Origin of the sequence: Gottfriedia acidiceleris (assembly GCF_004138285.1) — a bacterium.
In the GTDB taxonomy this organism is placed as follows: domain Bacteria; phylum Bacillota; class Bacilli; order Bacillales; family Bacillaceae_G; genus Gottfriedia; species Gottfriedia acidiceleris_A.
Genome location: NZ_SCFN01000001.1, coordinates 807,402 through 865,072 on the forward strand (window position 1 = coordinate 807,402; position 57,671 = coordinate 865,072).

At 33.6% G+C, this 57,671-nt stretch carries 63 protein-coding genes and 1 other annotated feature (1 of these 64 only partly in view); of the genes, 44 read left to right on the plus strand and 19 right to left on the minus strand.

Going from position 1 to position 57,671, the window contains the following annotated elements:
* Positions 1-577: 577 nt before the first annotated feature.
* From EP747_RS03880 to EP747_RS03895, 5 genes are all read left to right on the plus strand, one after another.
* Entirely contained in the window at positions 578-1,417 is an 840-nt protein-coding gene (locus EP747_RS03880) for a Cof-type HAD-IIB family hydrolase (RefSeq protein ID WP_129688607.1), read from the plus strand.
* Between the two features lie 233 nt (positions 1,418-1,650).
* On the plus strand, positions 1,651-1,827 hold the full coding sequence (locus EP747_RS24140) for a hypothetical protein (RefSeq protein WP_165346824.1): 177 nt from the start codon (positions 1,651-1,653) through the stop codon (positions 1,825-1,827).
* A gap of 214 nt (positions 1,828-2,041) precedes the next feature.
* Complete coding sequence (locus EP747_RS03885; protein WP_129688608.1) at positions 2,042-2,488, plus strand: BclA C-terminal domain-containing protein; 447 nt, start codon at positions 2,042-2,044, stop codon at positions 2,486-2,488.
* A 177-nt stretch (positions 2,489-2,665) separates the two neighbouring features.
* Positions 2,666-3,160 carry a DinB family protein gene (locus EP747_RS03890; RefSeq protein ID WP_129688609.1) on the plus strand — a complete coding sequence of 165 codons (495 nt, stop codon included), beginning with the start codon at positions 2,666-2,668 and terminating at the stop codon, positions 3,158-3,160.
* Positions 3,161-3,330: 170 nt separating this feature from the next.
* Positions 3,331-4,230, plus strand: a complete 900-nt coding sequence (locus EP747_RS03895) for an aminoglycoside phosphotransferase family protein (RefSeq protein ID WP_165346826.1) — start codon at positions 3,331-3,333, stop codon at positions 4,228-4,230.
* Between the two features lie 63 nt (positions 4,231-4,293).
* On the opposite strand, the gene EP747_RS03900 is transcribed toward EP747_RS03895, so the two are convergent.
* The 3 genes from EP747_RS03900 to EP747_RS03910 all read right to left on the minus strand — a co-directional run bounded on the left by EP747_RS03900 (position 4,294) and on the right by EP747_RS03910 (position 6,325).
* Complete coding sequence (locus EP747_RS03900) at positions 4,294-4,914, minus strand: class D sortase (protein WP_129688611.1); 621 nt, start codon at positions 4,912-4,914, stop codon at positions 4,294-4,296.
* A 3-nt stretch (positions 4,915-4,917) separates the two neighbouring features.
* Entirely contained in the window at positions 4,918-5,970 is a 1,053-nt protein-coding gene (locus EP747_RS03905; protein WP_129688612.1) for a processed acidic surface protein, read from the minus strand.
* 145 nt (positions 5,971-6,115) lie between these two features.
* Positions 6,116-6,325, minus strand: a complete 210-nt coding sequence (locus tag EP747_RS03910; protein ID WP_069033382.1) for a CDGSH iron-sulfur domain-containing protein — start codon at positions 6,323-6,325, stop codon at positions 6,116-6,118.
* 196 nt (positions 6,326-6,521) lie between these two features.
* On the opposite strand from EP747_RS03910, the gene EP747_RS03915 reads away from it, so the two are divergent.
* Both EP747_RS03915 and EP747_RS03920 read left to right on the plus strand, forming a co-directional pair.
* Positions 6,522-7,109 carry a GNAT family N-acetyltransferase gene (locus EP747_RS03915; protein WP_129688613.1) on the plus strand — a complete coding sequence of 196 codons (588 nt, stop codon included), beginning with the start codon at positions 6,522-6,524 and terminating at the stop codon, positions 7,107-7,109.
* Positions 7,110-7,167: 58 nt separating this feature from the next.
* A complete protein-coding gene (locus EP747_RS03920) occupies positions 7,168-8,331 on the plus strand; it encodes an iron-containing alcohol dehydrogenase (protein ID WP_129688614.1) in 1,164 nt (387 codons plus the stop codon).
* Between the two features lie 38 nt (positions 8,332-8,369).
* Here EP747_RS03920 and EP747_RS03925 read toward each other — a convergent pair whose 3' ends face one another.
* Both EP747_RS03925 and EP747_RS03930 read right to left on the minus strand, forming a co-directional pair.
* Positions 8,370-9,287 carry an alpha/beta hydrolase gene (locus tag EP747_RS03925; RefSeq protein WP_419179268.1) on the minus strand — a complete coding sequence of 306 codons (918 nt, stop codon included), beginning with the start codon at positions 9,285-9,287 and terminating at the stop codon, positions 8,370-8,372.
* Between the two features lie 20 nt (positions 9,288-9,307).
* The gene (locus EP747_RS03930) at positions 9,308-9,553 is read right to left on the minus strand and encodes a zinc ribbon domain-containing protein (protein WP_129688616.1); all 246 of its coding nucleotides are present in this window, start codon (positions 9,551-9,553) and stop codon (positions 9,308-9,310) included.
* A gap of 367 nt (positions 9,554-9,920) precedes the next feature.
* Between EP747_RS03930 and EP747_RS03935 the strand changes: the two genes are divergently transcribed.
* From EP747_RS03935 to EP747_RS04000, 14 genes are all read left to right on the plus strand, one after another.
* Positions 9,921-10,313, plus strand: a complete 393-nt coding sequence (locus EP747_RS03935) for a hypothetical protein (protein ID WP_129688617.1) — start codon at positions 9,921-9,923, stop codon at positions 10,311-10,313.
* Positions 10,314-10,513: 200 nt separating this feature from the next.
* Positions 10,514-10,752 (plus strand) — a binding site (T-box leader).
* Positions 10,753-10,803: 51 nt separating this feature from the next.
* Positions 10,804-12,195, plus strand: coding sequence for an asparagine--tRNA ligase (gene asnS, locus EP747_RS03940; RefSeq protein ID WP_129688618.1), 1,392 nt, complete (start codon positions 10,804-10,806; stop codon positions 12,193-12,195).
* 197 nt (positions 12,196-12,392) lie between these two features.
* Complete coding sequence (locus EP747_RS03945) at positions 12,393-12,647, plus strand: YqkE family protein (RefSeq protein WP_129688619.1); 255 nt, start codon at positions 12,393-12,395, stop codon at positions 12,645-12,647.
* Between the two features lie 263 nt (positions 12,648-12,910).
* A complete protein-coding gene (locus tag EP747_RS03950) occupies positions 12,911-14,410 on the plus strand; it encodes a 4-hydroxyphenylacetate 3-hydroxylase family protein (protein WP_129688620.1) in 1,500 nt (499 codons plus the stop codon).
* Between the two features lie 58 nt (positions 14,411-14,468).
* Positions 14,469-15,215 (plus strand): IclR family transcriptional regulator, encoded by a 747-nt coding sequence (locus EP747_RS03955; protein WP_129688621.1) that lies wholly within the window; start codon positions 14,469-14,471, stop codon positions 15,213-15,215.
* Positions 15,216-15,267: 52 nt separating this feature from the next.
* Positions 15,268-15,807: a 3-hydroxyanthranilate 3,4-dioxygenase gene (locus EP747_RS03960; protein WP_114343061.1), complete on the plus strand. Its 540-nt coding sequence runs from the start codon at positions 15,268-15,270 to the stop codon at positions 15,805-15,807.
* Positions 15,792-16,829: an amidohydrolase family protein gene (locus EP747_RS03965; RefSeq protein ID WP_205753799.1), complete on the plus strand. Its 1,038-nt coding sequence runs from the start codon at positions 15,792-15,794 to the stop codon at positions 16,827-16,829. Before EP747_RS03960 ends, EP747_RS03965 begins: the two co-directional genes overlap by 16 nt.
* Complete coding sequence (locus EP747_RS03970; protein ID WP_069033372.1) at positions 16,798-17,259, plus strand: RidA family protein; 462 nt, start codon at positions 16,798-16,800, stop codon at positions 17,257-17,259. The genes EP747_RS03965 and EP747_RS03970 overlap by 32 nt, the downstream gene beginning before the upstream one ends.
* A gap of 56 nt (positions 17,260-17,315) precedes the next feature.
* A complete protein-coding gene (locus tag EP747_RS03975) occupies positions 17,316-18,788 on the plus strand; it encodes an aldehyde dehydrogenase (RefSeq protein ID WP_129688622.1) in 1,473 nt (490 codons plus the stop codon).
* A gap of 30 nt (positions 18,789-18,818) precedes the next feature.
* Positions 18,819-19,595 (plus strand): 2-keto-4-pentenoate hydratase, encoded by a 777-nt coding sequence (locus EP747_RS03980; protein WP_419179269.1) that lies wholly within the window; start codon positions 18,819-18,821, stop codon positions 19,593-19,595.
* A 14-nt stretch (positions 19,596-19,609) separates the two neighbouring features.
* Positions 19,610-20,491 carry an acetaldehyde dehydrogenase (acetylating) gene (locus EP747_RS03985; RefSeq protein WP_129688624.1) on the plus strand — a complete coding sequence of 294 codons (882 nt, stop codon included), beginning with the start codon at positions 19,610-19,612 and terminating at the stop codon, positions 20,489-20,491.
* Positions 20,492-20,521: 30 nt separating this feature from the next.
* Complete coding sequence (gene dmpG, locus EP747_RS03990; RefSeq protein ID WP_129688625.1) at positions 20,522-21,541, plus strand: 4-hydroxy-2-oxovalerate aldolase; 1,020 nt, start codon at positions 20,522-20,524, stop codon at positions 21,539-21,541.
* 15 nt (positions 21,542-21,556) lie between these two features.
* Positions 21,557-22,327: a 2-keto-4-pentenoate hydratase gene (locus EP747_RS03995; RefSeq protein WP_129688626.1), complete on the plus strand. Its 771-nt coding sequence runs from the start codon at positions 21,557-21,559 to the stop codon at positions 22,325-22,327.
* Positions 22,328-22,332: 5 nt separating this feature from the next.
* Positions 22,333-22,515 (plus strand): tautomerase family protein, encoded by a 183-nt coding sequence (locus tag EP747_RS04000; protein ID WP_056475592.1) that lies wholly within the window; start codon positions 22,333-22,335, stop codon positions 22,513-22,515.
* A gap of 487 nt (positions 22,516-23,002) precedes the next feature.
* Here EP747_RS04000 and EP747_RS04005 read toward each other — a convergent pair whose 3' ends face one another.
* A complete protein-coding gene (locus tag EP747_RS04005) occupies positions 23,003-23,698 on the minus strand; it encodes a Crp/Fnr family transcriptional regulator (protein WP_129688627.1) in 696 nt (231 codons plus the stop codon).
* A 13-nt stretch (positions 23,699-23,711) separates the two neighbouring features.
* Positions 23,712-24,812: a TIGR04053 family radical SAM/SPASM domain-containing protein gene (locus tag EP747_RS04010; RefSeq protein WP_129688628.1), complete on the minus strand. Its 1,101-nt coding sequence runs from the start codon at positions 24,810-24,812 to the stop codon at positions 23,712-23,714.
* A gap of 133 nt (positions 24,813-24,945) precedes the next feature.
* Here EP747_RS04010 and EP747_RS04015 point away from each other — a divergent pair, with 133 nt between their 5' ends.
* Positions 24,946-25,665, plus strand: a complete 720-nt coding sequence (locus EP747_RS04015) for a YwiC-like family protein (RefSeq protein WP_129688629.1) — start codon at positions 24,946-24,948, stop codon at positions 25,663-25,665.
* Positions 25,666-25,778: 113 nt separating this feature from the next.
* On the opposite strand, the gene EP747_RS04020 is transcribed toward EP747_RS04015, so the two are convergent.
* Complete coding sequence (locus EP747_RS04020; RefSeq protein WP_129688630.1) at positions 25,779-26,540, minus strand: Mrp/NBP35 family ATP-binding protein; 762 nt, start codon at positions 26,538-26,540, stop codon at positions 25,779-25,781.
* 171 nt (positions 26,541-26,711) lie between these two features.
* Between EP747_RS04020 and EP747_RS04025 the strand changes: the two genes are divergently transcribed.
* The 5 genes from EP747_RS04025 to EP747_RS04045 are packed head-to-tail and all read left to right on the plus strand — an operon-like array spanning position 26,712 to position 31,325.
* Positions 26,712-27,890: an MFS transporter gene (locus tag EP747_RS04025; protein ID WP_205753800.1), complete on the plus strand. Its 1,179-nt coding sequence runs from the start codon at positions 26,712-26,714 to the stop codon at positions 27,888-27,890.
* Positions 27,887-30,013 carry a formate dehydrogenase subunit alpha gene (gene fdhF / locus EP747_RS04030; RefSeq protein ID WP_129688631.1) on the plus strand — a complete coding sequence of 709 codons (2,127 nt, stop codon included), beginning with the start codon at positions 27,887-27,889 and terminating at the stop codon, positions 30,011-30,013. Before EP747_RS04025 ends, fdhF begins: the two co-directional genes overlap by 4 nt.
* A 22-nt stretch (positions 30,014-30,035) precedes the next feature.
* Positions 30,036-30,578 (plus strand): 4Fe-4S dicluster domain-containing protein, encoded by a 543-nt coding sequence (locus tag EP747_RS04035; protein ID WP_129688632.1) that lies wholly within the window; start codon positions 30,036-30,038, stop codon positions 30,576-30,578.
* Positions 30,579-30,607: 29 nt separating this feature from the next.
* A complete protein-coding gene (locus tag EP747_RS04040; protein WP_129688633.1) occupies positions 30,608-31,141 on the plus strand; it encodes a ubiquinol-cytochrome c reductase iron-sulfur subunit in 534 nt (177 codons plus the stop codon).
* Entirely contained in the window at positions 31,131-31,325 is a 195-nt protein-coding gene (locus tag EP747_RS04045; protein ID WP_129688634.1) for a hypothetical protein, read from the plus strand. Before EP747_RS04040 ends, EP747_RS04045 begins: the two co-directional genes overlap by 11 nt.
* Positions 31,326-31,450: 125 nt before the next feature.
* Here EP747_RS04045 and EP747_RS04050 read toward each other — a convergent pair whose 3' ends face one another.
* Positions 31,451-31,987, minus strand: a complete 537-nt coding sequence (locus EP747_RS04050) for a hypothetical protein (RefSeq protein WP_129688635.1) — start codon at positions 31,985-31,987, stop codon at positions 31,451-31,453.
* A 111-nt stretch (positions 31,988-32,098) separates the two neighbouring features.
* Between EP747_RS04050 and EP747_RS25060 the strand changes: the two genes are divergently transcribed.
* On the plus strand, positions 32,099-32,221 hold the full coding sequence (locus EP747_RS25060) for a hypothetical protein (RefSeq protein ID WP_268895569.1): 123 nt from the start codon (positions 32,099-32,101) through the stop codon (positions 32,219-32,221).
* Here EP747_RS25060 and EP747_RS04055 read toward each other — a convergent pair.
* The 4 genes from EP747_RS04055 to EP747_RS04070 all read right to left on the minus strand — a co-directional run bounded on the left by EP747_RS04055 (position 32,201) and on the right by EP747_RS04070 (position 36,034).
* On the minus strand, positions 32,201-32,725 hold the full coding sequence (locus EP747_RS04055; protein ID WP_235832740.1) for a hemerythrin domain-containing protein: 525 nt from the start codon (positions 32,723-32,725) through the stop codon (positions 32,201-32,203). The genes EP747_RS25060 and EP747_RS04055 overlap by 21 nt on opposite strands.
* Positions 32,726-32,905: 180 nt before the next feature.
* Entirely contained in the window at positions 32,906-34,414 is a 1,509-nt protein-coding gene (locus EP747_RS04060) for an MFS transporter (RefSeq protein ID WP_129688636.1), read from the minus strand.
* A 129-nt stretch (positions 34,415-34,543) separates the two neighbouring features.
* Positions 34,544-34,987 (minus strand): hypothetical protein, encoded by a 444-nt coding sequence (locus EP747_RS04065; protein ID WP_129688637.1) that lies wholly within the window; start codon positions 34,985-34,987, stop codon positions 34,544-34,546.
* 330 nt (positions 34,988-35,317) lie between these two features.
* Positions 35,318-36,034, minus strand: a complete 717-nt coding sequence (locus tag EP747_RS04070) for a Crp/Fnr family transcriptional regulator (protein ID WP_129688638.1) — start codon at positions 36,032-36,034, stop codon at positions 35,318-35,320.
* Positions 36,035-36,350: 316 nt separating this feature from the next.
* Here EP747_RS04070 and moaA point away from each other — a divergent pair, with 316 nt between their 5' ends.
* Complete coding sequence (gene moaA, locus EP747_RS04075) at positions 36,351-37,358, plus strand: GTP 3',8-cyclase MoaA (RefSeq protein ID WP_129688639.1); 1,008 nt, start codon at positions 36,351-36,353, stop codon at positions 37,356-37,358.
* 191 nt (positions 37,359-37,549) lie between these two features.
* On the opposite strand, the gene hcp is transcribed toward moaA, so the two are convergent.
* The 4 genes from hcp to EP747_RS04095 all read right to left on the minus strand — a co-directional run bounded on the left by hcp (position 37,550) and on the right by EP747_RS04095 (position 42,325).
* The gene (hcp, locus tag EP747_RS04080; RefSeq protein WP_129688640.1) at positions 37,550-38,839 is read right to left on the minus strand and encodes a hydroxylamine reductase; all 1,290 of its coding nucleotides are present in this window, start codon (positions 38,837-38,839) and stop codon (positions 37,550-37,552) included.
* A gap of 237 nt (positions 38,840-39,076) precedes the next feature.
* Positions 39,077-40,156: a glycerophosphodiester phosphodiesterase gene (locus EP747_RS04085; RefSeq protein ID WP_235832741.1), complete on the minus strand. Its 1,080-nt coding sequence runs from the start codon at positions 40,154-40,156 to the stop codon at positions 39,077-39,079.
* A gap of 175 nt (positions 40,157-40,331) precedes the next feature.
* Positions 40,332-41,849 carry an MDR family MFS transporter gene (locus EP747_RS04090; RefSeq protein ID WP_129688641.1) on the minus strand — a complete coding sequence of 506 codons (1,518 nt, stop codon included), beginning with the start codon at positions 41,847-41,849 and terminating at the stop codon, positions 40,332-40,334.
* On the minus strand, positions 41,849-42,325 hold the full coding sequence (locus EP747_RS04095) for a MarR family winged helix-turn-helix transcriptional regulator (protein ID WP_129688642.1): 477 nt from the start codon (positions 42,323-42,325) through the stop codon (positions 41,849-41,851). Before EP747_RS04095 ends, EP747_RS04090 begins: the two co-directional genes overlap by 1 nt.
* A 353-nt stretch (positions 42,326-42,678) precedes the next feature.
* Here EP747_RS04095 and EP747_RS04100 point away from each other — a divergent pair, with 353 nt between their 5' ends.
* The gene (locus EP747_RS04100) at positions 42,679-43,176 is read left to right on the plus strand and encodes a GrpB family protein (protein ID WP_129688643.1); all 498 of its coding nucleotides are present in this window, start codon (positions 42,679-42,681) and stop codon (positions 43,174-43,176) included.
* 28 nt (positions 43,177-43,204) lie between these two features.
* Here the strand turns inward: EP747_RS04100 and EP747_RS04105 are convergent, their stop codons facing one another.
* Together EP747_RS04105 and mciZ are read right to left on the minus strand one after the other, a co-directional pair.
* Positions 43,205-44,116, minus strand: coding sequence for an aldo/keto reductase (locus tag EP747_RS04105; RefSeq protein ID WP_129688644.1), 912 nt, complete (start codon positions 44,114-44,116; stop codon positions 43,205-43,207).
* A gap of 37 nt (positions 44,117-44,153) precedes the next feature.
* A complete protein-coding gene (gene mciZ, locus EP747_RS25305) occupies positions 44,154-44,303 on the minus strand; it encodes a Z-ring formation inhibitor MciZ (protein ID WP_129688645.1) in 150 nt (49 codons plus the stop codon).
* 90 nt (positions 44,304-44,393) lie between these two features.
* On the opposite strand from mciZ, the gene EP747_RS04115 reads away from it, so the two are divergent.
* The 14 genes from EP747_RS04115 to EP747_RS04180 all read left to right on the plus strand — a co-directional run.
* Positions 44,394-44,939: an NUDIX domain-containing protein gene (locus EP747_RS04115; protein ID WP_129688646.1), complete on the plus strand. Its 546-nt coding sequence runs from the start codon at positions 44,394-44,396 to the stop codon at positions 44,937-44,939.
* Between the two features lie 78 nt (positions 44,940-45,017).
* Positions 45,018-45,704, plus strand: a complete 687-nt coding sequence (locus tag EP747_RS04120) for a DUF975 family protein (protein WP_129688647.1) — start codon at positions 45,018-45,020, stop codon at positions 45,702-45,704.
* A 151-nt stretch (positions 45,705-45,855) separates the two neighbouring features.
* Positions 45,856-46,722, plus strand: coding sequence for an alpha/beta fold hydrolase (locus tag EP747_RS04125; protein ID WP_165346828.1), 867 nt, complete (start codon positions 45,856-45,858; stop codon positions 46,720-46,722).
* 267 nt (positions 46,723-46,989) lie between these two features.
* The gene (spoIIM, locus tag EP747_RS04130) at positions 46,990-47,640 is read left to right on the plus strand and encodes a stage II sporulation protein M (RefSeq protein WP_129688649.1); all 651 of its coding nucleotides are present in this window, start codon (positions 46,990-46,992) and stop codon (positions 47,638-47,640) included.
* A 67-nt stretch (positions 47,641-47,707) separates the two neighbouring features.
* Positions 47,708-48,157, plus strand: a complete 450-nt coding sequence (locus EP747_RS04135; RefSeq protein WP_056466931.1) for a Fur family transcriptional regulator — start codon at positions 47,708-47,710, stop codon at positions 48,155-48,157.
* A 201-nt stretch (positions 48,158-48,358) separates the two neighbouring features.
* The gene (locus EP747_RS04140; protein WP_129688650.1) at positions 48,359-48,577 is read left to right on the plus strand and encodes a YqzK family protein; all 219 of its coding nucleotides are present in this window, start codon (positions 48,359-48,361) and stop codon (positions 48,575-48,577) included.
* Positions 48,578-48,583: 6 nt separating this feature from the next.
* Positions 48,584-49,510, plus strand: a complete 927-nt coding sequence (xerD, locus tag EP747_RS04145) for a site-specific tyrosine recombinase XerD (RefSeq protein WP_129688651.1) — start codon at positions 48,584-48,586, stop codon at positions 49,508-49,510.
* A 106-nt stretch (positions 49,511-49,616) separates the two neighbouring features.
* A complete protein-coding gene (gene map, locus EP747_RS04150) occupies positions 49,617-50,369 on the plus strand; it encodes a type I methionyl aminopeptidase (protein ID WP_129688652.1) in 753 nt (250 codons plus the stop codon).
* A 351-nt stretch (positions 50,370-50,720) separates the two neighbouring features.
* Positions 50,721-51,422, plus strand: coding sequence for a TerC family protein (locus EP747_RS04155; protein WP_129688653.1), 702 nt, complete (start codon positions 50,721-50,723; stop codon positions 51,420-51,422).
* 287 nt (positions 51,423-51,709) lie between these two features.
* Positions 51,710-52,891: a phosphopentomutase gene (deoB, locus tag EP747_RS04160; RefSeq protein ID WP_129688654.1), complete on the plus strand. Its 1,182-nt coding sequence runs from the start codon at positions 51,710-51,712 to the stop codon at positions 52,889-52,891.
* Between the two features lie 13 nt (positions 52,892-52,904).
* Positions 52,905-53,723 (plus strand): purine-nucleoside phosphorylase, encoded by an 819-nt coding sequence (locus EP747_RS04165; RefSeq protein WP_129688655.1) that lies wholly within the window; start codon positions 52,905-52,907, stop codon positions 53,721-53,723.
* 97 nt (positions 53,724-53,820) lie between these two features.
* The gene (locus EP747_RS04170; RefSeq protein WP_129688656.1) at positions 53,821-55,128 is read left to right on the plus strand and encodes a pyrimidine-nucleoside phosphorylase; all 1,308 of its coding nucleotides are present in this window, start codon (positions 53,821-53,823) and stop codon (positions 55,126-55,128) included.
* Between the two features lie 199 nt (positions 55,129-55,327).
* On the plus strand, positions 55,328-56,272 hold the full coding sequence (locus tag EP747_RS04175; protein ID WP_129688657.1) for a nucleoside hydrolase: 945 nt from the start codon (positions 55,328-55,330) through the stop codon (positions 56,270-56,272).
* Between the two features lie 301 nt (positions 56,273-56,573).
* On the plus strand, positions 56,574-57,671 hold the 5' portion of the coding sequence (locus EP747_RS04180; protein WP_129688658.1) for an NCS2 family permease. Its footprint extends 201 nt past the window's final position; only the first 1,098 of its 1,299 coding nucleotides appear in the window; the start codon lies at positions 56,574-56,576; the stop codon falls past the right edge of the window.

The window sequence follows — 57,671 nt, forward strand, 5'->3', positions numbered from 1 at the left end:
TATTATCTGTAGTTTCGCCGATTTTTATTGGAGATTTGATCTTTTACAATTTACCAAATTTTTTAGCTGTTTAAGCTTTTTATTTATACTTCCTTAAAATACTCAACTTTAATTGGTGATATCATTTTTGATATATTGTTTATTTATTTATAAATGAGTCAATACAGAATAGAGGTAATAAGATAGTTTAGTTATATGTTAATTTTTATGTGTGTAAGTGATAATGTAAAACTTTTTTTGTTGAAGGTTGATTGGAGCGGATGTTGCTCGACTCCTATGGGAGATGCGGGAAGGCTGAGACCCCGCAGGCGCGCCGAGGAGGCTCAGGTCTCGCCCCATGGAAAGCGAGCATCCTGCAGTGGAAATCAACAAGATATTACTTATTTAATTGACAAATGCTTTTTTCAGTAGCATGTGGAGACCTTCTGAAATGCAGAAGGTCTTTTTTTGCGTTATAATAATAAGGAATGAAATCATAAAATAGAAAATAGTTAAATTGTAATAAGAATGCTTTAGTAGAATTGGTGAATAGTTAGCATTCAGATTATAAGAGAATAGTAGAAAAGGAGAGAACGACATGGCACTAATTGCAATTGATATGGATGGTACACTGGTAAATGGTAAGAATGGAATACCAATGGAAAATATTGAAAGCATCCGGGCAGCACAAAAGGAAGGAATCCATGTTGTCATTTCTACAGGTAGAATGTATGAAAGTGCGAAGGAAGTATTAGATGAAGCTGGTCTAACTTGTCCGATTGTCTGTTTAAATGGCTCTCAAATATATGACTATGAGGCGAAAATTTTGCACAACGATTCAATGGATAAAGAAATTTTTGCGAAAGCCTTAAGCATATGTGAAGTAGAAAATAAAACATTTATTATTAGTACTAGTGAAGGATCATTTACAAAGTGTCGAGATACACTATATGATGAATTTTTTACTGATAAGCAAACTGGCAAGACACAAAAATTGACAGCTACTTTAAGAAAGGTTCGAACTTACTCTTCTATTGAAGATTTTAATGATCTTGATGTATATAAAATATTATTTCTTTCTAAGAATGAAGAGGTTATTAGTCGCATTCGTCTAAAACTAATGCAAGAAGAGGGACTACTAATTACTTCGTCAGGCTCAAATAACGTTGAAATTAATGCAGCAAATGTAAGTAAAGGAGCGGCATTATTAAAGCTTGCAACAATCCTTGGAGTAGATTTAAATGAGAGCATGGCAATTGGAGATAGTTTTAATGATGTCTCTATGTTTAATCGAGTAGGTTTTCCAGTAGCTATGGGAAATGCGAAAGAAGAGCTAAAAGGCTACTGTACATTTGTTACAAAAACAAATGAAGAAGCAGGGGTAGCCCATGCAATTTATCATTTTTTAGATCAAAAACAAAAATTAAAGCAAAGTTAATTAAATTCAGTTTGTAGACTGGCAAAAGAGGGAGTTCAAAAGCAAGGTGCTTTTGAGACTCTCTTTTTTTATGGAAAATGTTGCTGATTTTCTACCATTTGAAATAGTTCCTTTTTGCATTCTTTCCATACTTAGTAGACACTTCTTATTCCTTTGCCCAATTTTTAAAGACATAAAGATTGTATAGGCTAACATAATCTAAATATAAACTATAAAGGATGTGGAGTGTTAAGATGGATACAGCATTAGGTATATTTCCAATCATTATTATGCTTTTTTACATTGCAATTCCTATAGGTCTTATAGTAGTATTCTCCTACTTCTATAAATTATTTAAAATCCGAAACGAGGAATTAAAGAAGCAAAATGAACTATTAAATCGGATTGTAAATGTACTAGAGAGGTCATAGACTTTTGCAATACTATGATTTAAAAGAACTTAGTCAGTTGATGACTAAGTTTTTTTAAATCTATTAAAATTGAAAAAAAGTAAAAAACTAGTGGACATACTGTAACGAAATGAAAAAACTTTCATATTAATAAAATATATCAACAAATATAGACAAGCCTTTAATATGTTACTCCTAAGAGGATTTATGTCTAATAATAAGAAAAGGTGATAGTATGAGATATCCAAGACCGCCAAGACACCATTTTCCACCAATACCTCCTGGCGAAAGTTTTGCATTTGTTACTAATAGTGGTGGAACAGTTTCCGTTATAAGAGAAGGTACAATTGTAACTTTTCCATCATTTCAGTATTTAGGTGAAGGAATCACAATTGATCGAGCAAATGAGCGATTAACAGTTGAGGCACCAGGTAATTACTTTATTACTTATACAGTGAATTTAAATGCACTGTTAGACGTATCTACAAGAATATTAGTAAATGGTAGACCTATAAGTGCATCAGCAATCGTAAATGAAGTGAATAGATCCATTTACGGTAGTCAAATGATCTTACCATTAGATGCTGGAGATACAATTTCACTTCAACTGTTTGACTTTGTTGGAGATGTTAAGCTGTTACAAGGCGCTGGAGCAACAATAAATATATTCAGAGTTCATTAGTACAAGATTTAATCGTTACTCCTCAAAAGATTCCCTATTCCGTTACAAGAATGCACTACTTTTTAAAAAGTAGTGCATTTTTTAATAGGTTAAAATCATAAAGTAATAAAGGTGAATCTAGTAATAACCACGAAAGTACATATCGTAAAGTATAAATTTAACAAGGGAGAATGATCTATGAGTAAAAAAGAATTTTTATTAGATCAATTAGAAGTCTGTCGAAATGTTGAAAGTTGGATTCAACCTTTAAGTGTGGCATTGGAGAATTTAAGTTTAGAGGATATAAGTTGGAGACAAAATGATTTTACTCATACGATCGGTGAAATCGTATACCATCTGTATTTTTATAATGAACGATGGTTGAGAAGATTTAAAGGAGAAATACCAATTGAAGTGATTGAAAGTAATGCTTCAACTTTTCGAGAGATGGAAAATTTAACGAGAGAAGATTGGCAGGAGCTTGTTGAACGGTTAGATGAGAATTTAGCGAATTGGCAACAAGCTATAAAAGAAGCAGATGAATCAAAGCTATATGAACCGATTCCAAATTTTCCAGTAGATGCAATCTGGTGGAGAGCGTTATCTAATCTATGTACCCATAATGCTTATCATATCGGGCAAATCCTCTACATACGAAAAGCACAAGATTCATGGGTATCAAAAGAAGAGTAGAGCTAATACAGGTAATAAACAGAAAAATCATTCAATAATTTGTATTGCCGTACAAGAATTCATAGGCTATTTTGGAAAAAGTAGGAATAGACGGAAATGAATAGAAAAAAAGATAAATAAGAGAAAATGGGGAACAAAAGATGATAACACAAAATGTTAGGGGTTACATTTTGAAAAAGTACAATATAAGCGAAGCGAATTTTTTAGGAAAGGGACAAGAAGCGGAAGTTTACTCTTATGATCAAAAGAGAGTCTTAAAATTATATAAACCAACCGCATATTCAAAGCTAGAAATATTAAAGCAATTTTATGAATCAATGAATTCTAGTGATACAAATTTTGAATTACCAAAAATTCACGAGATTATAAAAGAGAAGGACGTTGTTTTAACAATTGAAAAACGAATTGAAGGCAGAAATATTCAAAAAGAATTATCGAATTATGATGAGCAAGTATTAGATTCTTTCTTTGAAAACTATCTATCTACAATATTAAGTATTCAAAGGATTGAATTTGAAAAGCAATTTAAAGGCATCAAATTATTAAGTGATTATGATGAAATTTTTTCAAAAGACTGGAACGATTTTTTAAAACAATCGTTACTAAGAAAAAATACAGAAGTAGATCGTTATTTAAAAAGAGATGTATCAGATTACGATGTGAAATTAAAACGATTAATGGATGCATTTTCAGTTGGATATGAAGGGGAATATGCATTAGTACATGGTGATTATTATCCATCAAATCTATTAGTAAATGCAGATGGGCAAATTAATGGTGTAATTGACTTCGGATTAATGACGTTATATGGGGACCCGTTATTTGATGTGGCATTAAGTTGGATTTTATTTGATTTATATGATGAATTGGGTGAAATAAAGCTAGAAAAATATTTAAATAAAGTAGTTAATCGATTAGGCGAAGAGGTTAGAAGTACAATACATTTGTACGTTCTTTTTTATAGTATCTATTCGGCAAATTTCTTTTCGGAAACTTGCAGTGATGGACACTACCAATGGAGTGTTCGTAATTTAAATAACGAAAAGTTTTGGGCGGCACTTGAAAATTAATGAAAAATATGAAACTACTAATAAAAAAAATGCTCACTACCTGAATAGTAAGCATTTTTTTGTTTATTTATTTACTTCTGATTTGACTAAACCAGCTACAAGTATATAACGCTGTGGTGCATGTCCAATAAAATTAAACGGATAACAAGTGCTTACCGTTAAAGTTGGTCTTGGTTTTGGGATAATAACAGTGCGATCATCTTTATCAACGATACGAATCCTATGAACTTTGTATGTAAATGTACCAGCCGAAGTTTTAACAATTAACGGATCGCCCACTTTTACTTTGCCAAGCTCACGAAATACAGTATCTCGATGTCCAGCAAGAACACTATTATCTCTTTCACCTGGCATCACAGATTTAGCATAATGACCTATTCCTTTTGCAAGCTCATCCTCATCCGTCCCGTGGAAGATTGGTAGAGTTGCTTGAATTCGAGGAATCGTTAATGAACCCATTTCATCGCCAAATTTAGGATAAGTCTTGTAAAGCGGTTCGTCTCTTTTAATTTGCTTCAATTTAGTTGCTGTTTCTGTTTTGATTTCTTTTTTGAAATCATCCTTTGACTGTTTGTACAGTACATAGGTTTTAATTAAAGAATAAGCATTTGTTGTAGCAAAAAATAATCCGACAAGAAAAAGGAGTGCTGCAAAAATAAGTAGAACTTTTCGTTTACGATTCATAGCTTATCGTTTAACTAATACCTTTTTACGTAAAACAACAGCAGTTAACATCATTAACATACCAACCATTGTCCATTCAGTTGTATGAGTTGCAGTAGTTGGAAGTTTACCGCCATTTTCCGTTCTTACTGTAACAGTTGGTTTTGGGTTTTTAATTGCTTTTTGAGTATCTTTAACGATATCTACTATTTCGTCATCACCAATAAGTTCATCTGGTGAAAATACAGCGTCCAATAATAGATTACCAGCGTTATCATAAATCTCTAAATATACTTTTACATTTTCCATAGACTCCATAGAATCATCCATTGTAAGTAATTTAGCAAAAGTTAAAGGAGTTTTAACGCCATTTTGTTCAATGGCAACTTTAATATCAATTTTTAAAGTAGATTGAAGTTCTTTTACGATATTCATTAATTCTACTTTTAATTCAGCTGGTAATTCTTCTGGAGCAGCCTCAGTATCCATTGAGAAAAATTCAGGATAATTTTCTTCTAAAGCAGATGCACGTTCTGCTAATGCTTCTAATTTTGCTTCAACAGCAGGATCATCATTAACAACTTTTTCTAAGTATGCAGATAGATTATTAATCTCATCTTCAGTAATTCCAAACTCTGAAAGAGCAGAAGAAATATCTTCCATAGAAGGGAATTCATCTTCTACACTACCTGACTCATCTTCATCTAAATAAATTAAGTTTTCGATATCAGAAGTAAAATAATACGTATCTAGTAATGATGCATTTTCGTCCATATCATCATAGTAGACTGCTAGATCGATAATTTCATCTTCAGTGTAACCGTACTCATCTAGAAGATCGTCTAAAGTTTTTTGTGTAAGTCTTTCACCTAAAGTATCTTTTAACTCATCAACTGAATCGAAATCAGAGATCGACTCACCGTAGTAAGAATTTAAATAATCCTCTAATTGTTTTTGAGTTAGGTCGATACTAACTAAATAAGTTTTTAATTCATTTGCATCTGGCGCTGCATATGCAGTTACGCCTGGTACTACTAATGCTGCAGATAAAACGACTGAAGCTAATACCTTTTTCATATTGTTTCCCCCTTAATAATGCATTCCCTGAATGTAAAATGTGATTAGATCAGTTTTATGAATGATTCAAATGTAATAAAGGTATGAGGGCATAAGAAAGCCGATTATTTAGAATTGCTCAATAATCGGCGTCAGAAAAATAAAATTATTCTGATTCTTTAGGTGCTCGAACGACAGATTCGAATTTTCCTTTATGAGTACCGTCACAATATGGTAATTTACTTGACATGCCGCATCGACATAATGAGAAAGCTGCTTTTTGCGGATATGTATTACCTTCAGCATCAACTAACTCAACAGTACCAGTGACACGTAAAGGACCATTATCTAAAACCTTAATTTGAACATCAGACATATTAAATTTCCTCCTACACATCTTAAAATTATTATATATTACATTCATGTTAAAATAAATGGGGGATTTTAATAAAATATTAATTTTTAACATGAAATTAATATGGATTTATTATAAAATGAAAAGGTTATTTTTTTATAACTAAAAAAATATTAAAGATAATCTAAGAAAAATTTAAGTTAAGGAGTGACAATTCATGATTCGAATAGCAAAAAAAGAAGATGCCAAACAAATTGTCCCTCTAATTGTACAAGCGATTGAAGATATTGTATTTATGTTAACAGGGACATCATCATACGAACAAGCAACCCCAATTTTAGAATATTATGTCCAATCTGAACAAAATCGACTAAGTTATCATAATTGTTTAGTTAAAGAAATTGAAGGAAAAGTTGTAGGAGTGATTATAGCCTACCATTCCTTGGAATTATCAGTGCTTGATCGTGAAATGCTTGAAATAATAAGTCGTAATTTAAATATGCAAAATGTTAAGGTAGATAAGGAAGCAGATGATGAAGATTTTTATATTGATACATTGTCAGTGCATCCAGATTATCAAAGCAAAGGAATTGGAACTGAATTATTAGAAGGATTACTTTCTTTTGCCAAAAACAAAGGGATTGCACGAGTTTCATTAAATGTTGATCAAGACAAACCTTCTGCTCGCCGATTATATGAAAAAGTGGGATTTAAATATGAGAAAGTTAGATTTATAATGAATCATTCATACGATTATTTAGTGTTCCCATTAAATAAAAAAATATTCGAAACAAAAGTCGTTTAAGATGCATCCTTTCGATTGTTTAAGTTAAAATTAAGTTTGAACAGAAGGAGGGATACATATGAATTTTTTTACATTTGCGAATCCAACAGAATTAATATTTGGTAAAGATAGTGTACAAAAGTTAAAAGAAAAGGCTGCTAGCTTTGGAAAGAATGTTTTACTTGTATACGGTGGTGGAAGTATTAAGAGAAATGGCCTATACGATCAAATAGTAGGTATTCTTAAAGAAGCTGACAAAACAGTTTTTGAACTAAGTGGAGTTGAACCAAATCCGAAATTAACAACAGTTCATAAAGGTATACAAATTTGTAAAGATGAAAATATTGACTTTGTTTTAGCTGTTGGTGGTGGTTCTGTAATCGACTGTACAAAAGCTATTGCAGTTGGTGCGAAATTTGATGGTGAGATTTGGGATGTTATTACACGTAAAGCATTCCCAACAGATGCATTAAAATTTGGTACAGTATTAACGCTTGCAGCAACTGGTTCAGAAATGAACGCTGGGTCAGTTATTACAAATTGGGAAACAAATGAAAAATTAGGTTGGGGAAGTAAATTTAGTTACCCAACGTTTTCAATACTAGATCCTCAAAATACGTTTACAGTTCCTCGTGATCAAACAGTTTATGGATCAGTGGATATAATGTCACATGTTATTGAGTCATATTTCCACCATGGAACGAATACAAAAATTCAAGATCGTTTTTGTGAGGGTATTTTAAAAACAGTTATTGAAACTGCTCCGATCGCAGTAGAGAAATTGAATGATTATGAAGCGCGTGAAACGCTATTATATAGTGGAACGATGGCATTAAATGGAATCTTAAGTATGGGTGTCCAAGGTGATTGGGCTACACATAATATTGAGCATGCAGTTTCTGCAGTAACAGATATTCCACACGGCGGAGGGTTAGCAATTATTTTCCCTCATTGGATGGAATATGTAATGAGCGAAAATGTTGATCGTTTCTGTCAATTTGCAGATAGAGTATTTGATATAAAGCAAGAATCAACGTCAAAAGAAGAATGGGCATTAGCTGGTATTAAAGCTTTACGCACATTCTGGAACCAGATAGGTGCGCCAAGTCGTTTAAGTGAGTACGGAATAACAAAAGAACAACTACCTGAAATGGCTGCTAAAACGGTTAAATATGGTCCATTTGGTAACTTTAAAAAATTAGATCAAGAAGATGCATTGAAAATTTTAGAGGCAGCTCTTTAAGAATAAAAACTGGACAGAGGAAACGCTCTGTCCAGTTTTTATATTGAATAATGGTTAACACCAATATTATTTAAAAAAGATGAAACAATTGAATAGTATTCATCTTTGTTTTCATTCAAACTCATAGCGTGTGCACCATTTTCAGCAATGAATAGTTCTCTCTTATTTTGATTTTTCGCTTCAAATAATTTAAGTGTATGTGTAAATGGAATATAAGGGTCTGGTTTACTATGAACAAATAAAACGGGATTTTTAATATTATGTGTTGCCAGTAAAGGGGAAATATCTTTAATGAAAAATCCATTCCGAAGCTTTAACCAAATGCTAGAAACTGGAAGGATTGCCCATTTAGGAAGTTTATAATCCATTTTCAAACGATATGTAAGTTGTTCCTCAAATGTAGAGAACGCGCAGTCTGAAATATAGAAAGCTGCAGAATCCTCAACAAAACCAGCATATTGTAACATTGTACAAGCTCCCATTGACTCCCCATGAATGCCAAGCACAATCTCACCTTTTAAATCCTTTAAATATTGAACCACAGATTGTAAGTCATATTTCTCATAATATCCATAGCTAGTTGTATGTCCACCTGACTCCCCATGTCGCCTATGATCATAAGTAAGTACATTAAAGCCAAGCTTTAAAAATAGCTCAGCATATTTGATTGAGTTATTCTTATTAACCGTTACACCATGTGTAATAATGACCCAATTATTTGTATCAAAGGCCTCAAACAAGTATCCCCTTAATTCATACCCATAACGAGATTGAATAGAAAAGGGTTGTTTTTGAACAGAACGATACAATCCTTCATCAAATCGGAAATTTTCCAACTCGCGCTGATAAATAAACTCAAGTGAATTTGTTTTCATAAACAAAACTTGCTGCGTAAAATAGTAGCCAACTCCAATAAAATAAACGAGAAAAAGAACAGCTACAACAAGCCAGATCATCATAATAGAACCATCACTCTCTATCCAAAAAGAATATCAAGAATTGTAGTTAACTCACCACGGGTTTTACCTTCTAAAATTGAAGGATTATAAACCTCAACAAAACTGCAATTTAAACAAGAAACAAATAAAAAATGATTATAATCAATATCTAGTAACTTACTTAAACCTGAACCAGACATTGACACTTCTTTAGTTTTAGCGTGAGTATGTTTACATTTCGAACAAACAAATTTATCCTTTAACAATTCTTCTGCTCTAGCCATAAATAAAACCCTCCTTTTTAGTAAAGTGTATCATAGGAAAAAGAAAATTTTGAAATTTAGTTTTTGACAATTAAATCAAGTAATTCGTTAAAATATAATGGGGAAATTGAAATAAAACTTTCTTTAAAGCAGAGTTTATCTGAGATTATAATGGTCATTTTTAGGAGTTTACACATGTAAGCTCTTTTTTTGTGCTAAAAACAAAAAACATCAAAACACGTTAAAGTAACAAACAAAAAAACTGTTCATAGAATAGTAATGTATTGGACAATCATTAAATTTTTTCACTGTATTTTCTTGAATGAATATAAATATCAGCAAATTTTGTTTTTGTAATAGATATCAAACTATTACAAGGGGAATCGATATGAGCGTTGAATTTTTTTCACTATCGCCAACAGCTTTTCAAGTGTTGAAAGCAGGAGGATCACATCCTAAAAAAGTAAAGCGAATTGTGTATGGACAAGCTACATCGGACGCAAATGGTGTAGCGACACTTTATTTTACAGATAATGGGTTAGCCACTGGTAATTCATTGTTAACAGCGATCGACTATGCAGTGGCAAGTGTATATTCTACAAATGTTAATATAAATGCAAGACCGAGAGTGCAAATGAGAGAGAAGAATGTTGCAGGAAAATATGTATCTGCTAATGTAACGAATATTAGTGGTGTAACGGTTCTAGGAATTAGTGTATTAGGTTCAGAAAATCCCGTTAGTGGAGTTCTTGTAGATTTTATGATCTTAGGTAGTTTTTAATAGTTAGGATTTTTAATTTGCGCTAGTTAGGAATGGGTTTGTAAAGGCTGAAGTGAAAAATGTTGTGTATCATATAGATTCAATTAAGTTAAGGTGTTTAAAAGTAGAGATTCCAATGAATATATTTTGGGGGACAACTAGACAAAAGATTATGATTTATGATAAATTATACAAGAAAAATTCCTTTAAAAACTACATATTTTAAATCGATGAAAAGGAAAGTAGTTTTTGCTATATTCGATAGCGAGCTAGGGACGGTGGAAGCCTAGTGATGAAGCATGAATGAAGAACACCTTTGAGTTCTAACCGAAAGGGATCCCTTAAGTAGGCTTAGACGTTACCAGCACGTTATTAACTGGGATAAGCAATGTTAGCTTTAAAGTTGGTCATATTATGACAATTTGGGTGGTACCGCGGAAGTTAGTCTTTCGTCCCTTTTATAGGGATAGAAGGCTTTTTTTATTGGAAAATTAACATAAGGAGGCTAATTATGATAAAGACTGTAGTAAAAGATTTATACAGAAATCAAGAAAATTTTAAAGACAAAACCGTTCAAATTTCAGGATGGATTCGCACTCTTCGTGACTCTAAAACAATTGGTTTTATGGAGTTAAACGACGGTACATTCTTTAAGAGTGTACAAATAGTATTTGAGGACAATCTTGATAACTTCAAAGAAATTACGAAGTTACCTATTAGCTCTACTGTTTTAATAGAAGGTGAATTTATTCCAACTCCGGAAATGAAACAACCTTTTGAAATTAAGGCAACAAAAATTGTGATTGAAGGACTATCAGATACAGACTATCCATTACAAAAAAAGAGACATTCTCTTGAATATTTAAGAACAATCGCTCATTTACGTCCAAGAACGAATGCCTACTCAGCGGTTTTCAGAGTAAGATCTCTTGCATCATATGCCATTCATAAATTCTTCCAAGAAAAAGGATATGTATATGTACATACACCGATCATTACTGGAAGCGACACAGAAGGCGCAGGAGAGATGTTCCGTGTGACAACAATGGATTTGAACCAACTTCCAAAAAATGAAGGCGGAAAAGTGGATGAAGGAGCGGATTTCTTCGGTAAAGAAACTAACTTAACTGTAAGTGGCCAATTAAATGGTGAAGCCTATGCCCTTGCTTTCCGTAATGTGTATACATTTGGTCCGACTTTTAGAGCAGAAAATTCAAACACTGCACGACATGCCGCAGAATTCTGGATGATTGAGCCGGAAGTTGCTTTTGCAGAACTACCAGATATCATGGACCTTGGTGAAGACATGGTTAAGTTTGTCATTAATTACGTATTTGAACATGCACCTGAAGAAATGGACTTCTTTAATAGCTTTATTGATAAAACACTTATTGAAAGATTAAAGAATGCATTAGAATCTGACTTTGGTAGAGTTACTTATACTGAAGCTGTTGAATTATTACAAAACTCTGGTAAAAAGTTTGACTACCCAGTTGAATGGGGAACAGATTTGCAAACTGAACATGAACGTTACCTAAGTGAGGAAATTTACAAGCGTCCTGTATACGTAACTGACTATCCGAAAGAAATTAAAGCATTTTATATGAGAGCGAATGAGGATGGCAAGACAGTAGCTGCGACAGACTTACTAGTTCCTGGTATTGGCGAGTTAATCGGAGGAAGTCAACGTGAAGAAAGAGAAGACGTCCTTGTAGAGCGAATCAAAGAACTTGGTATGAATGAAGAAGATTACTGGTGGTATCTGGAACTTAGAAAATACGGCGGTACAAAACATTCTGGCTATGGAATTGGATTTGAACGACTTGTTATGTATTTAACAGGAATGAAGAACATCCGTGATGTAATACCATTCCCACGTACACCAGGAAATGCAGATTTTTAAATATAAAAATATAAAAATGAACAATAGGATGCTGCGGCATCCTATTGTTTTTATGAAGCACGATCAATCTATAAAAGATATGAGTTTTAGCATTTGAAAAAAGAGAAATAGTAGTTTTATAATATAAGCAAGGATGAAATACTTCTCTTTCTACTATAAATTAATGATAAAATAATGGAAATGGAAGGTGATATAAAATGAAAAAAAGAAAACCACAGCAGCCCGTAAAACCAACGTACGAACAGAAAGAAAAAATATCATTAGGATCATTAATGAATGAAGAAATTCTACAAAAATTAAAAAATACAAAAAAACAATTGCAAGAAAATGAAACGAAGCTAAAAGAGGAAGAAGAAGCACGCATTCGTGAAGAAAAGAGATTACGTGAGAAAAATAAATCATTCGAAGAGTTACTAAACGAGAGTAATATCTCTTGGAAAGACTTTAAATAAGACGCGAAATGGCGTCTTATTTTTTTTGCACGTGGAAAAAATTAATTTAATCATTTTTTTGGAATTTCATATTATGAAATTATTTGATTGTTCAAAATTTTAAAATTTTTTATAGTGAAATTAAGCTAAATAAAAGGTAGTAGGTGGTGCATTAATTTAAGATAGTGAAATCATTCTTTTTGAAAGCGCTTTAAAAAATTTCCGAATTCGATTTAAAAAACAAATGTTAAAAAAATTACATATCGGAGTGGAGGAATTATTAAATGGGTATTCGTACAGGAGCGCAATATATTGATGGACTAAGATCTAGAAAGCCAGAGGTATGGCTAGGTGGAGAAAAGGTAGAAGATATCGTAAACCATCCAGTTTTCAAACAACCGATTCTAGAGATTGCAAAATTATATGATATGCAGTTCGATCCGGCTTATCAAGACAAAATCACACATATTTGTGAAGAAACTGGTGAGCGAATTTCTAATGCATTTTTAGTGCCTAAGTCATCTGAAGATATTAAAAAGCGTGGAGACTTGTTCGAAGCATATGCAAAGTCAACATTTGGTTTAATGGGAAGAACACCAGATTTCTTGAACATTGTTTTAACTTCAATGGCAAGTAATTCATGGTTTTTAGATAAATATAATCCAGAGTGGTCAAAAAATGTCCAAAATTATTTCAAATTTGTTCGTGATAACGACATCTTCTTAACGCACGCAATTATTAACCCACAAAATGATCGCAGCAAGCCATCTTATGAACAAAAAGATTTATTTACTCATCTAGGTGCTGTTGAAGAAACGGTTGATGGATTAGTCGTTAGAGGGGCTAAAATGCTTGCAACATTAGCACCAATTACAGATGAAGTCATTATTTATTCATTCCCTGGATTCCACCAAGGCGATGAGCGATATGCTTTAGCATTTGCACTTCCGATTGACACACCGGGATTAAAAATTTTATGTAGAGAGCAAATGCAAGATGGTAAAAGATCATTTTTTGATCATCCATTAGCATCTAGATTCGAAGAGATGGATGCTGTCCTTGTATTTGAGGATGTGTTAGTTCCTTGGAATCGTGTATTTATTCATAATAATGTTGAAGCTGCAAATAATCTATATCCAAAAACAGGTATTGCACAACAGCCTGCTCACCAGTCTGGCGTAAGAGGCTACGTAAAATTAGCTTTTGCAGTAGAGGTAGCATGCAAGTTAGCTGATTCAATTGGAGTAGATGTTTATTTAAATGTCCAAAATGACTTAGGTGAACTACTACAATCAGTTGAAACAATTCGTGCTTTACTTCGCGTTTCTGAAACAGAGTATGAGACATTACCTTCAGGCGAAGTAAGACCGAAATGGGAACCACTTGAGACAATTCGTGGCTTACTTCCAACTATGTACCCAAGAGCAATTGAAGTGATTCAAACAATTGGTGCAGGTGGCTTATTAATGTCACCTACAGAAGCAGACTTTGAACATCCTGAGCTAAGAGATGCTATGGATAAATACTATGTTGGACGTGAAGGTGTATCTTCTTTAGACCGAGTTCAATTATTCAAACTTGCATGGGATTTATGTGGAGAAGCTTTTGGACAAAGAGCACTTCAATATGAAAGATATTATACTGGTGATCCAATTCGAAAAAGAGCAATTTACTATAACCAAATGAAACGTAAGAAAACATTTAGTATGGTGGATGATGCATTAAACGGAGCAAAAAACTTAAAAGGAGTATCGACTAATCTAGCGAATTCTAAAGTTAACTGATTAATTTTAGAAAGCAGGGATTTTATGAAATTTTTTAGCATCAAAGAGGAGGGATCTAATGATCTCTTCGGTTCAAAAGATTTCTAGAATATTAGATTGCTTTACAGAAGAAGAACCAGTCCTAGGAAATTTAGAAATAGCTGAAAAGTTAAATATGAATGCAAGCTCTGTCCATCATTTAGTTCGAACTCTTTGTGCTGAAGGGATTTTAATTCAGGATAGTAAGAAAAAGTATCGACTTGGTTGGAAGCTGCTTGAATGGAGTAATCACGTTATGTATCAACAAGATATATATAGTGAAGCCATTCCATTATTAGAAAATCTACTTAAAAATTATGATAGTACCGTTCATATCGGAATGTTTGATAAAGGGGACGTAAGATTTGTCTTAAAAGTTTCCTCTAAACATTCGATACCTGTCCCAACATTTATAGGTGCTAAGCGGCCTGCATATTGTACGAGTACCGGTAAAATTCTACTATCATATAATCCAGCTTACTTAAAAACAACGATTGAAAGAGGCTTTAAAGCTTATACAACAAATACAATTACGAATATTGATGCATTAAAAAAAGAAATGACTGCGATTAAAGAGAATGGTTATAGCATTAGCAACAATGAAAATGATTTAGGATTATTCGGAATTGCAGCTCCAATTCAAACATACTCTGGTCAAACTTTTGCAGCATTAAATATGGTTGGACCAGTTTCATATATGATGAGCCAAGACATTGGTCGAATGATTCAGGACGTTGTGAAAACTGCTAAAACAGTCTCAAAACAGCTTGGTTATATTAATGCATAATGATAGCGCTTACTTAAGTTCAAATAAAAATGAATTAATTGGAGGATTAGAGATGAATCTTAAAAGTCGAGTTTTTAATATTTTCAAATTGATTGAGGATAATAAAGAGCTATTAAAACCACCAGTTAATAATAAAGTTATTTGGGAAGATTCAGAGTATGCTGCAATGATCATAGGAGGACCAAATAAACGTAGAGACTTCCATATCGATCCTGCAGATGAATTTTTCTATCAAATTAAAGGCAATTGCTATGTTGAGTGTATTACACCAGATGGAAAGCGTGAAGTGGTAACAGTTGGGGAAGGTGAAATTTTTATGCTTCCTTCTTTTGTTCCACATTCACCTCATAGAGTAAAAGATTCATATGGAATTGTGCTTGAACGAAAAAGAGCAGAAGGTGAATTAGAAAGCTTTGTTTGGTTCTGTGATGAGTGTAATGAAGAAATGCATAAAAAGACAGTTCAATTAACGGATATTGGTACGCAAGTGAAAGAGGCGATTGAACAATTCAATGCTAGTCTTGAATTAAGAACATGTAAAAACTGTGGTCATGTCATGAAAGAGGAAGCGGATGAATGGGTATGCGTATAGACTTTCATACACACATAATTCCTGAGGATTTACCGAATTTTTTTGAAAAATATGGTCATGAAAGATGGCCTATTCTACAACCGACATGTTCATGCGGTGCTAATATTATGGTTGCTGGAAAAGTATTTAGGGAAGTAACTGATCAAGTTTGGAGTCCTGAAAAGAGAATTGAGGACATGAATAATGAAGATGTAACAATGCAAGTGCTGTCGCCAATTCCAGTTACATTTTCATATTGGGCACCAGCTCCAGCTGCATTGGAAATGGCTCAAATTCAAAATGATTTCATTGCAAATACAGTTAAAAAGAATCCTTCAAAGTTTATTGGATTAGGGACAGTACCGATGCAGAACGCTGAAATAGCTATTCAAGAAATGGATCGCTGTATTCATACACTTGGATTAAGTGGGCTGGAAATTGGTACAAATGTAAATGGAACAAATTTAGACAGTGATGAGTTTAGTCCATTTTTTGAAATGGCTGAAAAATGGAATGTCCCATTGTTTATTCATCCGTGGGAAACATTAGCGAAGGATCGTACACCGGATCATAACTTTATGTACACGGTTGGAATGCCGAGTGAAACAGCTTTAGCTGCTGCTAGTTTAACTTTTGGTGGTGTGATTGAGAAATATCCAAAATTAAAGATTTGTTTTGCACATGGCGGAGGTTCATTCCCATTTATTCTACCTAGATTAGATCAAGGATGGAAGGTATGGCCTCATTTGCGCAAAACTGCCTATCCACCAAGTCATTATGTAAGTAATTTCTATTTTGATTCTCTTCACTATGATCCTATTAATATTCAATTTTTAATTAACCGATTTGGCTATGACAAAATTGTGATGGGCTCGGATTATCCTTTCTTATTAAGAGAAACGCCACCTGGAAGAGTTATTAATCAAATGGATATTAATAAAGAAATGAAAGAAGCGATTTTAGGAAAAAATGCCCTAAAATTTTTAAATATTAAGGAGGCAGATTTACTTCATGGAAAACAAAGTATTGACTCCAGAAGATAGATTAATAAGTTTAGGTTATGCACTTAAACCAATAAGACCGGCTTCAGGTAATTATGTAAAGTCTGTTCGTACAGGTAATCTACTATTTACATCTGGTCAAGGTGTAGATGAATACCATGGCAAAGTTGGACGAGAGTTAACGCTCGAGGAAGGATATGCTGCTTCTCGAGAGTCAATGTTAAATTTAATTAGTGTATTAAAGTACGAATTAGGTGAACTTTCAAAAGTAAAACGAATTGTAAAAATATTAGGCTTCGTAAATAGTACAGAAGATTTCTATGATCATCCAAAAGTGATGAATGGAGCTTCTGACCTTTTAGTAGAAGTGTTTGGTGAAAGAGGAAAACATGCCCGATCAGCTGTTGGGATGGCACAGCTTCCACATAATACAGCGATCGAAATTGAAATGGTTGTAGAAATAGAGGATTGAAAAATTTGGTGGCACTCGTGTCACCTTTTATTCTATTAGAATGGTAGGTGCCTATTATGCAAGTTACAGAGAAGAAAAATAAAACATTACCGATCGATTGTAAGCACTTTATTGATGGACAATATATTCCTTCTTTTAATCAAAAAACTTTTTTAAATATTAACCCTGCGACTGAAGAAGTGTTAGGTTCTGTTTCTGAAGGCGGCGAGTTAGAAATTGATTTAGCAGTAAAAGCAGCAAAACGAGCGCTAAAAGGTGAGTGGAAACAATTTACTAGCAATCAAAGAGCGGCAGTATTAAGAAAAATCGGCGACGGAATATTAGCTCGAAAAGAAGAATTAGCGGCTTTAGAGGCAATGGATACTGGAAAGCCATATGATCTTGCTTTAGAAGTTGATATTACTAGATCGGCTCACAATTTTTATTTTTTCGCTGATTATATTACAACTTTAAGCTCTGAGTCCCATATGCAAGATCAAACTGCCTTACATTATACATATCGTAGGCCTGTTGGTGTAGTCGGAATGATTAACCCATGGAATCTGCCTTTATTGCTATTAACATGGAAGCTTGCACCTTGTTTAGCGGCTGGCAATACAGCAGTTATGAAGCCAGCAGAATGGACACCAATGACAGCTACAGTTTTAGCTGAAATTTGTAAAGATGCAGGTGTACCTGACGGAGTTGTGAATGTTGTACACGGATTTGGAGCAAATGCCGCAGGCTCAGCTTTAACAGAGCACAGCGATGTTGATGCCATCACATTTACTGGTGAAACAAAAACAGGTTCAGCAATTATGAAGGCGGCAGCTCCAACGTTAAAAAAATTATCGTTTGAGCTTGGAGGAAAAAATCCAAACATTATCTTTGCTGACTCTGATTTAGACGAAGTGATTGAAACAACTTTAAAATCATCTTTTATGAATCAGGGAGAAGTTTGTTTATGTGGATCTAGAATTTATGTTCAGAGATCAATCTTTGATGATTTTATTAATAAATTTGTCGTGAAAACAAAAGAATTAAAAATTGGCGATCCGTTTGAAGAAGGTACAAAAGTCGGTGCGGTAATTAGTAAAGAACATTATGAAAAAGTATTATCTTATATCGAGATTGCAAAAGAAGAAGGCGGAACTATTTTAACGGGTGGCAGTAGACCAGCATCAATTGAAAAAGGCTGCTTTATCACACCGACAATCATTACTGGATTAAATCGTGATTCTAGATGTGTAAGAGAAGAAATATTTGGTCCAGTCGTAACAGTTATGCCTTTTGATTCGGAAGAAGAAGTGATTGAATGGGCAAATGACACTCATTATGGTTTAGGTGCAACGATTTGGACAAATGATTTACGCAGAGCCCACCGTGTTGCTCATCAAATTGAGGCTGGAATCATTTGGGTAAACACTTGGTATTTAAGAGATTTACGTACACCATTTGGAGGTATGAAGCAAAGCGGATTAGGTCGTGAAGGTGGAGTTCATAGCTTTGAGTTTTATAGTGAATTATCGAATATCACGATTAAATTATAAGAATAAAAAAGGGGGTCAAAGAAAGTGAAGATTACTAGTGTAGATGAGCTAACGATTCTGCTACAAGAAGCAGAAGTGAGTGGAGTTAGTATAAAAGCTTTAACTGAGATTTTTCCTGGATTAACTGAAAGGGAAGCCTATCAAATTCAATTAACAAATGTCGAAGAAAAATTGAAAAAAGGGCAGAAAATTATCGGTAAAAAAATTGGATTAACTTCGATTGCCATGCAGGAGTTATTAGGGGTAGATGAACCAGATTACGGTCACTTACTAACAGATATGAATATTCCTAATTTCGGTGAAGTTCAAGTTGAAAATATGATTTTACCAAAAGTCGAAGCTGAAATTGCATTTGTCTTAAAAAAGGATTTAATCGGTCCCAATATTACATTTGAGGATGTAGTTAATGCAACAGATTATATTGTGCCTGCATTAGAGGTAGTTGATAGTAGAATTGAAAATTGGAAAATTCGATTAGAGGATACAGTAGCCGATAACGCTTCATCATGCTTATTTGTTCTTGGCAATGAGCGTTTCGATGTAAAGGAAATTGACTTACCGAATGTTACGATGGAATTATATCGTAACGAAGAATTGATGAATTCAGGTAAGGGTGAAGCAGTGCTAGGAAACCCAATTCATTGTGTAGCATGGTTAGCCAATAAATTAAGTGAATTTGGAATCTCGCTAAATGCAGGAGAAATTATTTTATCAGGAGCTTTATCAGCTGCAATTAATGCAAATGCTGGGGACTTATTTACTGCGAAGTTCCCATTATTAGGTGAAGTCACGATTTCATTTAAATAAATGAGGTGGTAATTATGAATAAATTAAAAGTCGGAATCATTGGTTCGGGGAATATTGGAACAGATTTAATGATGAAATTACAAAATAATCCATTTCTAGAATTAACAACGATGATCGGAATTGATCCAGAATCTGATGGGTTAAAACGTACAAAGGAATTAGGAATTGAAGTAATCGATAATGGTATTCAAGGATTCATTGAACGAAAAGAACTAGCTGATTTATTGTTTGATGCAACATCCGCAAAAGCTCATTTTCATCATGCAAAAGTACTTGGCGAATTAAAGAAGCGCGTGATCGATTTAACGCCAGCGGCAATTGGGCCATTTGTCGTACCACCTGTAAATTTAGGTTCACATATAGTCGAAGAAAACGTCAATTTAATAACTTGTGGTGGGCAAGCAACGATCCCGATCGTACATTCAATCGGTCAAATTGCAGAAGTTGAGTACGCAGAAATCGTTGCAACAATTAGCTCAAAAAGTGCCGGTCCTGGTACACGTGCTAATATCGATGAGTTTACTGTAACAACGGCTCGTGGACTTGAAGAAATTGGTGGAGCTAAAAAAGGAAAAGCGATCATTATTTTAAATCCTGCAGAACCCCCAATTATGATGAGAGATACAGTTTATTGTAAAGTTACGAATGAAGATTTTAACCATGAAAGCATGATTCATTCCGTTAAGCAAATGGTGAAAAAGGTTCAAGCGTATGTCCCAGGATACCGATTAAGAATGGATCCAATCATAGATGGTTCAACTGTAACTGTTTATTTAGAAGTTCAAGGATCAGGGGACTACTTACCTAGCTATGCAGGAAACTTAGATATTATGACTGCATCAGCAGTAAAAGTAGCAGAAGAGATTGCACAATATGAAGTTGTAAAAACTGTTTAAAAAAGTGCCTAAAGAAAGTGAGGGAGTGCAATGTTTGGAAAAGAAGTCATTGTAACTGAAGTAGCACTTCGAGATGGAAGTCATGCAATTGCTCATTCGTATACAGTAGATCAAGTCGTTCAAATTACGAAAGCTCTTGACGATGCAAAAATGCCTTTTATTGAAGTATCACATGGAGATGGTTTAGGTGGTTCTTCACTACAATATGGTTTATCAACAACAAATGAATTTGAATTGATCGAAGCAGCAGTAAATTCATGTAATCATTCAAAGATTGCTGTCTTACTATTACCTGGTATTGGAACAGTAAAAGAATTAAAAACGGCAGCAAAAATCGGAGCAAAAATGGCTCGTATTGCTACACATGTTACTGAAGCTGATGTTTCGAAACAACATATTACTATGTCTAAAGAGCTGGGATTAGAAACTGTCGGATTTTTAATGATGTCCCATATGGCACCAGTTGAAAAATTAGTAGAACAAGCCAAATTGATGGAAAGCTATGGTGCGGATGTCGTATATATGGTTGACTCTGCAGGAGCGTTTCTTCCACATGAAGTAAAAGAACGCATTGCTGCTTTACGAGGGTCTCTTGATATTGAAGTTGGATTCCATGCACATAATAATCTTTCTCTAGCGATGGCAAATACATTAGTAGCGATTGAAGAAGGAGCTACTAGAATTGATGGAAGTGTACGATGCTTAGGAGCAGGTGCGGGAAATACACAAACTGAAGTGTTAATTGGTGTATTAGAGCGATTAGGAATCAAGACAGGAATTGATTTCTATAAGATGATGGACTTAGCAGAGGAGATCGTTGCACCAATTCTTCAAACACCACAAGAGATTACAAAAGGTAGTCTAATTTTAGGCTATGCAGGAGTGTATTCTAGTTTTCTATTACATGCCAATCGAGCAGCTAAAAAATGGAATGTTGATGCAAGAGATATCTTAATTGAATTAGGAAAACAAAAAGTAGTCGGTGGGCAAGAAGACATGATTCAAGAAGTTGCTTGTATGTTAGCAAATAAAAAATTGTCTGTTTTTTGAGAGGAGAAGAGTTTTATGATAACTGAAATCGCGAATAAAATATATATGCACCAAAAAAAAGGTCTAGAAATGGATAAAATTACGATTGAACATCCAGAATTAAACGTTAATAACGCTTATGAAATTCAAAAATTAAGTATTGATAATGCGATTAAAAATGGTGATCCATTAATTGGTTGGAAAATGGGACTAACAAGTATTGCTAAACAAAAATCTGTTAATGTTGATGAGCCAATTTATGGACGCTTAACAAAATCGATGGAGTTAGAAGAAAATGAATTAAAGATGGAAGGTTCAATTCATCCGAGGGTTGAGCCAGAAATCGCATTTATGATTAACAAGCCATTATTTGGACATGATGTAACTGCAAAAGATGTATGGGAAGCAACTGAGTATATTGTACCTGCATTAGAAGTAATCGATAGTCGATATAAAAATTTCTCATTTACACTGACAGATGTAGTAGCAGATAATGCATCTTCATCGAAATTTATCATTGGTAAACAACAATATTCTCCTACATATACTTCTTGGGATGAAATTAATGTTGAATTATATAAAAATGGCGTAAAAGTACAAAGTGGCGTAAGCTCTGATGTACTAAATCATCCTGTAGAATCAGTCGTAAAATTAGTTCAGATGCTAAGTAAAAACGGCGAACAAATTGAGCCAGGGATGATTATTTTAACTGGTGGTATTACAGAAGCGATCCATGTTGAAGAGGGCGATGTTGTAAAAGCACGTTTTGATGGAATCGAGACAATGACACTACAAGTAACGAGGTAGTACATATGCCAATCATCCAAATTCAACTGATTGAAGGTAGAAGTCCAGAATTAAAAAAACAATTAATGAGAGAAATTAATGAAGTTGTTTGTCGTACATTGGATGTTCAGCCAGCACAGGTAAGAATTTTAATAAACGAATTCGAAAAAGAAAATTGGTCCGTTGGTGGAGTTGCAAAGGACGAATAAAAAAGGCCCCTTTTTTAAGGGGCTTTTTATCTTGTAAAGAATAGATAGATAAAATAAATACTTTTACATATTTTGGAATAGTAAACTTAAGTTTGATGGTTACAATGAAGTGAAATTGTTTGAACCGCTACTAATTTATCAACCATAGCAATTTTAGACATTGAAAAACTGCTCCTTCAAGGGTTGGTTAGTTTAAAAAGGAATTACCTACAAAATATCATATAAAAACATTAATAATGAAAAATTCCTCTTCTATATCCTTATACAAAAGTCAGATGTTTTCTACTCAATGAAGAGCTTTATTAAGCAAGAGTATGAAAAGGCAGCAAAATAGTTTGGAGAATTAAATGTAGTACGAAAATTAGAAGAAAGTGAGAATCAGAAAAGCCTTGATGAGGGTTTTTCTGTTTCTCATGAATACTAAGACATGTCAATAATTTAAGAGAAACGATATTCTAAATTTCAATTTAATTTGCGATTGATATCTTTAATGATTGATTTCGTCTTCTAATTTACATAGATTAATGACGTAAAAATCTTTGCTATCAAGTGAAATGGCATCTTTTTTTCGTAGCTGGGTTAGAGTTCTGCTTACTGTTTCCCTTGAAGTTCCTATCATATTGGCTAGTTCTGTATTTGTGAATTTGGTTGTGATTTTGTAGGAGTCTCCAATTTTCTCGCCATTTGATTTAGATAATCGTATTAAAAGCATAATCACTTGTTCGTATGTATTGTGAAGTATTTTTTCTTCAAGACGATGTTGTAAATCAACAATTTTTTCTCCCAATACTCGAAACATTTTTATACATAGTTCTGGATAACTGATTAAAATTTTCTCAAAATCATTTATTGGTGTTACGATTAGCTGTGCATTTTCAATTACTTCTGCATTTGCAGGAAACGTCCCTTTTCGGAAAAAGCCAGCATGAGGAAACATTTCTCCCTCTTGGAGGACCGATACAATTTGTTCTTTGCCATTCGCATCAGTTTTATAAATTTTCACTGTACCAGTATGGATAAAGAATACTCGGTCTAACAGTTCGTCTTGCATAAAAATGATGGAATGAGAGTTATATTTTCTCGGTGAAGAAATTGAGATAATAGGTTCTAACTCATCTTCTGATAACTCTTTAAATAATGGAACTGTTTGCAGATGCTTTTTAATATCATCTCTTTTTATCATTGGAATACTCCTTTCAAGATAAAACCTTAGGAATATAAACACATGCTGGCTCACTTTCTAAGTAATCACCAGTGAGTGCATAAGCTCTAGAACGAGATCCACCGCAAACATAGCGATATTCACATTTTCCACATTTTCCTTTATATTTATCAGGATTTCTTAATTCTTTAAAAATTGGAGAATAACGGTAAATTTCTGAAAGCGATTTTTCTCTTACATTGCCGGCTTTAATGGGAAGCAGACCACTAGGGAATACGTCACCAATATGAGAAATAAACAATATCCCATTTCCATCATTTACGCCTCTTGGTGCTCTACCCAAGTCGAACTGTCCTGTTTTACCAGCATTTAATGCATCTTGGTATTGAATATTCTTTTGAGTATCTTTATTTTTTCTTATTTTTTCTGAGATGACTACTCGTCGATAGTGCTGTGCAGCAGTTGTTTTAATATCAAAAGGTACTCGTTTGCTTAATTCATTTAGCCAACGGAATACTTTTTCGTGTTCTACCGGTGAAATCATGTCAGTTACTTTGCCTCTTCCTGTTGGAACAAGGAAAAATACACTCCACAATACACAATTTAATTGTTGAATCATATCTGCCATTTCTTCTAAGAAATCGATATTATAACGCGAGATTACAGTGTTAATTTGTAATGGAAGTTCTAACTCGTGAATGTATTTAATTGCATTCATTGTTAAATCAAATGATCCTGAAGTACCTCGGAAGTGATCATGGATTTCGGCAGTTGGACCATCTAAGCTAAATGCCCAACGAGCAAGACCTACTTCTTTTGCTCTTTCAATGGCTTCTTTTGTTACATTTGGTGTAGCACTAGGCGTCATGGAAACGCGCACACCTTTTTGAATCGCGTAAGAAGCAAGAGCATAAACGTCAGGTCGCATGAGTGGGTCGCCACCGGTGAATACAAGCATTGGATTATTCATTTCATAAATTTCATTAATAAGTTTTTTACCTTCATCCAAGTCAAGTTCAAGGGGATGCCGTTTGTACTGAGCTTCAGCTCTGCAATGAAGACAATTGAGCTCACAGGCTCTAGTTAATTCCCATATCACAATAAATGGGTCCTTATCGAAATTAGTCTCAAACATAGATATTCCTCCAATTGTCGGCTTTTACTTTATGATACAGGACAATAATTGAAAGATTAGTGAACTATATCACAGAAAACTCTCAATTGTATCAGTATGATGGAAGAATAATAAGGAGAGTAGGTGTTATATTGTGAAAATAGTAGTTCCAAACCAACACGGTGCTTGGGCAATGCTTTTAATTCCATATATACTTGGAGTTGCCGCAAGTTCATTTCGTTTAATTCATATCCCTTTATTTATTGGTTGGTTTTTTCTATACCTTGCAACCTATCCTTTAATTATGGTGATCAAAGGGAAACAAGTGTCATTTTATTTTAATTGGGCGGTAGGTTATTTTTTCATTTCATTCGTATTTTTAGCACTCGTGATGTTTGTTGAGTGGAGATTAATTTACTTCGGTTTAGCGATGATTCCATTCTTTTTATTAAACATATACTTCGTTAAGAGAAAAAACGAACGAGCCTTTACGAATGACATTGTTGCGATTGGCGTTTTTTGTATAGGTGGATTGGCTAGTTTTTATATAGGGAAGGGGGCACTTACAAGCGAAGGCTGGAGTGTAGCACTCTTAGTATTTTTGTTCTTTTTAGGTAGTACATTTTTTGTGAAATCAATGATTCGAGAAAAAAAGAATAAGAGATTCCGTTGGTATTCATGGGGATACCATTTAATCGTCTTATTATTAATTTTTACTTTAAAAGATTCTTGGCTTTGGATTCTTCCTTTTGTTCCTAGTTTAATAAGAGCAATTTCCTTGCATAATAAAAAACTTACTATTATGCAATTGGGAATCATTGAGATTTTTAATTCTGTTATATTCTTAGTGGCAACTAGTTTTCTATTTTTGTAGATACTGCCCATACCTACTTAAAAGGTTCAATGAACTAGAAGTGAGTAATAAAACATTAATAACTTTTAAACAAAAGCGACTTCTACTAAATGAAGTCGCTATTTTAGTATATTTCAATCCCTTATAACAGCATTTAAAGCGTTAAATTTCAGATTAATTGTAGTAGCTAACTCGTTATAATGATGAAACAAACTAGTATTCTCATCATAAATGGACGGAGTAGGTGAATTTTCGATAACTTCCTCAATCGGAAGTTTGGCAAGTACCTTCGTTCCTAATCGATCGGCTAAAAAATCGCCTCCGCCTTTTCCGAATATATAGTACTTTTCGGATCCTTCGTTAGGTTGGAAGTAGGACATATTTTCAACTACTCCAAGAATATCATGGTTTGCTTTTAGGGCCATCGTTCCTGCTCTCTCGGCGACAATTGATGCCGTTTGATGAGGGGTAGTGACAATAATTTCTTTACTTTGAGGAATAATGTGATGCATATCGAGTGCGATATCACCGGTCCCTGGAGGCATGTCTAGAATGAAATAGTCTAATTCTCCCCAAATGACATCTTTACTGAAATGCTCAACCATTTTTCCTAACATAGGTCCTCTCCAAACAACCGGATCGTTGTTTTTGATGAAAAAACCCATCGATATAATTTTTACTCCGTGTGACTCCACAGGGATGATTTTTCCATTAAAAGTTTTTGGCCTGATGTCGGTATTCAGCATTTTAGGAATGCTAAATCCATAAATATCTAAATCAATTAAAGCAACTCTTTTTCCCTGTCTAGCAAGGGAAACTGCAAGATTTGTCGCTACGGTTGACTTACCTACCCCACCTTTTCCACTTGTTATAGCGATTACACTACCTGATAACATGTTCACACCTCTTTTTAAATTTCAAGGGTCTATTGTGTGATGTACTTCACAGTCTTTGAAATAGTCTTTCTGTACAATTATGACAAAGAAGAAGACTTCATCATGTACCCAATTTTATCAATTAATCAGGCACTTCGATGTTAAAAAAGTCACATGGAGGTTGAACATGAGATGAGAAAATCCCTCGAGCGCTCATTTTACTCAAAAAGCAGTATGTATTCATTTTTTATTATTTTACTTCTACTCTTTACAACGTGGGTTGGAACAGACCGGTTTTTACACTTCGATATGGCATTAATGGGTTATTTTATTTCTTCGCTCATTTTTGCAGTAGGCTTAACGATCAGGATGTCAGCATGGCTTATCAGGCCGGCAACACATCAGGTGATAAAGCGCAGTTTGAAAAATTTAAAAGAAAATTCTAGAAAAAAACGTAATCTAGTATCGATCACCAAAACAGCATTTGAAAATATTTTCTTACAGAAATTTATCTTTAAAAGGGGAATTTACAGAGGAGTACAGCATTTTCTAATTTCTTGGGGATGCATCGGTTCCTTTGCAATCACCTTTGGTTTGACATTTGGTTGGATGCACTTTGAGCTCGTTGATCCAAATACATACACGATTGTCGTTATGGGTGTAGATACCATTACAATGGCGGCACACGGTATATTTGCTGAAATGGTTTACAACGGGCTAAACATAACAGCAAGTATGGTTCTTATTGGTGTAATCATGGCAATCGTAAGAAGAATTATGAGTCAAGATGTGAAGGTGACACAACGAGCTGAATTTGATTTATTACCTTTATATCTACTATTAGCTGTAACAGTTACAGGACTTCTATTAACTGTTTCATATGTACTTTTAGACGGTTGGATGCATCATTACTTAACACTTATTCACCAATTGACAGTCGTAATTTTACTTATCTATTTTCCATTCGGAAAGTTATTTCATTTACCGATCCGTCCATTAGCAACAGCAGTTCCAATGAACTATCAACAAGAACTTAGGGTAGATACGAGGCCATGTAAAAGATGTGGGACACTCTATAGTTCTGATGATCAAATTAGTGATGTAAAAGATATATTAGCTGCCCAAAGTTTTGATTTACAACTAGAAGATAGAAGTTATCTCTCAGACTATTGTTTACCGTGTCGAAGAAGAATTAGAGTCATGAAACAGCTAAATTCAGAGCCACATCTTAAGAGCAGTAATCCAATATCTACTCTAAATGGAATTCAAATGTCTGGATTTAGCAAAAAGAGATCTGATGACTATTATCATTTTCCAGAGGAAGTACAAAGAGATATTGATCAATATAACAAAGGGGATCGTGAAAAATGAGCCAATACATTGTCAAAGAAGGTGTTAAAAACCTTCATAAACCAGGAGAAAAATTAATTACTACCCATTGCTGTTACTGTGGAATGCAGTGTGGTATGCATATACGTGTGAATGAGAAGTCGGGAAAGGTAGTTGGGGTAGAGCCAAGATATGACTGGCCAGTTACAAGAGGGAAAATGTGTCCAAAGGGAGTAACCGCTTACCAAACTGTTGAGCACGATGAACGAATCCTTACACCACTTATTAAGAAAAACGGTGAATTTGTTAAATCTACTTGGAAAGAAGCGCTAGACCTTATAGAAGAAAACTTTAAACGGATCCAAAAAGAAAGTGGAAGAGACGCTATATCTGTTTTTGGTGGGGTATCTATGACGAATGAAAAATGTTATTTAGTAGGTAAATATGCGAGAGTTGGTCTCGGTACAAGGTTTATCGATTACAATGGTCGATTCTGTATGAGCTCTGCTGCAGGTGGATTCCTTAAGACACTCGGAACTGACAGAGGTTCAACTCTTCCGTGGCCTGAATTAGAACATACGGATTGTTTCTTTATCGCTGGTTCAAATACAGCGGAGTGTCATCCTACGAGCATTCAATGGTTGTGGAGAGCTAAGGACAAGGGAGCTAAATTGATTGTGGCAGATCCGCGAGAGACTCCAACAGCGCGTGTTGCAGATGTACATTTGGATCTTAAGCCGGGTACAGATTCTGCATTGGCGAACGGAATGCTTCATCTACTTATTAAAAATGGCTATGTAGATCAAGACTATGTAAATGAAAGATGTAATAATTTTGAAGAACTAAAGAAAACAGTTGAAAAGTTTACACCCGAATATACTTCAAAGATAACAGGCGTGTCGATTGGAAAGATTTTAAAAGCTGCTCATATTTATGGATTATCTCAAAAATCAGTTGTTATGTTTGCGAGAGGTGTAGAGCAACAGTCAAAAGGTGTAGATAACGTTTCACTTTATACATCGATGGCACTGCTTAGAGGACAAATAGGTAAATTTGCTTCCGGGGTTGCTACTTTTACTGGACAGGGAAATGGTCAAGGAGGAAGAGAGCACGGGCAAAAAGCCGACCTTTTACCAGGATATAGAAAGCTAACAGATCCAGAAGCTGTGAAGTATGTATCAAAAGTATGGGGAATCGATCCAAGCGAAATGCCAAAACCAGGTGTTTCTGCTTATGAAATGTTCGATGAAATTCAAAAAGGCAACATTCGTGGTATGCATGTTATTTGTAGTAACCCTGCAGTCTCTGCACCAAATCTCGAACATATTTGGAACGGGTTTAGGAAACTTGATTTCTTAGTTGTCAGTGATTTCTTCTTATCTGAAACAGCAGAGTTTGCTGACGTAGTATTACCAACTACTACATGGGCAGAGGATGAAGGAACAACAACCAACCTCGAAGGCCGAGTGATCCGAATCCGTAAAGTACGTGAACCTTTAGGTGAATCAAAGCCAGATTGGGAGATTGTTAGCTTAATTGCCAAACGATTGGGTAAAGGTAAATATTTTCCATATAAAAATGCTGAAGAAGTTTTTGAAGAGTTTCGCTTAGCCACTAAAGGTGGAAAAGCAGACTACTACGGAATAACATGGGATCGAATTGATAAAGAAGACGGAGTGTTTTGGCCTTGTCCTTCCGAAGACCATCCAGGAACTCCAACGATGTTTATAAACCAGTTTGGAACGCCAGACGGTAAAGCTAATTTACCTTGCGTTGAATGGAAAGAAGCAGGTGAAACTCCAACGAAGGAGTATCCTTTGTTCTTAACGACAGGAAGGGTTGTGTTTCACTATTTATCTGGTGCTCAAACAAGAAGAGTCAAGTTTCTGATGGAACAATGTCCAGAGCCATTTGCTGAGATGCATCCGGCACTTGCAAGCCAATATGGATTGGAGAATGGCGACCTTGTAAAGTTGATCACACCGCGCTCCCATATGGTTGTAAAAACGAAATTAACAAAAGCTACGAGAAGAGATACGGTGTTTGTTCCATATCATTGGGGAAAAGAATTAGCGGTCAATCAATTAACAAATCCATGTTTAGATCCGATTTCGAGAATGCCAGAATTTAAAGTATGCTCACTGAAGATTGAGAAATATAAATAACTTTTGAATGGAGTCGGGATAGATGAATAAAATCATGTATTTAGAATTTGAGCGATGTATTGGATGTCGTTCATGTCAAGCAGCTTGCCGAGAATGTGGTGATCATGATGCAAAAGAAAGAAACTATGTAGAATATGTTGATTTCATGGAAAGTCGACAAACCTATCCGATGCTTTGTATGCAATGTAAAGATCCAGCCTGTGCACGAGTTTGTCCCGCGAATGCCATTCAAATAACAGAGGAAGGTGTAGTTCTTTCAGCAATGGAAGAGAAATGTATTGGATGTAGAAATTGTACTTTTGGATGTCCGTTCGGTATTCCTAAGTTCGATTTTGAAGAAAATAAAATGTACAAATGTGACATGTGCTACGATCGCTCAAAATACGATATTGCACCAATGTGTGCTTCTGTATGTCCTAGTGATGCGATTCGTTTTATTGACTTTGATGAAATGCAGCAGCTGCGTAGAAGAAGATCTCAGATGAATCTCGTTGAAGGTAAAAAACCACAAGAAGGAAATAAGTGGGATTACGTTCCAGAATTCTTTGGAGTATATACAGAATAAGTTCATATAAGGCGAAAGGAGACGGACTTATGCCTCAAGATAATAAAAGTAAACGAAATATAAAAGAAACAAATGATGATATGATTAACTTAATCGATAACTTAAACAGGAATGAAGATTTAAAATTAAATAGAAGATCTTTTCTGAAGTCTGTTGTAGGTGCTTCTGTTACTCTTGGCTTAGCAACTGTTCCATTTTCAGCTATTGCCCTTAATAACAAGAAAGAAGATTTAAACAGACAAAAGATTATCGGATTGAAAGACTTACCAAAAGATAGTGCAATAAACTTTAACTATCCAACAGCCGATGAACCTGCGATACTAGTACACACAAAAGATGGTAATCTAAAAGCCTATAATAATAAATGCACTCATTTACAATGTCCTGTTTTTTATGATAAGGAAGAATCAAAGCTATTGTGCCCTTGTCACCGAGGATTCTTTAGCGTGGACAATGGTCAGCCTCTAGCTGGTCCACCTCAGCGTGAATTACCACTGATTGAGTTAGAAGTAAAAAATGGAGTTGTTTACGCAGTCGGAAGGAAAGTTCGTCATGGTTCATAAAAAATATTGGTTAATCATATTTATAACTTTAATTGTAAATGTAGTGATGCTGCAATGGACGATTGAGTCTTTTTATGGAGAAGAATATGAACATGTTAGGCTATATACTGTTATAGGAGTTGTTTCTTCTATCGTTTGCTTTCTTACCTACTTAAAATGGAGAAAGAAAGAATATCAAAAATAATCAAGGGTAAAAGATAGAGTGTATGCTTTAGAAGTAATCATAGAAATCCCCCAGTTTTTAAAAAACTGGGGGATTTTTATTGATTAATCATATTTTGCATGTTTAATAGGTTAAGTATTTTTAAGTTACCACTCGTTTGTTGCTTCAATTAATAAATTGCTTCCTTTAAAGGAACTCTCACCAAAATGTGTAATCAATATACATTCTGTAATATTTGATGAGTGTTCATCCATCTTGTAGCTTATAAACAAACCAGAGGCAATTTCTTTATTTGTGTCATCGTATACTCGTACTTTTTTTCCCTCTAAACTACGTAGTTTCGCTTTTTGAAGAAAGGCAACCCAATATTCCCAATTTGTAATGATGTATGCTCCTTCTCCATTTGTTAAGTAACCTAATAGACTTTGAGAATCATTATATTCAGCATTAAGAGCTAGAATAAGATTCTTAATAATATGATTTACAATGGTATATTGTTTAAGATTCAATTGTGGGGAGAAATTAATTTTTATAGATCTTTTATTGGAATCTATCACACCTTCTAATTTAATATTATTGTTTGTGTAAATATACGTTCCTTCTTGTATTCTAAATCCTTTCATATGAAGAGTATGTTCTATAGATTTTTCAGGGCTAATAGCGTGTAATTCAACAGTTAACATGATGAATATCTCCTCCTGTGACTTTATCGCTTACGATCTATTCACTCCTTATTATAGAAGATAACGAAGAAAGCTCCTGTGACATTTATTACAGGTAAGTGGAGGATAAGTATGATAAACATAGTTCATCACACAAAAAGAAAGTGGTCCCCATTAAAAGGACCACCTTATGTGTTTTTAATTAAAGCATCAGGTCGCACCAAACCATTAGATTCAGTCTTTTATAACATCTAATAAACTATTTTTTTCACTTTCAGACAGGATGTACTGAGCCATAGGAAACAGCACCTGTTCTTCTTTCATAAAATGTGAAGTTAATACATGATAAGCTTCAATTACTAGATTACAAATTTCATCAAAGTTACTGTTAATACTTATGACCTCTGTTTTAGTGAGGAATTGTCTTATTAAACTTTTCGCCTGATCATGTTCCATTTCCATTACTGCAATAGGGCCATTTTCCCTTCCAATATGTTTAGCCATTAATTCAAATAAATGACCTTCTTCTTTTTGTGAGTGAGGATCTAGAATGGCTATAAATGTCATGACTTTGGAGAGTAGTTCTTCTAGTTTTTTTAATTTATTTTCTAGCAAACTTTCATTTATCAATGCATTTGAGCTTTCAAATAAATCCAACTTCTGAACATTTAATCCAGCATGTTCATCCTTAAGTAACTGTAAGGCTTCACATAATTCTACTTGATTATTACTTCCAATCATATTATGACATTCAAACATATTTTTTTCCTCCAAATAGAGTTATTTACTAACTTAATAATATAAAATATTGACTGACAGTGATGTGATTCTACTCACATTTGAAATGTGGATTTTTGAAAAACTAAATAGATGGTTTCTTTGATCTGCTTCAGTGACGTTTTTGACAAGTTATAGATATAGGATAAACTACATTTTAAGTTAGTTTATTTTATTCTTACTTGTGGATAAATCACTAAATTGACCAATATAATAAATCACTTTCCCATTATCGTTACACACTTGAGTGATTGTCAGCCATTCTAAATAAACTTCACCATTTTTACGCTTGTTCCAAATTTCACCTTGCCAATTACCTTGGTCTTTAAGCTGTTTCCAAAGTTGTGTATAGAATGCTTTGTTGTGATGACCAGATTGAAGGATACTTGGCTTTTTCCCAATCACTTCTTCTTTTTTGTAGCCTGTTACTTTAGTGAAGAAAGGATTTACTTTTTGAATTACTCCTTGTTCATTTGTTACCATCATTGCTTGGGCTGTATTTTCTAATATTTTATATTCGGTTTTCAATTTTTCACGGAAAGTCATCCATACTACAATTACAAAACTGAGAAGCGCAAATTCAGATAATGCCATAAATCCAATCGCATAATGTCCTGTCAAGCTAAACACAGATGTTAAAATTAATGGAGGGAAGAAGCCCCCTAAACCTCCCATAGCAGCAACCAACCCATTTACAATTCCAGCTTGTTTTGTAAAGTAATGTGGCACTAATTTAAAGATTGTACCGTTTCCAATCCCTGCGCAAACTGCTACTAATAAAACCCCTACAGTGTATAGTTTAATAGTAGGAGAAAAAGATAATAGAACTCCTGAGAATGTTAATCCACCAAAGACAAACAATAATATGTTGAAAGGATTGAATTTATCTGAAAGAAGGCCACCGATTGGTCGGAAAATTGTTGCTAGGGCAATGAATCCAGCCGTACGTATACCAGCGTCAACAGGACTTAAATTAAAATTATTAACTAAGAAATTTGGTAAATAGATTGTAAAAGCAACAAATGATCCGAATGTAATAAAATAGAATAAATTTAGTGACCATAAAGTTGAATTACGATAAACCTCTTTTACTTGCTTTACAATCGGAACATTTACTTTCTTCTCATTTTTATCACCAAATAGAAAATTTAATAGGGCAAACGCAATTAGTAATACTAAATAAAATCTGACCGTTGTTTCCCAACCAAATGATTTAGCTAAGACAGGTGCGGAAAATGCAGTAATGGCTGTACCGATGTTACCAGATCCATAGATTCCGTTTACAAAACCATGTTTATTTGAAGAGTAATACTTTGGTAGTGAAGTTACTCCGATTGAAAAGATTGCACCACCTATACCAACAAACAATCCTCCAATAACTAAATCTAAAAGTGAATCAGCATGACTAATGAAAAATACAGGAAATAAAAGTGCAAGAAAACAGATGGTGAAAATGGGTCTTGCTCCAAATCGATTTGTGTAATACCCGATTGGAATACGTAGGATGCTTCCTAAAATTACAGGGATGGCAGTGACTAAAGAGACTTGACCATTTGTTAATTCAATATCTTGGCGAATATTCGGCATGAGTGAAGAAATGAGTACCCATACCATGAACCCTACGATGAGACTTGAAGTTTGAAGAGGTAATTGGATTTTAGAACTTTTCATATAATGATGCCCCTTTCAATGGATCAATAATAAAATTTACTAACTAAATATTACCAATCAATCGAAAGAAATGTTGTGAAGTATATCACACAAATGAGGCAAGGATTAATACGTATTTTAAACTATTCGTTAACTCATCATATTGAAAATTTCTTCGTAAGTACTTTGAAGGTTTTTATGTAAAGAGCGTAAAATATTACGTTTTAAAACAGGCTCTTTACAAGACAAGTTTTTTATAAATAGAAATGGGACTTCTATATATGTCGTACACTGGGTAACTTCAAGAATTATGGAATTGTTAACATGAGTATGCAGAAAGATACTAGGCAAGCAAACATCACTTGATTTTAAGTAGCCAATTTTATATTGAAGTCCACTCGATTCTTTCATATGAACATTTACCTTACCGGATAAAATGATAATCAAATTCTGTTCATTGCGAATAGGTATATTTTCATTTGTTTCTCTAAAGTATAGATTGGATGCATCAACTATTTTTTTAAAGATGTTATGATTGATATCTTGAAACAAACAGAGGCTTTTCAAATAAAGTAAATAATCAGGTTTATACAATTTTTTTCTCTCCCTATATTACAAGACCGTATATTTTCATCATTATATAAAAACGATTTGAGCCAAACTGTGACTCTTTTCACACAACTAGCTCAAATAATAGCGATAAGGTGTTGTGAAATCAGATATAAGGAGGGGGAATTTTTTGATTATACAAGTGGAATCTATAATGGACCAATTTATTTTATAAAGAATTACATGTAATTCTTTATAAAATAAATAACCTTAACTATTTAGAGCCTAAGTTAAGGTTACGAAATATCAAGCTTTTAAAATACTATGTAAAGGACTAATTTAATCAGCTTAATACTTTAATAGTCTTATAATGAACTAATCTATGTTACATATATCTTTTGGGCAGTTATCACAGCCGATTTCATTTTTAAGAAATTGTAATTCTTTGATAATAATTTTTCCATCGGGAGAATAACCAATAACATTTTTTTTCTTTAAATCACTTAACATCCGATTAACACTTTCTCTAGTAGCAGCACAAAACTTAGCTAATTCTTGATTGGTAAGATGAATATTAAGAAGAATTCCGTTTTCTGTTAATTCCCCGTAAGAGTTCGATATACGAATGAGTGTGGAGTAAAGTGCGCCTTTTTTCCCATTTAATACTAAGTCTCGAATCTTTGATTGATTTTTTCTAAGGTGAGTAGAAATCCATTTCATAAATTCAAATGTCAATGGAGCATGGTTAATTAGTTTTTTCTCCAAAATATCTTTAGGAATGACCTGCACTTCTGCTGTTTCTAATGCGTAAGCGCTAAGCATATAATTTGCATTCTCTGAAAAGAGAGTCAATTCTCCAATTAAGTCATCTTTTTGACAAATGCGAAGATTTAATTCATCACCATATAGAGTCAGCTTACTTATTTGGATAATTCCTGATTTAATAAGATACAATTCTTTAGCATCTTCTCCTTCTTGAAATAAGAAGGTGCCTTTTTTTACTGAACGAGTTGATCCGATTGATTTTAATAAGGAAGCCAAATCATCAGAAACGATTGAAAGGTCACTTTTTCTATTATTATTTTTTTCCATCAAAGTATCTCCGCTCCGTTATAGTTGAACATAAATGTTTTTATGTATTTAACAAGAAAACAAGTATTTTATGTATTACATTTATTATTATAATACCATGCTATTGAATAGCATAGAACTCTAAGGATATAGAATATGAAAAGATTGCTGGAAACCTTATGTAGCAAATTGATAAGTTACTCGTCCACCAAGGCATTCTGGAACATAAATAATGAATAGTTTAAACAACAAGGTTGTGACATACATCATACGGTGAAATAATTTTGTATGCTAATATAAACTATAAATCGTACAAAAGAAGAAGGGGGGCCAAAAAATGATGAATATTCTCGATACCTGTAATCGACCATTACGAGATTTAAGAATATCTGTAACAGACCGTTGTAACTTTAGATGCAGCTATTGTATGCCTAAAGAGATATTTGGAGTTGACTATCCCTTTATGAGTAAAGATGAAATCTTATCCTTTGAGGAAATTGTTCGATTAGCAAAATTATTTGCAAAAATAGGTGTGGAAAAGATTCGTTTAACAGGGGGGGAACCTCTTTTAAGAAAAGATCTACCAATACTGGTTAAGCGTCTTTCAAAAATTGAAGGAATTAAATATGTGACATTAACAACAAATGGTGTATTTTTGGCAAAAAACGCCAAAGCACTTAAAGAAGCAGGAATTTGCCGCGTAAATGTGAGCCTAGATTCTCTTGATGATAAAGTTTTTATGAAGATAAATAATATGAATACGAGCGTTTCCGCAGTTTTAAACGGAATTTCTGCAGCTAAGGAAGCAGGGCTAGAAGTCAAAGTAAATATGGTAGTAAAGAAAGGTTTAAATGATACTGAAGTATTACCAATGGTTCGTTTTTTTAAAGAAAAAAATATTACATTACGATTTATAGAGTATATGGATGTAGGGTGTACAAATGGATGGAATTTTAAAGACGTTATCTCGAAGAAGCAATTATACGATATGATCCAAGAACAATATCAGTTGGAGCCCGTAGAGAAGGAATATATTGGCGAGGTAGCAAAACGATATCGATATAAAGGAACGAATACCGAGGTCGGATTTATCTCATCAGTTACAGAAACCTTCTGCGGTTCATGTACGAGAGCGCGACTATCTACAGATGGAAAGCTATACACCTGTCTATTCGCTTCAGAAGGGTATGACTTAAGGGGAATGTTGCGTTCGGGCGTTACAGATAAATTTATTTCAGCAACAATTCAATCAATATGGGAAAAACGAGATGACAGATACTCTGAGATCCGTACAGAAGAAAGTCATAAAAATCGTAAAATTGAAATGTCTTATATTGGTGGATAAAAAACAACTATTTTTCAATAGTTGTTTTTTTTAGTGCCTATGATTCATTTGTATTTGAAACAAAACATAAAAAACAGAAAAATACGTTCGTTCTTATTGAACAAAGTATAAGCATTCATTGGTATTAGAACTGAAACAAAAATAAACAAAGAACTTCTCATTTAAGAGAAGTTCTTTGTTTATTTAGGCTATTATCCTTGTAATATTGTTTTCAAATCGTCTTGTGCATTTGTAATTAATTTTAAGCCAAATGTATCAACTAAGACATTTAATACGCCTTCATTAATAAAGTCAGGTGCTTTTGGTCCGATTCGAATATCTTGGATTCCAAGGCTAAATAATCCTAATAATATGGCCACAGCTTTTTGCTCAAACCAAGAAAGTATAATACTCACTGGCAATTCATTGACACCACAATTAAAGCTTTCTGCTAATGCAGCCGCAATTTTAATTGTTGAAATTGAATTATTGCATTGCCCTAAATCTATAAATCTAGGAATGTTTGTACCAGTTACAGTACCGTAGTTTACATCATTAAAGCGGAATTTACCGCAAGATGTTGTTAAAACTACTGTATCATTTGGTAAAGAAGTTACAAGCTCACGATAATATTCTCCACCTTTTCCTGGGGCGTCACAACCTGCTACAACAAAGAAGCGTTGAATCTTCCCATTTTTTACAGCTTCTACAATTTCAGGCGCAATAGACAAAACTGTTTCGTGATGGTAACCAGTAGTCATTACTTCCTCTGATTCGATATTTGCTTCTGGTAGTTCCAATGCACGTTGAATTAATGGCGAAAAATCTTCCCCTATAATCTTTGTTACACCTTCTAATCCCGCTACTTCATACGAAAAGAAACGATCTGCATAACTTCCCTTTATTGGCATCACACAGTTTGTGGTTGCTAAGATCGCTCCAGGGAATTTTTCAAATAAACGACGTTGATCAAACCAAGCTTTTCCAATGTTACCTTTTAAATGTTTAAATTTTTTCAATACCGGATAACCGTGAGCCGGTAGCATTTCAGAATGAGTGTAAATATTTAAACCTTTCCCCTCTGTTTGTTTTAACAATTCTTCTAATGCAAATAAATTGTGACCAGTTACAACAATGCATTTTCCTTCGATTTTATTAGAAGAAACTTGTACAGGTTCAGGAATTCCAAAATGTTTTGTATGAGCTTCATCTAATAGCTCCATTACACGAATTGCAGCTTGACCTACTTTCATAGCCATATCAATATGTTCTTGTAAGTTAAAATTAGAGTTTGTTAAAGTCATATATAGAGCTTCATGTGTTACTTGGTCAACAAATGGATCAGTATACCCTAATTGAGCTGCATGTGTTCGATAAGCTGCAATCCCCTTTAACCCATATACAATCGTATCTTGTAAACTTGCAATTGATTCATCTTTTCCACATACACCTATAATCTTACAACCACCAACCGGAGTTTGTTCACATTGGTTACAAAACATCATTCATCCCCCTAACATTTTTACTAACCTTATTATATGGCGGGATATAATCAATGTTTGTGACTTAAATCACATGAAATCTCTAAAGTAATAAATAAATTATTTCAAATAAAAAAAGGTGTCTAAATAGACAGCCTTTTTTTATTCAATAATCAACATTTAGATTTAACAAAGCATATGATTGATTTTTAAAAATTATATATTGAGAGAATAATAGAGTAAATTTAAATTTATGAACTACTTAGCAGAGTAGCTTTTAGGTAACTTAAAATGATTCTGATTCATTACATCACGTAGTCGGTCAGGATAATCTGTTATGATTCCATCAACACCATCGTCAATCAGCTTTTGCATAGTTGGTTGGTCGTCAATTGTCCATGGAATAACCTTCATACCGTACTGGTGAGCTTCTTGAACCATACTTTTAGTAATATAAGGCGTGTAGTTCGCATCAGTAATTTTGCCATCCTGTGGGAAACCATGTACTGGAGAGATTGCATCTACACCTAATGAATGAGCCGCAGTAACGAGATTACCATCAAAGTCATCAATATCGATTCCACCTAACCAAGGGGATTTACCAGGTTTACCAGGTTGTAGAAATTCAGGACCATTAGTTAGCGCAACGAGAGGTAATCGAGGTTCAACCTCATGCATAAGCTTGAGCGCACCCCAGTCAAAACTTTGGATTGACACTTGGTTAAGCATACCAGCTTCTCGAACTTGTTTGGCAACAATTTGAACGAATTCTTCGCGAGGAGCTGTCTGTTCAGGTGCTCCAGCTTCTACTTTCGTTTCGATATTCATCCAAACTTTTTTAGCTTTGTATTGTTTTACAAGATTAAATATTTCGGATAACATTGGCATACGAGCACCAGGACTCAGTTGCTGACCAGGAAATTGGGGTAGACCCTTTGAACCACAATCAAGCGTTCTTACTTGAGCTAGCGTTAAATCTTTTATGTATTTGCCAACGTATGGGTACTCCGAATCACCAACGAATGCTGGTTTTGTGTCAGAGCATTTGGTACCTGTAATCTTACGGTCGTGCGTAATGACAGCTTGATGATCTTCAGTTATTTGTACGTCAAGCTCAAGAGTACTTACGCCGAGTTCAAGTGCATGAGAGAATGAAGCTAAAGTTGACTCAACTGTAAGCCCTAGTCCTCCACGGTGTGCTTGAAGGTCAAATTCTTTTGGACCAAATGACTTAAACGAATTCTTGTTCTCAGAGGGTGTTTGTGCTGAAACTTGGCTAACTCCTGAATATACCATTAGTGATGTTATTGCTGCTAAAATTAACTTTTTCCCATTCAATTTTAATCATCTCCTCATATAAATCTATTACTCTATAAGAATAGATGATAAATTTAAAGTTCAAATGATTAAAATAATAAATAAAAGTAAATAAATGTTGAAAAATGTAAAAATTATTAGTTTTTTAGAGAAAAAAATAAGCCAAATCCATCTTAGATTGGATTTGGCTTTATTTTTATTGAGCTTTTTTCGCTCTATTTTCTTTTACTTCAAAAGTTAACTTTTCTTTACCCATTAAGATAATCGCGATAAATCCTAAAGTAATCGGAATTAGTGTCCATTTAAAAGTAGTTGCAACTGAATGAGCCATTGCTTCTGAGATTTTATGAAGTACTTCTGGTGGAATTTTAGCTCTAGCATCAGCGGATAATAATGCACGTGAGTCAACTTTTCCGCCAAATGCACCTAAATTACCAAGTAAATCACTTAATTTATTTTTAAATACGTGGTTTTGAATTGTACCAAAAATAGTAACACCAATTGTCATACCTAATGTTCTAAAGAAAGTATTTGTTGATGTTGCGATGCCTCGTTTTTGAGGTTCGATTTTGTGTTGAGTTGCCATGCTTAATAATGAGAATGAACAACCCATTCCAAGACCAGCGATAATCATATAAAACGTTACTGTTGACCGAGCTGTATCAGTATCTAATGTGCTTAATAAATACATTCCAATAAAGAATAAAACAACTGAAACTAACATGATGCTTCTATAACTAAATTTACGTACCGATTGTCCTGCTACTTGGCTACCTACAACTGAGCCAAGCATCATCGGAATAAGAATGATACCAGAATTTGTAGCTGTACCACCATAAACTGATTGAACAAAAAGTGGAATTAATACAGTCGTAATAATAAAAGCAGAACCGTAGAAAAATGCAACACCTTGAGTTGCCGCAAATAGTTGCTTTTTAAATAAGCTAAATGAAATAATTGGCTCTTCAACTTTTCTTTCAATTAGAATAAATGCGATAAACAATACTGCAAAGATTGTAAATAAGGAAATAATTGGACCAGAATTCCAATCGTATTCATTTCCACCTAGTTCAAGTGCAAACATTAAACTGACAACTGAACCAACAAGTGTAATTGCACCAAACCAGTCGATTTTAAGTTTTCTAAGGTGCAGATTTTCTTTATAAAACTGAGAAATTAAATATAAAGAAATAATACCTAAAGGTAAGTTGATATAGAAAATCCAACGCCAATCAATTTGATCAGTAATATATGCTCCTAAAAGTGGTCCGAATACACTAGAAAGACCAAAAACTGCACCAAATAAACCAGTCATTTTTCCTCGTTTTTCAGGAGGGAAAATATCGAAAATAATTGTAAAGGCTATTGGCATTAGTGATCCTCCGCCAATTCCTTGAATTGCACGATAAACACTTAATTGAACAATGCTATTTGCTGTTCCACATAATGCTGAACCAATTAAGAAAATTAAAAGTCCTAATAAATAAAATCGTTTACGTCCATACATATCAGATAACTTTCCAAATATCGGCATACTTGCCATAGTAGCAACCAAATATGCAGAGGTTACCCAAATAAATTGGTCTAAACCACCTAGTTCTCCAACAATTGTCGGCATGGAAGCTGAAACAATTGTGTTATCCATAGCCGCCATGAGCATTCCTAATAATAGACCTGCTACGACAAAGCCAACCTTACTTTCTTTTGAAACCATCAAGTTTCCCCCTTATTTAATTCTTTAGTCTCTTTTGGAATCAATTCATTAATATCATTCCAAAATTTAAATAATAATGTTAACTCTTTGTCATCATACTGGTTAAAAATATTAGAAAGAGAGTCAGATAATGGTTTAAAAAGTACTGCTAATTCATCATCACGTTCATACACAGGTTGAATAATTACTCGTCTACGGTCATTAGGATCTTGGATGCGTTCAACAAAATTGACTTTTTCAAGTCGGTCAATAACACCTGTTATAGCACCAGTAGATAGATGTGTTAATTGAGATAACTTTCCAGCTGTAATCGGACCAGTGTGGCAAAGTAATTCTCGACATCGTAAATCAGTCGCATTTAAATGAAGGTTAGAGGCAAGCCCTTCGTTAAAAAGAACGATTGAAGTGCTAAATTTTCTAAATTCCATTATAAGAGACGGAATAAATTCACTTCGAATTATAGGGTTTTCTGACATTACATTCTCTCCTTAAAATATAGGAAGTACTAAAAAAGTTAACGTAACTAAATATCTTAGTAACTAAAATAATTATAGTTCAAAGAAAGCAATTAAAGAAGAAATTGTGAGTATTTTAACCAAAATTTAATTTAGTATTAAATAATGATTTTTGAACATTTTTTAAGTATGACTAGGGAGAAAAGGAATTAGGGGTATTAATTAAACTAGATTAGATTCAGGTCATAAGGAATAGGTAAAAGGTCAATGGTCTTTTTACAGATTTTAATAATCCAATTATCTTTTTCAATAATTAAGTGTCCTTTAACGAATGCTATAAAAGGAAGTTAATGAAAAAAGTGTAGGTGTTCACAATGAAAAAGATTATTGAAATTGTACCTTATCGTACTTCCTGGGAAGAAGATTTTCAGTCTGAAAAAAAGGCAATTGATCTATTATTACCAGAGAAAACAGTGATTTATCATATAGGGAGTACTTCAATTCCGAATATGTTTGCGATGCCAATCATTGACTTAATGATCGTGGTAAAATGCTTAAAAAAGTTTGATGAGTATAGTGATGTTCTAAAAACCTTAGGTTACGAACAAATGGGGGATCAATCTAAGCAAGACAGAAGATTTTTTATCAAATGTGATGATCAATGTAGTTTCCATATTCAAGTATACGAAAAAGGAAATGCTGCTGTTGAACGAAATATTGCATTTAGGGAATATATGATCGCGCATACTGATCAAGCAATGGAATATATAAAATTAAAAAAAGAACTTGCTAAAAACAAATCAGAATATAAAAGGGGACGAAAAGAATTTTTAGATGAAATCGATAGAAAAGCGAGTAAATGGAAGAAATAACACTCCTTCCATAGAAGGAAGGAGTGGCTTAACGATGTTCCTCATATTTCGTAAGAAGTGAAATATCTTTTATTTTAGCGATTTGTTGTGAATTTAATGGTTTTGCAAAGTAAGCGTTAATATTATCTAGTAATTGTTCTTTATTTCTAGCTCCAACAGCTAATGATGCAACTACTTTATGAGAAAGAACATATTGTAATGCTAAACTATGTAAGGATTGTTCCTCATCGAGAAGTTGGAGAAGCTTTTGGATTGTTTCATTACATTCTTGTTCTGAATATGACATATAGCCCTTGTTCGATAGTTTCTTTTCCCATTTACTTGTTAATAGCCCTTTTGCAACGGAACCGCGTGCAATGACAGAAATATTATGTTTTTCGAAAAGCGGAAAAAATTCTTCAGGTCTACGCTCTAGTACATTATATTGCATCATAACACCTTGTATAGATGAATGATTTACAAATCGATTAATAACATTCGGACGAATTGAAGAGATTCCATAATGGCGAATTAAGCCTTCTTTTACTAGTTCATCAAAAGTAAAAATAGTTTCTTCATATTGATCCTCGATAGTTCCACCGTGAAGTTGATAATAATCGATATAATCTGTATTTAGTCTACGTAAACTGTCTTTTACAGCTTCTTTCATATATGCTCTCGATGGATCCCAATACCATTTATTATCATTTGAATTATTCCAACGGTTTCCGACTTTCGTTGCAATAACCACTTGATCTCTACGACCTTTTAAAGCTTTTCCAACGATTTCTTCATTTTTACCGAAATCATATAAATCAGCAGTATCAAAGTAATTGATTCCAGCATCGATTGCAGCATGAATTGTTGAAATCGCCTGATTTTCCTCTGTCCCAAGTGACATACAACCTAAACCAATTTCGGATATTTCTAATAAAGTAGAACCAAGCTTACGTTTTTTCATATAAATCCCTCCAAATTTAATTGTAGGGAAAAGAGAATTATTTTACAACATAGAGAAGCTTGCCATTGGAATTTTGAATCCATTCTTGAACGGTTTTATATTGCATACCAATAACTTCGAGGGTTTTTAAAATTTCTGTTTTGGATCCTACTAGGACAACAGAATTTTCCGTCATACACATTTTCATCAGACTACCTCATTTCAGAAAGTATTATAATGAAATAAATGATAAAATGTATGTGACAACCATATAAATTAGAACAAGGTGATGAAAAAAATGAAAAAATTTGAAGAAAAAACACTAGCAGAAGAAAAAATATTCACAGGAAGAGTTATCTCTCTTTATCATCAAAAGGTAGAATTACCTAATGGAAATACAAGTACGCGTGAAATCGTAAAGCATCCCGGCGCAGTGGCTGTTATTCCAATTACAAATGAAGGAAAAATTGTTTTTGTAGAGCAGTATCGAAAAGCGCTAGAAAGAAGTCTTCTAGAAATTCCAGCAGGAAAATTAGAAAAAGGCGAAGAACCACTTGTAACGGCTAAACGAGAGCTAGAAGAAGAGACTGGATATGAGGCAACCGAGTGGGAGCATATACAATCCTTTTACACTTCACCGGGGTTTGCAGACGAGTACATACATATATATGTAGCAAAAGGTTTAAAGAAATTAGAAAATAGTGCGGCTTTAGACGAAGATGAATTTGTCGAAATTTTTGAGCTAACATTAGACGAGTGTCTAGAAGAGCTAAAAAAAGGTTCAATCCATGATGCAAAAACATGTTTTGCAGTCCAATATTTACAATTATTACAAAAAAATTAAAATAAAATTAAAAATAATTCTCAAAATATGGTAATAAACATGATAAAATAAAGTGACATTTTTTGAGAGGATGAGTAGATGAGAATTTCGTCAATTAAAAAAACAGCTAAAAATCGTCTATCTGGTAATTGGGGAAAAGCGATTTTAACGCTCGTAGTTTTTGGTGTATTACAAGGACTTATTTATCTATTACTTAATGGGCCAGTCAATCATCATTATACAGGGAGTATATTTTTAGATTTGGATCAACAAGACTTAATCCCTGGTGGAATCCAAACCGTAATTGAAATAGTTAATGCAATCTTAAATACGCTACTAGGCTATGGTTTACTAGTTTACTTTATTAAGTTGATTCGTAATGAGGAAAAAAGCATATCGGACATATTTTTCTATTTTAAAAGTGGACATCAATTTATAAGAGGAATAATAGTTGGATTTTTAGTAACTTTATTTACAGTACTATGGACTCTTTTATTAATCATTCCTGGAATTATCAAAGCGATCGCTTATTCACAAGTTGGATATATTTTAAAAGATTATCCAGATATGAATGCTTTAGATGCAATTACTTTAAGTAGAAGAATGATGGATGGGTATAAATGGAAATTCTTTTTACTAGGGCTTTCATTCATCGGTTGGGGTCTATTAGTCATCATCACTTTTGGGCTTGCTTTGTTTTATGTAGCACCATATTTTTATGCTTCTCAGGCTCAATTTTATGAGGAAGTAAAAGAAGCCTACGAAGCAAAAAAAGAAACAATTTAAAAATCTTAAGACTAAAGACGTTAATTTTTTTAACGTCTTTTTTTGATGTCGAAAAACAGCATTTTTATTAAGCAAAAATTAAAGATAAAATAGAAAACAGGAAAAATGAATACAATAAGACAACTAATCAAATACGATGAAGGTGAGAATATTGTTTGTTAATGGTGAGCTTGGCACATATCACGTTCGAGTAAAAGGGGATGGCAAAGTCACAGTTCTTTTAGAATGTGGAATGATGCATACTCTTCATCAATGGAAGTATTTACAAGAAGAGTTGAGTAAATATGCCAAAGTTATAACATACGATCGATTAGGTTATGGAAAAAGTGGAATATGGACGACAGAACGATCAACAGAGCAACAAGCTTTTGAATGCTATGATATTTTATTAGCATTAAATATTAAAAGTCCATTAATAGCTGTAGGACATTCTCTAGGGGCATATATTATATTCCAATTGTCTCGGCTTTTTCCAAATGCTATCCAATCAATGATTTTACTCGATCCAACACATCCGACTCTAGAGGAACATGAGCAGAAATTATATGATAAGTTACTATATCAATTTGCGTTAATGATGAAGAATGCGAACCAATTTAATCTTACTAAGGCAATTCCAAATAAATTAATTAATAAAATAATGAAAACTGCCCCAGATAATCAGTTCGAAATTATTAGCTCAATTAAGAGCTATAAGCATTGGAAGACGGTTGTCAGTGAGTGGAAAAACCTAAAATATAGTAACTTTCGTATAAAGGACGCATTGAAAATAAAAATGAATATTCCTTTACTAGTATTAACAGCTTCCAATCAAAGTGGCTTACAGCTTAACCTGAAGAAAAAAAAGGAATTACTACATAAAGTTGAACAATATCATAATGAATATTGTGAAACAACGAATCATGGTAACCGTCAAACATTAGAAGGCTACACACATTCAACTATTTATGGAAATAATGAAGAAAATGCAAAATCGATCGGTCAAATCATAAAAAAACAAATTGAATTATTAAATTAAAACAAAGCTGTTTTAGTCGTTGCCTGACTTTAACAGCTTTTTTATATTTTTTTCAAAATTTTTGTTGAAAATAATTCAATTTCGTATTCAAATGTTTACGCTACGAAAAAAAGAGCGTCCTAGAAAGGAAACATTATTCCTCTCCATAAAATAGCAATAAGAGCTACTTTTTCTTTATTATTAATTTTCCAACTTTTATAAATTAATAGAATAAATTACTTGTCCATTCATAAAATGAAGAGAGAATATAGTGCAGGAGATGATATCATGACAAGAAGCTCAGTCAAATCAACGATGAAAAAACATGTTAAAGATTATTTGTCACTCTATATTTTTGTTAGTGTGATCTTACTTTTTGGTGTAGTATTTGGAGCAGTCATCGTAAATAGTATGAATGTGAGTCAAAAGCAGGATATTCTATCCTTTATTACACATTTTTTTGGACAAGTTAATAATGGAGATTATATTAGCGGAAATGAAGTGTTCCTTTCTAGCTATTCTTCTCATTTGAAGTTTTTAGCATTGATTTGGATTTTAGGGATCTCAATCATCGGATTACCAATCATTCTTATTTTATTATTTATGAAAGGATTGGTAGTTGGATTTACAGTTGGATTTTTAGTCAATCAATTAGGATGGCATGGTATTTTATTAGCATTTTCTTCTGTTTTTCCACAAAATGTTATCGTTTTACCATTATATATACTATTAACAGTTTTAGCAGTTCAGCTATCTATTCGAATGCTTCGAAAACAATTTATTAAAAATGATAATGAACCAATTATGAAACAGTTAGTCTCGTATTCTATTGTATTTGGAATTGTTGCTGTTTGCTTAAGTATTGCAAGTATTATTGAGGCATATGGTTCAACTTATTTTTTAAAAGCCATCTCAGAAATAATTGTTTCAAAAAATTAACAAATAATTTTTGACACTTTCTCTTTCTTTGTTATAATTATTATCAAGTGGCGAGGGAGTGAAAAGAATGGAAGAACGAGTTGAAAGAATAAAGAAACAACTACATTTAGCAGGATACAAATTAACACCACAACGGGAATCCACTGTTCGTGTTTTATTAGAAAACGAAGAAGATCACCTAAGTGCAGAAGATGTTTACCTCCTAGTGAAAGAAAAATCGCCAGAAATTGGACTTGCTACTGTTTATCGTACGTTAGAATTACTAACTGAGTTAACAATTGTTGATAAAATAAATTTTGGTGATGGCGTTTCAAGATACGACTTAAGACATGAAGGTGCACAACATTTTCACCATCATTTAATTTGCACGGTTTGCGGAGCAGTAGATGAAATTCATGAAAATCTATTAAGTGAAGTTGAAAAGACAGTTGAAGAACGTTGGAATTTTAAAATTAAAGATCATCGATTATCATTTCATGGTGTATGTCATCGTTGCCATGATCAAAACGAAGAGTAGTAAAATGATTTTAATTTAATTAAAATCATTTTATTTTTGATTCTTAAAAGACGGAGCAGTTCAATAAAAAGAGTCTGCTCTTTTTCATGTTCTAAAAAATAGACTGAATGATTAATGTTGATTTTTTGAAGTATGATTTGTCCTATTTTTGCATAGTATGTAGTAATGATGTCTTTACTTCTAGCAAAAGGTGGTGGTCATATGAAAAAAAAAGCAAGTATTGTTTTTAATGTAATAAAAGTTACAATTTTATTCATTACATGTACAATTTTATTTTATTTTGCTATTCAATGGATTCATTCTGAATATGAAAATATGCATCGATATGACCGACCTGAAGGCTCAATGTTAAAGGTGGACACTCATCAAAAGGATGGTGCTTTTAACCAATTGGTACGGTTTTATCAAAACGGGGAGTAATGAAATGTGACAACGACTGATAAAACACCTTTTAAAAAAGAATTTGATTTTGCAACTGAGGATTTTATCCATTTTATCCAAGTTGAAAAAGGTTTATCTAAAAATACAATTCTATCATATGGTAAGGATTTAGAAAGCTACGGAAAATATTTGGACGTTGTTGAAAATATAAATGGTCTCTCAAATATAACTAGGTTACATATTATTAGTTATTTAAAATATTTAAAAGAAAGAGATTTAACGGCTCGAACAATGGCTCGTCAATTAGCAACAATTCGCTCATTTCATCAATTTTTAATTCGTGAGGTTGATGGGATGAAAGACGATCCTTCACTATTAATAGAAATTCCAAAAGCCCCAAAAGTACTTCCAAAGGTTTTATCACTACAGGAAGTAGAGGCTTTATTAGAAGTACCTGATCAATCTACATTTGGTTTAAGAGATAAAGCAATGTTAGAATTGTTATATGCTACTGGCATGCGGGTGTCTGAGTTATTATCATTAAATCTATCTGACATTAATTTAACAATGGGTTTTGTGCGATGTTTAGGTAAAGGGAGTAAAGAAAGAATTATTCCTTTAGGTAAACTTGCGATTGAATCAATTGAAAATTATTTAAAATTAGCAAGAAACGAATTAAAGGGTAAAAAAAGTAATGATGCATTTTTTTTAAATCATCATGGAAATAGAATGTCTAGACAAGGATTTTGGAAAAACTTAAAAAAACAAGCTGAAAAAGCAAATATTCAACATGAATTAACACCGCATACTTTACGTCATTCATTTGCAACGCACTTATTAGAAAATGGCGCTGATTTAAGATCAGTTCAAGAAATGCTAGGACATGCAGATATATCTACAACTCAGATTTATACACATGTTACGAAAAATAGACTTAAGGATGTTTATAAGGAGTTTCACCCAAGAGCTTAAATTAAGCTCTTTTTTCTTGTAAAATGATTGTTATAATGTAAAAAGCATAATATATTAAATTAATCATGTTTGAACTGAACTAAGGCGATTTGAGAGGATGAAATAAATGATTACGATTAAGACTGAACGTGAAATTAACTTAATGAATGAAGCAGGTACATTATTAGCTGCTACACATAAGGAAATTGCAAAAATGATCAAGCCAGGGATTACGACTTGGGAAATCGATCAGTTTGTTGAAAAGTTTTTAGCTAAAAATGGTGCGAAACCGGAGCAAAAAGGTTACCGAGGCTATGAATATGCAACATGTGCATCAATTAATGATGAGATTTGCCATGGATTTCCTCGTAAAAAACCATTAAAAGATGGAGATATTGTTACTATTGATATGGTTGTAAATTTAAATGGTGCACTTGCTGATTCGGCTTGGACATACGGTGTAGGAAACATTTCAAAAGAAAACAAAGACTTATTAAAAGTTACTGAAGAATGTTTATATAAAGGTATAGAGCAAGCTGTAGTAGGAAATCGTATTGGTGATATTGGCTTTGCGATTCAATCATATGCTGAATCATTAGGTTATTCTGTTGTGCGTGATTTTACAGGACATGGCATAGGACCGACACTTCATGAAGAACCATATGTTCCTCATTTCGGTATGGCAGGTAAAGGCTTAAGACTGCGTGAAGGGATGGTCATTACGATTGAACCAATGATTAATTTAGGGTCTTGGCATTCAACAATGGATAGCAATGCCTGGACAGCAAGAACAAGAGATGGAAAAAACTCAGCACAATATGAACATACTTTGGCGATAACAAGTGATGGACCAAAAATTTTGACAAAGCAATCAATGTAAAGGTAATTATTTACATTGATAATGAAAGTATAAAAAATTATAATTGAGCTATTAAAAGATAAACTTATTAATTAAAAATGAATTAAAATCTATTGACATAATGGACTAGCTAGAATACTATTATAGTATTAATAAACAATCGAATACTCCAAAGGGGAGTAGCGTCAGGAGAGATCCTGAAACAAAGTCGTCATTACATGAGAAGAAATTCTCATCGGCTTTGTTGGCATACTTTTGTATGCTCAGCAAGACCTTTGCCGTAGTACTACAACTATAGGCAAAGGTCTTTTTATTTTGTAGTCACGGGTACAGGTTGTTTAATTAATCTTAGATCTAAAAGGGGGAAGAGTCATGGATTTATTAGGTGGATTAAGTATTGGAGTACTATTGAATGTAATTTTTATCGACCTGTTATTAAGTGGTGACAATGCTATTTTAATCGCATTAGCAGCTAAAAACTTACCAGCAGAACAAAAGAAAAAAGCAGTATTTTTCGGAACAATGGGTGCAATTTTACTTCGTGTTGTATTTGCAGCGGTAATCGTGTATTTATTAAAAATTCCGTTTATTTATGCAATCGGTGGGTTAATGTTATTATGGATTGCCTTTAAGTTATTAGTCGATGACTCTGGACACGGCGAAGTTAAAAGTGGTGCAACATTATGGGGAGCAGTTAGAACGATCATCATTGCTGATGCGTTAATGAGTCTTGATAATGTTTTAGCACTAGCTGGTGTATCACACGGTAGCTTAGTTGCAATCGTAATTGGTATTTTAATTTCAATTCCAATTATTGTTGGTGGAAGCTCATTATTAATGAAAGTTATGAACAAATACCCAATTATTACAACAATTGGTTCAGGTATCTTAGCTTGGACTGCAGCTGGTATGATTACTCATGAAAAGATGATTCACGATGTTTTTGAAAATAATACAATTGCTTTAGCGTTCAAAATTGTCATGACTGCAATCGTAATTGTAGCTGGTACAGTTGTTGCTAAAAGAAAAGCACAAAAACATCAAATTGCAAATTCACAAAATCAAACAGCTTAATACTTTAAAAGGCCCAGCTAATATGCTTGGGCTTTTTATTTTTGCATTTCGGTATGGAAGTTCGAAATTTATCATAATCATCTTTATTAGTACCTAATAAAAAAGAATTTATTTATGAAATTTTTATGTCAAATTAACATAATTCTGGTGAATTATAGTATCAATAGACACAAATTGGAAAATATAATTCTTGAAAAGAATTAGGACAATAAGTATACTTTAGTTGTCAGACATCTGACGCTATCATTTAAGTTTCAGTTTGTTTCGATGAGTTAGGAGGAAAACAAATGAATAGAAAATTTAATAGAGTGTTCCTCGTTGTTATGGATTCTGTAGGGATCGGAGAAGCTCCTGATGCAGAAAAATTTAATGATGTTGGTTCAGATACACTAGGCCATATTGCGGAAGAAATGAATGGATTACATATGCCGAACATGGCAAAACTAGGTTTAAGTAATATAAGAGAATTGAAAGGGGTTCCAAAGGCTGATAAGCCACTTGCTTATTACACAAAAATGGAAGAGTCTTCAGTTGGAAAAGATACAATGACTGGACATTGGGAAATTATGGGTCTTCACATTGATAAGCCATTTAAAGTTTTTGCTGATGGATTCCCTAAAGAATTAATAAGCGAATTAGAAACCCATTTTGATCGTAAAATAATTGGAAATAAACCTGCTTCTGGAACCGAAATATTAGTTGAACTTGGTGAACAGCATATGAAAACAGGCGATCTAATCGTTTATACATCTGCTGATTCTGTTTTACAAATTGCAGCTCATGAAGAAGTTGTTCCTTTAGAAGATTTATATCGTTATTGTGAAATTGCACGTAAATTAACTTTAGATGATCCATACATGATTGGTCGTGTAATCGCTAGACCATTTGTAGGTGAGCCTGGAAACTTTAAACGTACACCAAATCGCCATGACTATGCATTAAAACCATTTGGACGTACTGTAATGAATGAGTTAAAAGATGCGAATTTTGATGTGATTTCAATCGGTAAAATTGCTGATATCTTCGATGGTGAAGGAATTACGAAAGCATTACGTACTGTTTCAAATATGGATGGTATGGATAAATTAGTTGAAACACTAAAAATGGACTTCACTGGTTTAAGCTTCCTGAATTTAGTTGATTTTGATGCTGTTTACGGTCATAGAAGAGATCCACTAGGTTACGGTAAAGCATTAGAAGAATACGATGCAAGATTACCTGAAGTATTTGATTTATTAAAAGAAGATGATTTATTAATGATTACTGCCGATCATGGAAATGATCCGACATATACTGGTACAGATCATACAAGAGAATATGTTCCATTACTAGTTTATAGTAAACAGTTTTCTGAAGGTAAAGAATTAGAAATACCAAAAACTTTTGCTGATATTGGAGCAACCATTGCAGAAAACTTTAAAATTGCAATGCCATCACATGGATCAAGTTTTTTTGAAAAATTGAGATAAGGTGGAGTTACATATGAATAAAGAAAATATCGATAAAGCCGCAGATTTTATTAAAAGTAAAGTTGACAGACAGCCTAAAATTGGATTGATTTTAGGATCAGGTTTAGGAGTTCTTGTAGATGAAATAGAAAATCAAGAAAAAATACCGTATCATACGATTCCTGAATACCCAACATCTACAGTAGAAGGGCATGAAGGACAACTAGTTTTTGGAACGATACACGGTATTGAAGTAGTAGCAATGCAAGGAAGAGTTCACTACTACGAAGGCTATAGCATGGAAAAAGTTACATTCCCTGTACGTATCATGAAAGAATTAGGTGTAGAAAAATTAATCGTAACGAATGCTGCAGGTGGAGTTAATACTTCATACGAACCTGGTGATTTAATGTTAATTACAGACCATATTAATTTTACTGGCACTAGTCCACTAATTGGACCAAATAACCCAGAGCTAGGCGTTCGTTTTGTAGATATGTCCTACCCGTATGACCGTGAATTAAGAGAACTTGCAAAAAGTGCTGCTAGTGAAGTAGATGTAAAACTTCAAGAAGGAGTTTACGCTGCACTGACAGGACCATCTTATGAAACACCAGCTGAAATTCGTATGTTTAGAACATTAGGTGCTGATGCTGTAGGGATGTCAACTGTATCTGAAGTAATTGTGGCACGTCATGCTGAATTAAGAGTACTTGGTATTTCATGTATTTCAAACATGGCGGCGGGAATTTTAGATCAACCGCTAAACCATGAAGAAGTTATTGAAACAACACAAAGAGTAAGAACTTCATTTTTATCATTAGTTAAAGAGATTATTCGTAAAATTGGTTAATTCAAAAATTAACGAAATATTAAAGGACTTCTACATTATGTGGAAGTCACTTTTCATTAGAAGAAATATACACAAATTAGAAAGAGGCGTTTCATAAATGAGAATGGTAGATTTAATCGAAAAAAAACGTGACGGAAAAACATTAACAACGGAAGAAGTTAATTTTGTAATCAAAGGTTTCACAGATGGAAGTGTACCTGATTATCAAATGAGTGCTTTTGCAATGGCAGTTTTCTTAAAGGGCATGACTGAGAAAGAATACAGTGATTTAACAATGGCTATGGTACATTCTGGTGATACAATTGACCTTTCTAACATTGAAGGAATCAAAGTTGATAAGCATTCAACTGGTGGTGTAGGTGATACAACTACACTTGTATTAGGTCCATTAGTAGCTTCTTTAGATATTCCAGTTGCCAAAATGAGCGGACGTGGTTTAGGTCACACTGGCGGTACAATTGATAAATTAGAAGCTGTAGAAGGCTTCCATGTTGAATTAACAGAAGAAGAATTTACTAAACAAGTAAATGATATTAAATTAGCAGTTATTGGACAAACAGGAGATTTAACACCTGCTGACAAAAAGTTATATGCACTACGTGATGTAACAGCAACTGTTAACTCAATCCCATTAATTTCAAGTTCAATTATGAGCAAAAAAATCGCTGCTGGTGCAGACGCAATTGTTTTAGATGTTAAAACTGGTGCAGGTGCATTTATGAAAGATATTGATGATGCACGCGATTTAGCTAAAGCGATGGTTAAAATTGGTAACAACGTTGGAAGACAGACAGTTGCAGTTATTTCTGATATGAGCCAACCATTAGGTTTTGCGATTGGTAATGCATTAGAAGTGAAAGAAGCAATTGACACACTTAAAGGTGAAGGTCCAAAAGATTTAGAAGAATTATGCTTAGTATTAGGTAGTCAAATGGTTGTATTGGCTAAAAAAGCTGAAACATTAGAAGAAGCAAGAGCTAAACTACTAGAAAACATGAAAAACGGAAAAGCTTTAGAAGTATTTAAAGCATTTTTAGTAGCTCAAGGTGGAGACGGCTCAATAGTAGATGATCCATCTAAACTACCTCAAGCAAAATATGTACAAGAAGTAGTAGCGAAGCAAGACGGTTATGTTTCACAAATCGTCGCAGATGCAGTAGGAACAGCGGCTATGAAATTAGGTGCAGGACGTGCAACAAAAGAATCAGTTATTGACTTAGCTGTTGGATTAATGCTAAACAAAAAAGTAGGCGAAGCAGTTAAAAAAGGCGATTCATTAGTTACTGTTTATTCAAGCACAGAAGATATTAGTGAAGTTGAAAAAGACTTACTAGAAAACATTAAAATTTCTGCTGAAAAAGTAGAAGAACCTACATTAGTTTATGATTTAATTATGGAAGCTTAAAAATTTTAAAAAGCTATTCTCAGTGATGAGAATAGCTTTTTTTGTTCTTCTTTTCAACAGAAATAGTAGGTTTCTTATCGAGTTAAAAATATAGGATTTTTTTTATACTTATCAAAAAGATAACAACATACCATTATACCAAAGGGATAAATAATAAAAGAATTGTTCCGAAGTTTTGATTCTAAAGGGAGCTAAGCTAATGGGAAAGAAAGTGTTATTCTTCGGTGATGTAGGAATTGATGATGCCATCGCTTTGGTTTATGCACGATTAACAGAAGATATTGATATAATTGGGATTGTGGCGGATTATGGGAATGTATCTAAAAAAGAAACGACTAGGAATGTTCGGTTTTTACTTAAAAGGTCAGGCAAAGAATATGTTAAAGTCTATGGAGGTGCTGAGAAACCAATGACGGGAGAAATCCCAACCTATTACCTTGATATACATGGTCCGTTCGGTTTAGGTCCAATAGATCCAGGATTAAAGTTAGAGAACTTAGAAAACTTTTGTGAAGTTATCAATTTGATTGAGCAGTATAAGCATGAACTAATTATAGTAAATACTGGGAGGCTAACCTCGCTAGCCACCCTTTTTATCTTATACGAAGATTTGATGAAAAGCGTGAATTCTTACTTTATCATGGGCGGGGCCTTTCTATATCCTGGAAATGTTACACCAATAGCAGAAGCGAATTTTCATGGTGATCCGATAGCAGCTAATATCGTTATGAAGTATGTAAAAGATGCATATATTTTCCCGTTAAATGTAACGCAAAATGCTATTGTTACTCCTTCAATGGTCAATTATATCCATTCTAAAGGGAAAACTGATCTTGTAAAACCATTATTAGATTACTATTATTTCAACTTTTATCAAAAGAAGGTACCCGGCATAAAAGGGAGTCCAGTTCATGATGCGGTAACACTCATGGCAGTCATACGTAGCGATCTATTTAAATTCTATCAATCTGCTGTTGTAATTGATTCAACTGATGTCGCTAGGGGCCAAAGTATTGCAGATTTTCGAGTAACTGATACTCCTGAGAAATTTGATGGAAGACCGCAACAACATATCGCAGTAGGCTTAGATTATGAAGGGTTTTATAAGGATTTTATGTCAGTTATGACTGGGGAGAAATTCTAAAATTATTTGATTCGAACTTAAATTTTATTGCTACATTTGTCAAACCCTTGATATTTTAAATGCTTAAGCTACCAAAAAACATAAGCGCGAAAATGATATATGGAAAGAGGATTAAAACAAAAGGTTTTTTCCTCGTATTTAAGAGAAACTATTAGTAGTGTTGTGATCGTGACGCATTTTGTAATTCAAAACACTAAAGAAAATTATTTTCTTGTTTAATTATTTGATTAAATTTAGTATAATTATAATCGTGCCTTGTTGCATGGGTGGGAGAGGGAGACACTAAAAGAGAGGAATTTCTTTGAAAAATTTATTGAACAAACAGTTTAATCTTGAAGGTAGCGGTACGACCATTAAAACGGAGTTGATTGCAGGTGCAGTTTCTTTTTTAACACTTGTCTATATTTTGTCCGTTAATAGTACAATTTTGCATGATGCAGGTATACCGTTCCAAGGTGCAATGATTGCCACAATTTTGTCAGCTTTCTTTGGAAGCGTTATGATGGGATTATGGAGTAATTCACCTTTAGTTTTAGTTCCGGGAATGGGCATCAACGCATTGTTTACTTATACAATGGTTGGAGAAATGGGAATGAATTGGAAAGAAGCACTTGCTGTTGTATTTGTAAGTGGAATCTTATTATCAATTTTGTCATTCACAAAATTAATTAAGAAATTAACAACTGCGATTCCATTATCACTAAAAAGTGCAATTACAGTAGGAATTGGATTTTTCTTAACGTTTATCGGTCTTCAAGCTGGTGGGATTGTTGTAAAAAATGAAAGTACGTTTGTATCGATTGCAAATTTTACAAACGTGGATGTATTAGCAACAGTTATAACACTAGGTATTGCGATTTATCTATTTATTAAAAATGTACCTGCAAACTTTTTAATTACAGTTATTTTAGGTACAATCATTTCATTCATTTTACATGGTGGAATTGAAAAAGCACATGATACAACAAATATTACAATGAAATCTGCTAGTGAAGTTGTCGGACAACTGACCTTTACTCATCTATTGAGTTTTCCATTTTGGATTGCAGTATTTTCGTTAACGATGGTTGTATTATTCGAATCAATCGGTATTATTCATGGTCAATTAAGCATGATGAACCAAGAGCATAAGCAACAAAAGGTTGTTCAAGGAACTGCGTTTGGTATTATTTTATCCGGTTTACTTGGAACTAGTCCAACAGTTATTGCTGTTGAAGGTAGTGCAGGTATTAGTTCTGGTGGTAGAACAGGTCTTACTTCTGTTGTCACTGGATTTTTATTTTTAGGATGTTTACTCTTTATGCCATTAATAGCATATATTCCAACATCTGCGATTGCACCAATCTTAATTATAATCGGTTCATTGATGGTTAAACATATTACAGATATTCAATTGGAT

Excerpts from the sequence above, each read along its gene's own strand:
- EP747_RS03880 (WP_129688607.1), top strand. The coding sequence starts at position 578 with ATGGCACTAATTGCAATTGATATGGATGGTACACTGGTAAATGGTAAG.
- EP747_RS24140 (WP_165346824.1), top strand. The coding sequence starts at position 1,651 with ATGGATACAGCATTAGGTATATTTCCAATCATTATTATGCTTTTTTAC.
- EP747_RS03885 (WP_129688608.1), top strand. The coding sequence starts at position 2,042 with ATGAGATATCCAAGACCGCCAAGACACCATTTTCCACCAATACCTCCT.
- EP747_RS03890 (WP_129688609.1), top strand. The coding sequence starts at position 2,666 with ATGAGTAAAAAAGAATTTTTATTAGATCAATTAGAAGTCTGTCGAAAT.
- EP747_RS03900 (WP_129688611.1), bottom strand. The coding sequence starts at position 4,914 with ATGAATCGTAAACGAAAAGTTCTACTTATTTTTGCAGCACTCCTTTTT.
- EP747_RS03905 (WP_129688612.1), bottom strand. The coding sequence starts at position 5,970 with ATGAAAAAGGTATTAGCTTCAGTCGTTTTATCTGCAGCATTAGTAGTA.
- EP747_RS03910 (WP_069033382.1), bottom strand. The coding sequence starts at position 6,325 with ATGTCTGATGTTCAAATTAAGGTTTTAGATAATGGTCCTTTACGTGTC.
- EP747_RS03915 (WP_129688613.1), top strand. The coding sequence starts at position 6,522 with ATGATTCGAATAGCAAAAAAAGAAGATGCCAAACAAATTGTCCCTCTA.
- EP747_RS03920 (WP_129688614.1), top strand. The coding sequence starts at position 7,168 with ATGAATTTTTTTACATTTGCGAATCCAACAGAATTAATATTTGGTAAA.
- EP747_RS03925 (WP_419179268.1), bottom strand. The coding sequence starts at position 9,287 with ATGATCTGGCTTGTTGTAGCTGTTCTTTTTCTCGTTTATTTTATTGGA.
- EP747_RS03930 (WP_129688616.1), bottom strand. The coding sequence starts at position 9,553 with ATGGCTAGAGCAGAAGAATTGTTAAAGGATAAATTTGTTTGTTCGAAA.
- EP747_RS03935 (WP_129688617.1), top strand. The coding sequence starts at position 9,921 with ATGAGCGTTGAATTTTTTTCACTATCGCCAACAGCTTTTCAAGTGTTG.
- asnS (WP_129688618.1), top strand. The coding sequence starts at position 10,804 with ATGATAAAGACTGTAGTAAAAGATTTATACAGAAATCAAGAAAATTTT.
- EP747_RS03945 (WP_129688619.1), top strand. The coding sequence starts at position 12,393 with ATGAAAAAAAGAAAACCACAGCAGCCCGTAAAACCAACGTACGAACAG.
- EP747_RS03950 (WP_129688620.1), top strand. The coding sequence starts at position 12,911 with ATGGGTATTCGTACAGGAGCGCAATATATTGATGGACTAAGATCTAGA.
- EP747_RS03955 (WP_129688621.1), top strand. The coding sequence starts at position 14,469 with ATGATCTCTTCGGTTCAAAAGATTTCTAGAATATTAGATTGCTTTACA.
- EP747_RS03960 (WP_114343061.1), top strand. The coding sequence starts at position 15,268 with ATGAATCTTAAAAGTCGAGTTTTTAATATTTTCAAATTGATTGAGGAT.
- EP747_RS03965 (WP_205753799.1), top strand. The coding sequence starts at position 15,792 with ATGGGTATGCGTATAGACTTTCATACACACATAATTCCTGAGGATTTA.
- EP747_RS03970 (WP_069033372.1), top strand. The coding sequence starts at position 16,798 with ATGGAAAACAAAGTATTGACTCCAGAAGATAGATTAATAAGTTTAGGT.
- EP747_RS03975 (WP_129688622.1), top strand. The coding sequence starts at position 17,316 with ATGCAAGTTACAGAGAAGAAAAATAAAACATTACCGATCGATTGTAAG.
- EP747_RS03985 (WP_129688624.1), top strand. The coding sequence starts at position 19,610 with ATGAATAAATTAAAAGTCGGAATCATTGGTTCGGGGAATATTGGAACA.
- dmpG (WP_129688625.1), top strand. The coding sequence starts at position 20,522 with ATGTTTGGAAAAGAAGTCATTGTAACTGAAGTAGCACTTCGAGATGGA.
- EP747_RS03995 (WP_129688626.1), top strand. The coding sequence starts at position 21,557 with ATGATAACTGAAATCGCGAATAAAATATATATGCACCAAAAAAAAGGT.
- EP747_RS04000 (WP_056475592.1), top strand. The coding sequence starts at position 22,333 with ATGCCAATCATCCAAATTCAACTGATTGAAGGTAGAAGTCCAGAATTA.
- EP747_RS04005 (WP_129688627.1), bottom strand. The coding sequence starts at position 23,698 with ATGATAAAAAGAGATGATATTAAAAAGCATCTGCAAACAGTTCCATTA.
- EP747_RS04010 (WP_129688628.1), bottom strand. The coding sequence starts at position 24,812 with ATGTTTGAGACTAATTTCGATAAGGACCCATTTATTGTGATATGGGAA.
- EP747_RS04020 (WP_129688630.1), bottom strand. The coding sequence starts at position 26,540 with ATGTTATCAGGTAGTGTAATCGCTATAACAAGTGGAAAAGGTGGGGTA.
- EP747_RS04025 (WP_205753800.1), top strand. The coding sequence starts at position 26,712 with ATGAGAAAATCCCTCGAGCGCTCATTTTACTCAAAAAGCAGTATGTAT.
- fdhF (WP_129688631.1), top strand. The coding sequence starts at position 27,887 with ATGAGCCAATACATTGTCAAAGAAGGTGTTAAAAACCTTCATAAACCA.
- EP747_RS04035 (WP_129688632.1), top strand. The coding sequence starts at position 30,036 with ATGAATAAAATCATGTATTTAGAATTTGAGCGATGTATTGGATGTCGT.
- EP747_RS04040 (WP_129688633.1), top strand. The coding sequence starts at position 30,608 with ATGCCTCAAGATAATAAAAGTAAACGAAATATAAAAGAAACAAATGAT.
- EP747_RS04045 (WP_129688634.1), top strand. The coding sequence starts at position 31,131 with ATGGTTCATAAAAAATATTGGTTAATCATATTTATAACTTTAATTGTA.
- EP747_RS04050 (WP_129688635.1), bottom strand. The coding sequence starts at position 31,987 with ATGTTAACTGTTGAATTACACGCTATTAGCCCTGAAAAATCTATAGAA.
- EP747_RS25060 (WP_268895569.1), top strand. The coding sequence starts at position 32,099 with ATGATAAACATAGTTCATCACACAAAAAGAAAGTGGTCCCCATTAAAA.
- EP747_RS04055 (WP_235832740.1), bottom strand. The coding sequence starts at position 32,725 with ATGTTTGAATGTCATAATATGATTGGAAGTAATAATCAAGTAGAATTA.
- EP747_RS04060 (WP_129688636.1), bottom strand. The coding sequence starts at position 34,414 with ATGAAAAGTTCTAAAATCCAATTACCTCTTCAAACTTCAAGTCTCATC.
- EP747_RS04070 (WP_129688638.1), bottom strand. The coding sequence starts at position 36,034 with ATGGAAAAAAATAATAATAGAAAAAGTGACCTTTCAATCGTTTCTGAT.
- moaA (WP_129688639.1), top strand. The coding sequence starts at position 36,351 with ATGATGAATATTCTCGATACCTGTAATCGACCATTACGAGATTTAAGA.
- hcp (WP_129688640.1), bottom strand. The coding sequence starts at position 38,839 with ATGTTTTGTAACCAATGTGAACAAACTCCGGTTGGTGGTTGTAAGATT.
- EP747_RS04090 (WP_129688641.1), bottom strand. The coding sequence starts at position 41,849 with ATGGTTTCAAAAGAAAGTAAGGTTGGCTTTGTCGTAGCAGGTCTATTA.
- EP747_RS04095 (WP_129688642.1), bottom strand. The coding sequence starts at position 42,325 with ATGTCAGAAAACCCTATAATTCGAAGTGAATTTATTCCGTCTCTTATA.
- EP747_RS04100 (WP_129688643.1), top strand. The coding sequence starts at position 42,679 with ATGAAAAAGATTATTGAAATTGTACCTTATCGTACTTCCTGGGAAGAA.
- EP747_RS04105 (WP_129688644.1), bottom strand. The coding sequence starts at position 44,116 with ATGAAAAAACGTAAGCTTGGTTCTACTTTATTAGAAATATCCGAAATT.
- mciZ (WP_129688645.1), bottom strand. The coding sequence starts at position 44,303 with ATGAAAATGTGTATGACGGAAAATTCTGTTGTCCTAGTAGGATCCAAA.
- EP747_RS04115 (WP_129688646.1), top strand. The coding sequence starts at position 44,394 with ATGAAAAAATTTGAAGAAAAAACACTAGCAGAAGAAAAAATATTCACA.
- EP747_RS04120 (WP_129688647.1), top strand. The coding sequence starts at position 45,018 with ATGAGAATTTCGTCAATTAAAAAAACAGCTAAAAATCGTCTATCTGGT.
- spoIIM (WP_129688649.1), top strand. The coding sequence starts at position 46,990 with ATGACAAGAAGCTCAGTCAAATCAACGATGAAAAAACATGTTAAAGAT.
- EP747_RS04135 (WP_056466931.1), top strand. The coding sequence starts at position 47,708 with ATGGAAGAACGAGTTGAAAGAATAAAGAAACAACTACATTTAGCAGGA.
- EP747_RS04140 (WP_129688650.1), top strand. The coding sequence starts at position 48,359 with ATGAAAAAAAAAGCAAGTATTGTTTTTAATGTAATAAAAGTTACAATT.
- map (WP_129688652.1), top strand. The coding sequence starts at position 49,617 with ATGATTACGATTAAGACTGAACGTGAAATTAACTTAATGAATGAAGCA.
- EP747_RS04155 (WP_129688653.1), top strand. The coding sequence starts at position 50,721 with ATGGATTTATTAGGTGGATTAAGTATTGGAGTACTATTGAATGTAATT.
- deoB (WP_129688654.1), top strand. The coding sequence starts at position 51,710 with ATGAATAGAAAATTTAATAGAGTGTTCCTCGTTGTTATGGATTCTGTA.
- EP747_RS04165 (WP_129688655.1), top strand. The coding sequence starts at position 52,905 with ATGAATAAAGAAAATATCGATAAAGCCGCAGATTTTATTAAAAGTAAA.
- EP747_RS04170 (WP_129688656.1), top strand. The coding sequence starts at position 53,821 with ATGAGAATGGTAGATTTAATCGAAAAAAAACGTGACGGAAAAACATTA.
- EP747_RS04175 (WP_129688657.1), top strand. The coding sequence starts at position 55,328 with ATGGGAAAGAAAGTGTTATTCTTCGGTGATGTAGGAATTGATGATGCC.